General features: G+C 43.1%; 60 protein-coding genes (1 of these 60 running past the window's edge). 27 read left to right on the forward strand and 33 right to left on the reverse strand.

Annotated features, from left to right (window positions below):
* Window positions 1–130 precede the first annotated feature (130 nt).
* On the forward strand, window positions 131–820 hold the full coding sequence (locus tag F6K46_RS10615) for an adenylate/guanylate cyclase domain-containing protein (RefSeq protein ID WP_293055922.1): 690 nt from the start codon (window positions 131–133) through the stop codon (window positions 818–820).
* Window positions 821–1139: 319 nt separating this feature from the next.
* Complete coding sequence (locus F6K46_RS10620; RefSeq protein ID WP_293055925.1) at window positions 1140–2018, forward strand: DUF928 domain-containing protein; 879 nt, start codon at window positions 1140–1142, stop codon at window positions 2016–2018.
* Between the two features lie 191 nt (window positions 2019–2209).
* On the opposite strand, the gene F6K46_RS10625 is transcribed toward F6K46_RS10620, so the two are convergent.
* The 5 genes from F6K46_RS10625 to F6K46_RS10645 form a co-directional block, all read right to left on the reverse strand.
* Window positions 2210–3559, reverse strand: coding sequence for a serine/threonine-protein kinase (locus F6K46_RS10625; protein WP_293055928.1), 1350 nt, complete (start codon window positions 3557–3559; stop codon window positions 2210–2212).
* 262 nt (window positions 3560–3821) lie between these two features.
* A complete protein-coding gene (locus F6K46_RS10630; RefSeq protein WP_293055930.1) occupies window positions 3822–4037 on the reverse strand; it encodes a hypothetical protein in 216 nt (71 codons plus the stop codon).
* A gap of 342 nt (window positions 4038–4379) precedes the next feature.
* Entirely contained in the window at window positions 4380–4571 is a 192-nt protein-coding gene (locus F6K46_RS10635; RefSeq protein ID WP_293055933.1) for a hypothetical protein, read from the reverse strand.
* Between the two features lie 9 nt (window positions 4572–4580).
* Window positions 4581–5189: a hypothetical protein gene (locus F6K46_RS10640; RefSeq protein ID WP_293055936.1), complete on the reverse strand. Its 609-nt coding sequence runs from the start codon at window positions 5187–5189 to the stop codon at window positions 4581–4583.
* Between the two features lie 260 nt (window positions 5190–5449).
* On the reverse strand, window positions 5450–6958 hold the full coding sequence (locus F6K46_RS10645; RefSeq protein WP_293055939.1) for a peptidoglycan-binding protein: 1509 nt from the start codon (window positions 6956–6958) through the stop codon (window positions 5450–5452).
* Window positions 6959–7442: 484 nt separating this feature from the next.
* Between F6K46_RS10645 and F6K46_RS10650 the strand changes: the two genes are divergently transcribed.
* From F6K46_RS10650 to F6K46_RS10665, 4 genes are all read left to right on the forward strand, one after another.
* Entirely contained in the window at window positions 7443–7580 is a 138-nt protein-coding gene (locus F6K46_RS10650; RefSeq protein ID WP_293055942.1) for a hypothetical protein, read from the forward strand.
* An 80-nt stretch (window positions 7581–7660) separates the two neighbouring features.
* Entirely contained in the window at window positions 7661–8536 is an 876-nt protein-coding gene (locus tag F6K46_RS10655) for an ABC transporter ATP-binding protein (RefSeq protein ID WP_293055945.1), read from the forward strand.
* 15 nt (window positions 8537–8551) lie between these two features.
* Window positions 8552–9025, forward strand: a complete 474-nt coding sequence (scpB, locus tag F6K46_RS10660; RefSeq protein WP_293055948.1) for an SMC-Scp complex subunit ScpB — start codon at window positions 8552–8554, stop codon at window positions 9023–9025.
* 170 nt (window positions 9026–9195) lie between these two features.
* Complete coding sequence (locus F6K46_RS10665; RefSeq protein WP_070392853.1) at window positions 9196–9576, forward strand: DUF760 domain-containing protein; 381 nt, start codon at window positions 9196–9198, stop codon at window positions 9574–9576.
* Between the two features lie 529 nt (window positions 9577–10105).
* Here the strand turns inward: F6K46_RS10665 and F6K46_RS10670 are convergent.
* From F6K46_RS10670 to ahcY, 3 genes are all read right to left on the reverse strand, one after another.
* Window positions 10106–10729 (reverse strand): exopolysaccharide biosynthesis protein, encoded by a 624-nt coding sequence (locus F6K46_RS10670; RefSeq protein WP_293055952.1) that lies wholly within the window; start codon window positions 10727–10729, stop codon window positions 10106–10108.
* Window positions 10730–10809: 80 nt separating this feature from the next.
* Entirely contained in the window at window positions 10810–11613 is an 804-nt protein-coding gene (locus tag F6K46_RS10675) for a DUF928 domain-containing protein (protein ID WP_070392851.1), read from the reverse strand.
* Between the two features lie 376 nt (window positions 11614–11989).
* Window positions 11990–13267 carry an adenosylhomocysteinase gene (gene ahcY, locus F6K46_RS10680; RefSeq protein WP_070392848.1) on the reverse strand — a complete coding sequence of 426 codons (1278 nt, stop codon included), beginning with the start codon at window positions 13265–13267 and terminating at the stop codon, window positions 11990–11992.
* A gap of 322 nt (window positions 13268–13589) precedes the next feature.
* Here ahcY and F6K46_RS10685 point away from each other — a divergent pair, with 322 nt between their 5' ends.
* Entirely contained in the window at window positions 13590–13856 is a 267-nt protein-coding gene (locus tag F6K46_RS10685) for a hypothetical protein (RefSeq protein ID WP_293055957.1), read from the forward strand.
* A gap of 114 nt (window positions 13857–13970) precedes the next feature.
* On the opposite strand, the gene F6K46_RS10690 is transcribed toward F6K46_RS10685, so the two are convergent.
* The 4 genes from F6K46_RS10690 to F6K46_RS10705 form a co-directional block, all read right to left on the reverse strand.
* Window positions 13971–14327, reverse strand: a complete 357-nt coding sequence (locus F6K46_RS10690) for a carbon dioxide-concentrating mechanism protein CcmK (RefSeq protein WP_293055960.1) — start codon at window positions 14325–14327, stop codon at window positions 13971–13973.
* A 106-nt stretch (window positions 14328–14433) separates the two neighbouring features.
* Window positions 14434–14745, reverse strand: a complete 312-nt coding sequence (locus F6K46_RS10695) for a carbon dioxide-concentrating mechanism protein CcmK (protein ID WP_070392846.1) — start codon at window positions 14743–14745, stop codon at window positions 14434–14436.
* A gap of 145 nt (window positions 14746–14890) precedes the next feature.
* Window positions 14891–15916: a GAF domain-containing protein gene (locus F6K46_RS10700; RefSeq protein WP_293055964.1), complete on the reverse strand. Its 1026-nt coding sequence runs from the start codon at window positions 15914–15916 to the stop codon at window positions 14891–14893.
* A gap of 1060 nt (window positions 15917–16976) precedes the next feature.
* Entirely contained in the window at window positions 16977–17603 is a 627-nt protein-coding gene (locus tag F6K46_RS10705; RefSeq protein WP_293055967.1) for a type I restriction endonuclease, read from the reverse strand.
* Between the two features lie 707 nt (window positions 17604–18310).
* Between F6K46_RS10705 and F6K46_RS10710 the strand changes: the two genes are divergently transcribed.
* Window positions 18311–18733, forward strand: coding sequence for a helix-turn-helix domain-containing protein (locus tag F6K46_RS10710; protein ID WP_293055970.1), 423 nt, complete (start codon window positions 18311–18313; stop codon window positions 18731–18733).
* Window positions 18734–18907: 174 nt separating this feature from the next.
* Here the strand turns inward: F6K46_RS10710 and F6K46_RS10715 are convergent, their stop codons facing one another.
* Window positions 18908–19090, reverse strand: coding sequence for a hypothetical protein (locus F6K46_RS10715; RefSeq protein ID WP_293055973.1), 183 nt, complete (start codon window positions 19088–19090; stop codon window positions 18908–18910).
* Between the two features lie 246 nt (window positions 19091–19336).
* On the opposite strand from F6K46_RS10715, the gene F6K46_RS10720 reads away from it, so the two are divergent.
* The 4 genes from F6K46_RS10720 to F6K46_RS10735 all read left to right on the forward strand — a co-directional run bounded on the left by F6K46_RS10720 (window position 19337) and on the right by F6K46_RS10735 (window position 21037).
* Window positions 19337–19588 (forward strand): hypothetical protein, encoded by a 252-nt coding sequence (locus tag F6K46_RS10720; RefSeq protein ID WP_293117002.1) that lies wholly within the window; start codon window positions 19337–19339, stop codon window positions 19586–19588.
* Window positions 19589–20053: 465 nt separating this feature from the next.
* Window positions 20054–20257 carry a hypothetical protein gene (locus tag F6K46_RS10725; protein ID WP_293055979.1) on the forward strand — a complete coding sequence of 68 codons (204 nt, stop codon included), beginning with the start codon at window positions 20054–20056 and terminating at the stop codon, window positions 20255–20257.
* 107 nt (window positions 20258–20364) lie between these two features.
* Entirely contained in the window at window positions 20365–20487 is a 123-nt protein-coding gene (locus tag F6K46_RS10730) for a hypothetical protein (protein WP_293055982.1), read from the forward strand.
* Window positions 20488–20641: 154 nt separating this feature from the next.
* Window positions 20642–21037 (forward strand): hypothetical protein, encoded by a 396-nt coding sequence (locus F6K46_RS10735; RefSeq protein ID WP_293055985.1) that lies wholly within the window; start codon window positions 20642–20644, stop codon window positions 21035–21037.
* 5 nt (window positions 21038–21042) lie between these two features.
* On the opposite strand, the gene F6K46_RS10740 is transcribed toward F6K46_RS10735, so the two are convergent.
* From F6K46_RS10740 to F6K46_RS10755, 4 genes are all read right to left on the reverse strand, one after another.
* Window positions 21043–23280 (reverse strand): CHAT domain-containing protein, encoded by a 2238-nt coding sequence (locus F6K46_RS10740; protein ID WP_293055988.1) that lies wholly within the window; start codon window positions 23278–23280, stop codon window positions 21043–21045.
* 274 nt (window positions 23281–23554) lie between these two features.
* Entirely contained in the window at window positions 23555–24487 is a 933-nt protein-coding gene (locus F6K46_RS10745) for a hypothetical protein (protein ID WP_293055991.1), read from the reverse strand.
* Window positions 24488–25132: 645 nt separating this feature from the next.
* On the reverse strand, window positions 25133–25294 hold the full coding sequence (locus tag F6K46_RS10750) for a hypothetical protein (RefSeq protein WP_158517197.1): 162 nt from the start codon (window positions 25292–25294) through the stop codon (window positions 25133–25135).
* Between the two features lie 2 nt (window positions 25295–25296).
* Window positions 25297–25542: a hypothetical protein gene (locus F6K46_RS10755; protein WP_293055996.1), complete on the reverse strand. Its 246-nt coding sequence runs from the start codon at window positions 25540–25542 to the stop codon at window positions 25297–25299.
* Between the two features lie 396 nt (window positions 25543–25938).
* Here F6K46_RS10755 and F6K46_RS10760 point away from each other — a divergent pair, with 396 nt between their 5' ends.
* Window positions 25939–26361 carry a helix-turn-helix domain-containing protein gene (locus F6K46_RS10760; protein ID WP_075900812.1) on the forward strand — a complete coding sequence of 141 codons (423 nt, stop codon included), beginning with the start codon at window positions 25939–25941 and terminating at the stop codon, window positions 26359–26361.
* 510 nt (window positions 26362–26871) lie between these two features.
* On the opposite strand, the gene ftsY is transcribed toward F6K46_RS10760, so the two are convergent.
* From ftsY to F6K46_RS10775, 3 genes are all read right to left on the reverse strand, one after another.
* Window positions 26872–28731, reverse strand: coding sequence for a signal recognition particle-docking protein FtsY (gene ftsY / locus F6K46_RS10765; protein ID WP_293056001.1), 1860 nt, complete (start codon window positions 28729–28731; stop codon window positions 26872–26874).
* A 989-nt stretch (window positions 28732–29720) separates the two neighbouring features.
* Window positions 29721–30350 (reverse strand): transcription antitermination factor NusB, encoded by a 630-nt coding sequence (nusB, locus tag F6K46_RS10770; RefSeq protein WP_293056004.1) that lies wholly within the window; start codon window positions 30348–30350, stop codon window positions 29721–29723.
* 40 nt (window positions 30351–30390) lie between these two features.
* Window positions 30391–31119, reverse strand: a complete 729-nt coding sequence (locus F6K46_RS10775; RefSeq protein WP_070392836.1) for a DUF502 domain-containing protein — start codon at window positions 31117–31119, stop codon at window positions 30391–30393.
* Window positions 31120–32417: 1298 nt separating this feature from the next.
* Between F6K46_RS10775 and F6K46_RS10780 the strand changes: the two genes are divergently transcribed.
* Window positions 32418–32606: a hypothetical protein gene (locus F6K46_RS10780; protein WP_293056009.1), complete on the forward strand. Its 189-nt coding sequence runs from the start codon at window positions 32418–32420 to the stop codon at window positions 32604–32606.
* A gap of 1005 nt (window positions 32607–33611) precedes the next feature.
* On the opposite strand, the gene F6K46_RS10785 is transcribed toward F6K46_RS10780, so the two are convergent.
* Both F6K46_RS10785 and F6K46_RS10790 read right to left on the reverse strand, forming a co-directional pair.
* Window positions 33612–34511 carry a glycosyltransferase family 2 protein gene (locus F6K46_RS10785; protein ID WP_075906056.1) on the reverse strand — a complete coding sequence of 300 codons (900 nt, stop codon included), beginning with the start codon at window positions 34509–34511 and terminating at the stop codon, window positions 33612–33614.
* Between the two features lie 52 nt (window positions 34512–34563).
* Window positions 34564–35382 (reverse strand): HpsJ family protein, encoded by an 819-nt coding sequence (locus tag F6K46_RS10790; RefSeq protein WP_293056014.1) that lies wholly within the window; start codon window positions 35380–35382, stop codon window positions 34564–34566.
* A 459-nt stretch (window positions 35383–35841) separates the two neighbouring features.
* Here F6K46_RS10790 and pgl point away from each other — a divergent pair, with 459 nt between their 5' ends.
* The 9 genes from pgl (at window position 35842) to F6K46_RS10835 (ending at window position 44476) form a co-directional block, all read left to right on the forward strand.
* Window positions 35842–36564, forward strand: coding sequence for a 6-phosphogluconolactonase (pgl, locus tag F6K46_RS10795; RefSeq protein ID WP_293056017.1), 723 nt, complete (start codon window positions 35842–35844; stop codon window positions 36562–36564).
* Window positions 36565–37155: 591 nt separating this feature from the next.
* Entirely contained in the window at window positions 37156–38043 is an 888-nt protein-coding gene (locus tag F6K46_RS10800) for an FHA domain-containing protein (RefSeq protein ID WP_075899401.1), read from the forward strand.
* Between the two features lie 405 nt (window positions 38044–38448).
* Complete coding sequence (locus F6K46_RS10805; RefSeq protein ID WP_229415294.1) at window positions 38449–38925, forward strand: FHA domain-containing protein; 477 nt, start codon at window positions 38449–38451, stop codon at window positions 38923–38925.
* Between the two features lie 288 nt (window positions 38926–39213).
* On the forward strand, window positions 39214–39516 hold the full coding sequence (locus F6K46_RS10810; RefSeq protein WP_293056023.1) for a hypothetical protein: 303 nt from the start codon (window positions 39214–39216) through the stop codon (window positions 39514–39516).
* 841 nt (window positions 39517–40357) lie between these two features.
* Window positions 40358–40909, forward strand: a complete 552-nt coding sequence (locus tag F6K46_RS10815; RefSeq protein WP_081431477.1) for a sterol desaturase family protein — start codon at window positions 40358–40360, stop codon at window positions 40907–40909.
* 142 nt (window positions 40910–41051) lie between these two features.
* Window positions 41052–41675 (forward strand): Crp/Fnr family transcriptional regulator, encoded by a 624-nt coding sequence (locus F6K46_RS10820; RefSeq protein ID WP_075899395.1) that lies wholly within the window; start codon window positions 41052–41054, stop codon window positions 41673–41675.
* Between the two features lie 152 nt (window positions 41676–41827).
* On the forward strand, window positions 41828–41956 hold the full coding sequence (locus tag F6K46_RS10825; RefSeq protein ID WP_293056030.1) for a hypothetical protein: 129 nt from the start codon (window positions 41828–41830) through the stop codon (window positions 41954–41956).
* Between the two features lie 118 nt (window positions 41957–42074).
* Window positions 42075–43775, forward strand: coding sequence for a cyclic nucleotide-binding domain-containing protein (locus tag F6K46_RS10830; protein WP_081431168.1), 1701 nt, complete (start codon window positions 42075–42077; stop codon window positions 43773–43775).
* 365 nt (window positions 43776–44140) lie between these two features.
* Window positions 44141–44476 carry a hypothetical protein gene (locus F6K46_RS10835; protein WP_070392829.1) on the forward strand — a complete coding sequence of 112 codons (336 nt, stop codon included), beginning with the start codon at window positions 44141–44143 and terminating at the stop codon, window positions 44474–44476.
* Window positions 44477–44717: 241 nt separating this feature from the next.
* Here the strand turns inward: F6K46_RS10835 and rpsN are convergent, their stop codons facing one another.
* From rpsN to serS, 5 genes are all read right to left on the reverse strand, one after another.
* The gene (gene rpsN, locus F6K46_RS10840) at window positions 44718–45020 is read right to left on the reverse strand and encodes a 30S ribosomal protein S14 (RefSeq protein WP_070392828.1); all 303 of its coding nucleotides are present in this window, start codon (window positions 45018–45020) and stop codon (window positions 44718–44720) included.
* A 95-nt stretch (window positions 45021–45115) separates the two neighbouring features.
* On the reverse strand, window positions 45116–45859 hold the full coding sequence (nth, locus tag F6K46_RS10845) for an endonuclease III (RefSeq protein ID WP_293056368.1): 744 nt from the start codon (window positions 45857–45859) through the stop codon (window positions 45116–45118).
* The gene (locus tag F6K46_RS40100) at window positions 45843–45932 is read right to left on the reverse strand and encodes a PT domain-containing protein (RefSeq protein ID WP_364416060.1); all 90 of its coding nucleotides are present in this window, start codon (window positions 45930–45932) and stop codon (window positions 45843–45845) included. The genes nth and F6K46_RS40100 overlap by 17 nt, the downstream gene beginning before the upstream one ends.
* Before the next feature lie 255 nt (window positions 45933–46187).
* On the reverse strand, window positions 46188–47279 hold the full coding sequence (gene rseP / locus F6K46_RS10850; RefSeq protein ID WP_293056038.1) for an RIP metalloprotease RseP: 1092 nt from the start codon (window positions 47277–47279) through the stop codon (window positions 46188–46190).
* Between the two features lie 305 nt (window positions 47280–47584).
* Window positions 47585–48868: a serine--tRNA ligase gene (gene serS, locus F6K46_RS10855; protein ID WP_293056041.1), complete on the reverse strand. Its 1284-nt coding sequence runs from the start codon at window positions 48866–48868 to the stop codon at window positions 47585–47587.
* A gap of 17 nt (window positions 48869–48885) precedes the next feature.
* Between serS and F6K46_RS10860 the strand changes: the two genes are divergently transcribed.
* Window positions 48886–49017 carry a hypothetical protein gene (locus F6K46_RS10860; RefSeq protein WP_269086998.1) on the forward strand — a complete coding sequence of 44 codons (132 nt, stop codon included), beginning with the start codon at window positions 48886–48888 and terminating at the stop codon, window positions 49015–49017.
* A 96-nt stretch (window positions 49018–49113) separates the two neighbouring features.
* On the opposite strand, the gene F6K46_RS10865 is transcribed toward F6K46_RS10860, so the two are convergent.
* A complete protein-coding gene (locus tag F6K46_RS10865) occupies window positions 49114–49683 on the reverse strand; it encodes a DUF3611 family protein (RefSeq protein WP_075899387.1) in 570 nt (189 codons plus the stop codon).
* An 882-nt stretch (window positions 49684–50565) separates the two neighbouring features.
* On the opposite strand from F6K46_RS10865, the gene F6K46_RS10870 reads away from it, so the two are divergent.
* Window positions 50566–50967 carry a PadR family transcriptional regulator gene (locus tag F6K46_RS10870; protein ID WP_070396653.1) on the forward strand — a complete coding sequence of 134 codons (402 nt, stop codon included), beginning with the start codon at window positions 50566–50568 and terminating at the stop codon, window positions 50965–50967.
* Between the two features lie 250 nt (window positions 50968–51217).
* A complete protein-coding gene (locus F6K46_RS10875) occupies window positions 51218–51766 on the forward strand; it encodes a cofactor assembly of complex C subunit B (RefSeq protein WP_075899385.1) in 549 nt (182 codons plus the stop codon).
* A gap of 134 nt (window positions 51767–51900) precedes the next feature.
* Here the strand turns inward: F6K46_RS10875 and F6K46_RS10880 are convergent, their stop codons facing one another.
* The 3 genes from F6K46_RS10880 to F6K46_RS10890 all read right to left on the reverse strand — a co-directional run bounded on the left by F6K46_RS10880 (window position 51901) and on the right by F6K46_RS10890 (window position 53936).
* On the reverse strand, window positions 51901–52218 hold the full coding sequence (locus F6K46_RS10880) for a DUF3155 domain-containing protein (protein ID WP_070392821.1): 318 nt from the start codon (window positions 52216–52218) through the stop codon (window positions 51901–51903).
* 444 nt (window positions 52219–52662) lie between these two features.
* Window positions 52663–53478, reverse strand: coding sequence for a transposase (locus F6K46_RS10885; protein ID WP_366510698.1), 816 nt, complete (start codon window positions 53476–53478; stop codon window positions 52663–52665).
* Window positions 53445–53936 (reverse strand): transposase, encoded by a 492-nt coding sequence (locus tag F6K46_RS10890; protein ID WP_293022156.1) that lies wholly within the window; start codon window positions 53934–53936, stop codon window positions 53445–53447. The genes F6K46_RS10885 and F6K46_RS10890 overlap by 34 nt, the downstream gene beginning before the upstream one ends.
* 200 nt (window positions 53937–54136) lie before the next feature.
* On the opposite strand from F6K46_RS10890, the gene F6K46_RS10895 reads away from it, so the two are divergent.
* Entirely contained in the window at window positions 54137–55555 is a 1419-nt protein-coding gene (locus F6K46_RS10895) for an ATP-binding protein (protein WP_070392820.1), read from the forward strand.
* Between the two features lie 107 nt (window positions 55556–55662).
* Here the strand turns inward: F6K46_RS10895 and F6K46_RS10900 are convergent, their stop codons facing one another.
* Together F6K46_RS10900 and F6K46_RS10905 are read right to left on the reverse strand one after the other, a co-directional pair.
* Entirely contained in the window at window positions 55663–56913 is a 1251-nt protein-coding gene (locus tag F6K46_RS10900) for an S-layer homology domain-containing protein (RefSeq protein WP_293056055.1), read from the reverse strand.
* A gap of 395 nt (window positions 56914–57308) precedes the next feature.
* Window positions 57309–57671, reverse strand: partial view of a TerB family tellurite resistance protein gene (locus F6K46_RS10905; RefSeq protein WP_075906050.1) — the 3' portion only. Its footprint extends 66 nt past the window's final position; 363 of the gene's 429 nt are visible here — the last part of the coding sequence; its start codon lies off the right edge, out of view; it ends in the stop codon at window positions 57309–57311.

Here is a 57671-nt window from a genome sequence, read left to right on the forward strand (position 1 = left end):
GCCTTCCCGTAGCGTGAGCAAAGGTCAATCGCTCTTTTCTACCAGTTGTCTCGAACCGTCCGCTCAAAACCTGCATCCCATCACCCAGGCATAATCAGGCTTTGAGGCACTTGTGTCCGGCAGTCAGGCCATGACTAGTGTCAATGAAGAAATCGAGCAGTTGGGCTATCCAAAACTGGAAATGGGCATCGGTATCAATACCGGTGTGGTTGTGGTTGGGAATATTGGTTCCGAAAAACGCACCAAATATAGTGTGATTGGCAGCGCCGTTAACCTGGCTTACCGAATCGAATCTTATACAACTGGTGGTCAAGTTATGATTTCTCCTTCCACTTTGGAAGAAACTGGCGAATTCTTAAGAATTGACGGTCAAAAACAGGTAAAACCCAAGGGAATTAAGCAGCCAATTACTATCTATGAAGTGGGTGGAATTGGGCATAATTATAACCTATTTTTACCCAAACAGCAAGAAACGTTTTTCGAAGTTAACCAAAAAACTAAGCTACAATTTAATTATGCTTTTCTAGATGGAAAGCATATCAGTAATTCGGTCTACACTGGGCGTTTAGTAGAGATTTCAAGTAAGGGAGCTAAGCTTAGTGCTAACAGCAGCAACAGCTCTGCTATCCCTGAGCCACTGAGTAATATTAAGCTCAACTTACTCGATCCAGATAATGTGAACCAACCCAGTGAGGACATCTACGCCAAGGTTTTAGAAAAAACAGCAGAACCGGGAAGTTTTTACATCCGGTTAACTGCTGTCCCTCCGGAGATATCAGCAAAACTAGAATCTCTCTACGAGTCAGTAATAAGGAACTGATCCTAAGTTCTCTGAAGTCTAATTTAGCCACCCTTGAGTTGGGTCAAGGGTTACGGGTATAAAAAATTACCTGGTTCCAGGCAATTTGGTCTAATTTCAAGTCTGGTTAATCGCTGCTAGAAAAACCCTGTGTTGGTTGCGGGATAATCCTTTGATCGTTTCCCTGCCACAGGAAAACGAGTCAGCGGGATTTGACATTAGAAATCCATGGCACCAAAAAATTAGCTCTCTGAAACAATTAAGCTTAAACTCAGGCTTTACTAAGGGTTAATGCTAATTCTTGTAATTGTCTATTATAGTTTAATAATTTAATCAACTTATGAAAACTACCGCTAACTTTATTAATTTATTGGCACGTACAACATGGGCACGTACAACATCAATCCTGATTGTACTGCTGTTTTGGGCACTCACCCCTCAACCAAGCTATTCTCAAGGGTTGGAATCTGTCAACGGTCAGGTTGCCGATTCTAATCATAACTCATCTGAAACCCAAAATAGTTCCCAAAATAATTCCCAAAATAGTTCAGCCAAAGGCTCACGCTTACGATTTATTCCACCAACCGATAGCGCTCCTCAAAAAAGTAATGGGTCTGGTTCACGAGGCGGATGTGAGCAGTTACCCCGTGAATTGGTGACGCTGTTAATTCCCTCAACGGAAGTAGTTGCACAGACTATATCTGGTCATCCTAGATTTTTCTGGTATTTCTCCGAACCTGTAGACGTACCAATAGTATTTATCTTGGTGGACACAGTAGAAAAGGAGATAATATTTGAGACCAGGATTGACTCAGGTCAGGTAGGGATTATTTCAGTAGAAGTTCCGGAAAACAGTCCAGAACTGATCGCAAACCCACCAGGACTGGAGGAAAAAGACAGGAAGATATACAACTGGTCTGTTACCCTAGAATGCGATCGCAAAAACCAATCTAGGACTTTCTATCATACGAGCTCGATTGAGCGGGTATCAAAATCCCCAGAATTAGAGCAAAAGCTAGCAGCTGTTGCTGCAAATACCAACAGCTCCACCTCTGAGTTACTGCATCAACAAGCAATCATCTATGCCGAAGCAGGGGCTTGGTTTGATGCCCTTGATGCCATTTACGAGGCTCAAGCTGCTAATCCCAATGACTCCTTGATTCGAGCAGATTTTATCGCTTTGCTGGAACAAGTGGGATTAGGGGGCGTGGCAAAGTAGTGGGTCATACCAAGTTGTATTCAAAGATAGTAGATTGGTTGGATAGGGAGATGGGGAGATAGGGAGATGGGGAGATAGGGAGATGGGGAAATTGGGGGAAGAGAAAGTTGTATGTTTGACCGCAACTTGGTATCAGTGTTTACTTCTGACTTCTGACTTGTGACTTCTGACTTCTGACGCTAAGCGTAGCGCTATATCACTCCGAGGAAGTCGCGCAATTCCTCAAGCAACCATATTTTCTCAACTTTGCTAAGTTTTGAACCAAATTTGTGTTGTTGGACTCCTTCCCAAATAGCACAGGTAATAGTTTTTTGACCTAGGAAATTAACACTACTATCCAGTTGAACAAATTTAAGATCTACTGTACGTCCTGTAATCTGTCGCCAGCTTAAACCAAATAAATGCCATTCTATCTTGAAGGTATATCGGTTAATTTCCAAATATATCTCACCCGCCATATCAAATAATAGTACCAATAAAAGTAGCAAAATAATCCAGAAATTAAGTAAAAATACAGTCGAAAAAACAGTTACCATTGTCCCCAGTATCCAGGAATTTATAACTTTAAGTACATAGAATATCAAGACAGCCCATAGCAAGTTATCATCCTTTAATCCACAGGGGGGAATTTTTGCTATCAAACGTTGGTGATTTTTTATCAAAATGATGCGACTACCAGCAGGTTGTTGCCGCTGTGGTATTATAGAACCGGAAAAAGAACTGGAAATTGACTGTTTTCGCCGTAAGGCATCTATCGCTTCCTCCACAGACTGGAATCGATCTTCTACAGCTGGTTCTAGTATCTTCTCTAACCAGTTAGCAAAATGCTGTGATATCTGTACTGAACCACGAAAATCAATCTTGAGTCGCTTCTGAGGTAGATCGGCAGGAGAGCGATGGGTTAACAAAAACAATAGTGTTGCCCCTAGACTATATAAATCAGAAGCACAAAATGCTTGTCCTTGAAACTGTTCTGGTGGCATATAGCCAAAAGTGCCAACAAATGTTTCCCCGTAGCTTAACGTATTACGATAGACATCTTTGACAGCACCGAAATCCACCAAAAACACGTTACCTTTGGAAGTTATAATCAGGTTTTGTGGTTTAATATCTCGGTGAATCACAGCTGGATTCAGTTGATGCAGGTACTGAAGAATGTCCAAAATCTGGAAAGCAATTTCCTTGATTTCCCCCTGACTAGGGTACCAACCCTTTTTCACTAATTCACTGAACGACTGACCCCCAACCAACTCTTGAATTAAGTAAAAACGGCGGTCATCAGCAGTGTCGATGTAAAAGTAGTCTAAGTATTTGGGGATAGCATGATAGTTGAGCTTGGCAAGGATTTTAGCTTCTCTTTCAAAAAGTTCTAACCCTTTCCAGTTTTCTAGACCGCGCAGGGAAATGGCTTTAAGGGCTACTCGCTTGTAGTTAGTTAAATCTTCAGCTTCGTAGGTTGTTCCAAAGCCACCCTGACCTAAGGGTGCAACAATGCGATAGCGGTCACCAATAATTGTGCTTGGCTGATGTAGTAATATCATTGGCTGTCTCCTAAAAATGTGATTTGTGTCAGGATTCAGCTATCAGCAGTCAGCTTTCAGCTCTAGTTTTTGGGAGCTTGTTATAGAAATTATCTATCCCATAAGGTACAAAGTGATCCCCCTAAATCCCCCTTATCAAGGGGGACTTTGAGGTTGAGAAGCGTACCTCATAAATGCTATAAACGCTATAAATTTGCAGCTTGTTAAATAAAGAGATTAATACCAATTTAATAATTTTGGATCAGCTCTGTTGCTCTCATTATTAATAGCGGTTTGGGCAGCTTTTGAAGTAGCGTGTTAGCTGATAGCTGTTCGCGCAGCGTGCGCGTAGCGCATAGGCTGATCGCTGATTACTGTAGTGAGAATTTCGGCGTTGCTGATTGGAATAAGTTCCTAAGCCTAAGCAATCATTGCTAACAATTGGCGTAGCCATGGCACCGCCTTTATCCAAACAATGTGGATGTGACGCAATTGCCATTCATCCGTAGAAGTAACGAATGTTTACTACTAGGAAATAATTAGCGATCGCGTAGCGTGGCCGTAGGCCAATCGCATAAGCGCCAAAGGCGATTGCTAATATAAGGCTTAAGACCAGATCAGGACTTACCTATTTACTTATTATTTTGAGGATCATTACTTTGGCTCCAAGGTAAAAGTGGCATCAGAAAACTCCAATCAATCACCTTTGCGCCTTTGCTAAACCTAAAAACACTCTTTTACGTGGATAGAAGTGTTTTTCCTTAGCCTGCCCAGCTTGGAGATATCAATAGTTTTACTATAGCGACAGCTTTTTAATTTGTCAACCGTACTATTCCAGATATCAGCTTAAAATCCATTCATCTATATATAGCTTAGCGTGCTGAGTATGGGATGTTGTTGGTTTTTTTGTTTTGCGTCCGCTATATATAGCAAAAGGAACAGGGAACAGCGGATCTGGAAACTTCACCTTGAAAGCCCCATCTCCCCATCTCCCCATCTCCCCATCTCCCCACACTTCCCACACTTCCCACACTCCCCCCTCTTAATTGTCTCCCCCTACTGGATTCTTATCAATCGACCGTTTCTGATTATATTCCTCAATCAATTCAGAAAGATTAGTATTTTTTTCCTTCAGAAGCTGCAGGTAATCTTCTTCCATAGCATTAGTAAGTTCAAGATTTCTCATATCTATGGCTAAATTAATCTTAAACTCAGAAAATTTGTTATGAAACGCTGCTGCATTATCATAGCTTTCCGAAGGGTTAGTTGTGGCACTTATGGTGCCGAATAATGTCCCTAATAGACTAATACAAAATATAAAAAATTTGACGATGTTTTCGGCTTGTTCATCAGAAACAAATTCTTGAATAAACGAGACCAATAAGTCATTGCCTGCCGTAATCCCTCCGATAGCTGCTAAAAAAATAGGGATAGTATATTGCAGAACAAAGAAAAGGGACAAAAGAAACTTTGAAAAAGAAATTTGAAAGTCACATCGTCTTTGGATATCCAAGAAAATCTTGTAGTAGTTAGACGAGAATATATACTTTTTTTCTTTAGGTTTTTGTACCCACACGGCTTTAAATTTTTGTCTCAACCCGACCCTAAAAAACCCAAGCATAAAACGTTTCTGGCCACGATCTAATATCAAGTCCGGTTGACTAATGATGATATCCCTTCTGGCGTACAATCCAGAGACTACTTGGGAGATAATTAACCGAACTTGATATAACTACTTACATTTACTTGGACTTTAGACAGTAACCGGACACTTACCGTGAAAATTGATCAAACTGGCTATAGCAATTCTGATCACAAGTGAGGTACACAGGATTTTTTCCTGCTCCCTGCTCCCTGCTCCCTACTCCCTAAAATCCAGGACGAAAGTACTTCACCCAATTGACACTAGATTCAAACCAATTCACCCATCACCGCTCTGCGCAAAATCTCTGTGACTTCTGTTGCTATTCTGGCATCAAGTTCCACCGCTTCACGATTGCAATCTCTTGGCTCAAGCACTTTTGCTCCCCGTAGCGCCATACTGAAGGTAATCAATTTAGCTGGCTTGAGGGAATCGTCAAGACTAGGCTTAACTAATTTAACTAGGGCGACATAAACTGCTTCGGTTCTGTTCCTAATACTGGTAACTCCGTTGCCGAGTTTTGAGATAATCACGGTTGAGTCAATCATATTCAACAAACCCAACTCTTTAATAGCTAAATCAACTAACCGAGCTGGATCGTTCCCCATTGCTCTGATGATACTTTCGAGACTATCCCACTTAACTCCTGGTAGCTGGCATGGTTCCGGTATGTAATTATGCCAACCTACCATTGAGATCATCCGATTTAAATCATAAGCCGATATAGTATTACTTTCCCATTGAGGGGGTTCAGGGTCAGCAGTTAGAATTATGCTTTTGGTTGTGCTACCAAACAACTGGGGGTACTCGATAAAGGGTTTTTCCCCATATCGGCCACGGAAAATCAGGCTATCATTGCCTGTAATCTGCTTAAGCCAATTTTCCAAGTCCATTTGAGGAGCAAAGCGCTTTAACATTGCCCCTAAGCAATTAGAACTTGCTGTATTGTAGTCATAACTGATCACATCTGTGATTAAATCACAAACGGGAATATCTCGTTGATTTCCAGCTTGGTCTGTGCCTCGAATTGTACACTTATCAAGATCGTCATTAGGAGATTTGCTATTAAGGCGAGACACGAGATTAATAATGGGTATAATCTTAGTACCACTCCAGAATTCGTCATTACTTAGGGCATTTCGTCCCAACCATTTTACCTTAAACTCTTGGTCTTCAAAACTACCAACACAGACACATGCTTCTTTGATGTCTTGATGGAGAAACTCTAACCCTTGCTGATCAATCTCTGGAAGTTGCCCCAGAATTGGATAAGGACTGAAAGTCTGATCCGCTTTAATTCCAGACACTAGATGTTTACCATCGGGTTTCTGAGTCAGGCGGGAAGGATAATCTTTAATTTGCTGTTTGTATGATGAATTAGCAATACCGAGATATAATAGTTTGGGATTATCTTCAACACCTTGATCAGCAGCTTTTAGGGATTTTTTGTAAACGTTATCTTTGCTATAATTATCCAAAGTTATCAAGACTTGAGTATCCCCAATGTCCAAATTCCACAGCACTGAATTATCGGTGCTTTTGACCAGTTGCTGATCACAAAATACTTTGAAAAAAATGTCTGGTCTTTGGTCAGCAAACAGCTCTTGAAAATAGGATTCATCGAATTCCATCCCAAAGCTGCCATGGTGATCAGTGATGGCGCTACCTACCAAGTTGTTGACAATAAGCTCTTTATCCCATGCTTCAATCCTTAGTCCTGAAACGACGCCACTGGTGTTTGAATCGATTACCCGACCTGAAATCCGAAATATTGCCATAGTAAATTCTAAGATTAAATTCAATAACTGTAGCTGATAGCTGATGGAGTAACCAAAGGAACAGCCCCTATTTGTTTTAACCTAAAGATTGATTATTTGTCTATATATAATCAGCTGTTAACCATTTAGATTGGGATACCTAAATTGCTCAAAGGGAACAGCGGATCTGGGAACAGCGGATCTGGGAATAGGCAATAGGCAATAGGCAATAGGCAATAGGCAATAGATAATAATATCATAAGTAATAAGGCCAAAAAATAGCTATGAGCTATTAAGTATTTTATATATAAAAAAACAATTAATTTAACTTAAGCAAGTTTAAGGATTTAAGATAAAATAGTAAAATGAATAATATGTTCATGACCTGATAGTTAATATCGATAACTACAACTGTAGCAGTGGTATTTGTGGGTAAAATTGCGATTACTGCTCTTTTTATTCACGGAATAATAGCGTTGATCGCAGTTATGAGGTACAGTATTCTTTGACTTTGATTCCCTGTGAGGTGCGCTTTCCTATTTCCTCTTATCTGTTCCCTGTTCCCAGATCCGCTGTTCCCTGTTCCCTAAAATCCCGAAATTCTGTACGTCATAGCTATGAGAATTGCTATATATCGACATGATATAATTTCCTTCTAACCTGTGGTGTAGAAGCAGGTTAGCTCAAGCCTATTGACTCAATATCATAAATACTAAGGAATCTATGCCCCCAGCTGTTTCCCTCCAGAACATCTACAAAATCTACGATAAAGTCCCTGTAGTCAATGACCTCTCCTTTACCATTGAATCAGGAGAGATATTTGGTTTGCTTGGTCCGAATGGTGCTGGTAAATCCACGACAATTCGGATGCTAACTACGTTAACTGAACCGACCAAGGGTCAAATTAAGGTAGCGGGTTACGACGTTGTGGAAGAAAAAGATCAGGTCAAGGAAAATATTGGTGTGGTCTTGCAGCAAACTAGCGTGGATATTGACCTGACTGTCTGGGAAAACATGGAACTCCACGCACGGCTGCATCACATTGCCAATCCTGGGCGTAAGCGGCTGATTAATCAGTGGTTAGAGTATGTAGAGCTAATAGACCGACGGGATAGTTTAGTGAAAACTCTGTCTGGGGGAATGAAGCGTCGGTTGCAAATTGCTAGAGCGCTGTTACATCAACCGAAGATTCTATTTTTGGATGAGCCTACAGTAGGATTAGACCCCCAAACCCGCCGTCGCCTGTGGGAAATTATTCGGGATTTGAATCGCCAAGGTATGACGATATTGCTAACTACCCACTATATGGAAGAAGTGGAGTTTTTGTGCGATCGCTATGGCGCTGGCAAGCCAGGACGGATCGGTATCATGGATTCTGGTAAACTAATCGAATTAGGTACATTTGAACAGTTGCGCCACCAACATGGGGAAGGATTACTGATCAAACAACTCAATGAACGCTTTGAATACAAATTTTTTCCGACTCTGGAACAAGCGAGTGGCTATCTCGAAAGTTTACCCGATAAAACTGGTGTGATGGTTCGTCCCTCCAACCTGGAAGATATCTTTGTTGAATTGACAGGACGCCAATTGGATTAGAAGCGAATTAAAACAATGCCTCGTCTAGCTACCCAAATTGAAGCGATTCTATACTTGAAGGGACAGCCGGTCTCTATAGAGGAAATCTCAGAGTATGCCCAATGCGATCGCGAAAAAGTTGCGGATGGCTTGATTGAACTGATGGCAGACTATGCCCACCGGGACAGTGCTTTAGAAGTTGTGGAAACCCCTGCTGGGTATAGCTTACAGTTACGAGCCACGTTTAGTGAATTACTGCACAACTTAATTCCCGCTGAATTGGGCACAGGTGCTTTGAGGACTTTAGCTGCGATCGCTCTTAAAGGTCCGATTACTCAAGCTGACCTAGTCAACCTTCGCGGCAGTGGAGCGTATCAACATATCCAGGAACTGGTCGAACTCGATTTTGTCCAGAAACGTAGACAAACTGAGGGGCGTTCCTACTGGTTACAAGTTACCGAAAAATTTCATCAACACTTTGAAGTTGAGCAGCTATTGCCACCCCAATAGAAGCTATGCTAAGGGTTACAAAAACTTCAAGATTCCTTTAAGTAAGCTTTTTTACTCAGAATTTCTACCGAAAAAAGTTAGATTTATCCCCGAAAGCTGATTCAGCTTATCTCACAATCGTTTAGAGTATAGAAAAGTCGAGATGAAGCAGGTCAAACCTAAAATTCCTAATGGTATTCAACCCCGATTTTCTAAGTTCCCCAGGAGCAGAGCCTCAAGCGAACCAACTGCTGCAATACCTCCAGAATCAACCTTCTGATGTTTTAGCAAGGATTGCGAAGTCTGCTAGCCCTGAAATCCAACAAATCATCTCTCAGAACGTTCAGGGGCTAGTAGGGATGCTGCCATCAGAAAACTTTAATGTTCAAATCACCACTGATCGGGAAAATTTAGCTGGATTGCTGGCGTCAGCCATGATGACTGGTTATTTTCTCCGTCAGATGGAACAGCGTATGGTTCTTGAAGACAACTTAACCAACTCCACTCCCTTACGTCCTCAGAAGCGGCCCAGTGAAAAGCGTAGCGATTCCCCAAAGCCAACTGAGTCATAATAGATGTCCTCTGGTTTAATACCTACGCTCGTTAGGTACACACCAGTGAATGGCACTATGTTCAGAATGATTAACTTGGGAAAAAGACTAAACGGAATAGGTTAAAGGGATGATACTATCACAATCTATTGTCCCTTTTTCCTTTTTAGACCCAGGTCGAGATGGATCCCAGGGGAGGATTAGCCTATAGAGGAGGATAACCGTGCATGGTAAAATTTAACTATTTCAGATAGTATCATCTCCGGTAGCATCAATAGTTTCAGATATTGTAAATCTTGGAGTAATAGGTAATGAGTAAATGGTAATTGTGATTAGCCATTACCGATTACTTATTACCGATGACTTGTTACCGATTATCGATTAGACCTAGCAACCTTAGTAGTTTTATTATACTGTTTGCGTCAATTATTCTGGCCTGATCCAAAGTTCCCTTGTCCAACGTTACCGACAACTGCGGCGAAGTTTGTTACCCATTATCCATTACCCTAACCCAAACAAAACCTTCGACGCGGAGTGGATGCACAGAACTTCAACGACCCAGCCAAATCTTAATCTGGTCAACTAGACTTGTGCCACCAAACCATAGAGCAAACAGAATTGAGATGGAGAGGCTTGCTCCGATCAGGCACACCACTAAACCGGCTAGGCTAATTGCGCCATCATCTTCAGTTAAGCCAAAACCAGTGATAAAAATTCCCATAGCTGGAACGGTATTTGTCCCTGGAATCGGAATCATCATCGAAATTGACATTAATGCGATCGCACTCCCCATAAATATCCGACCAGGCAAACTGGTACAAATATAGGTTAGGCGAGGACGGGTAACTGCCTCAATCCGCCGCAACCAAGGGAGTCCTATTTTCAGAAAACCCTGCACGGTTTCCAATTTCATTTTCCCATTCATGATCTTCTTTGGTAGCCAGGGGCGTTTGGCACCAACGATGAGCTGAATAGCCAACAATAAGATCACAATTCCAAAGGGAATCGAATAACCCGGTGCTGGAACTGGCAAAGCTGAAGGTAGAGATAGGATAACGAATATAAACCCAAAGATACGTTCCCCCGCTAGGGTCAAAATATCTGCCAGCCTTACCTGAGGCTCTTGCTCTTCCTCAAAAAAATAGCGCTGTAGTTCTACAGAGAGTTTAGCCATTTAGTAGTGATTAGTTATAAAAGTTAATATACTAATCTATACTAATCTTTCTAGCACTTACCCTGACATTACTGATAAGATTAATTGCTAGCTGTACAGCAATTCAGAAACGGTTTGTTAGCGATCGCTTCTAAGCCCACTGATTTGATCAGATCTACCCATGCTTGGGGCTGGGAATCCCGTAACTGGGCGATAGTAGTCAGAGTTTCTTGCCAAATCAGAGCATCAGCATATAGTTTGGCTTGTTCTAAGGTATTTTGCTCCTGCTCTAGATTAAGCGCTAATTCTGGACTAAGTTCAGTACGCTCTAGAATTCCTTGAACCCAATGATCTCGGCTACGCTCTTGAGGATCGCAAACGAGTACGAAAAACCACTTGTATTTCTTACCCATGGTCAGAGGTACGGTTGTCGGTACGCTCAGTTGCACAATACCGTTCGTGTTATCCAGGCTCACGCTGGTCAGGTAAACCTCTTGATTCTGGTCATCAATTAACACAAATTCTGCTTCGGAGGCTGTAGTTTTGGGAACATACCAGAACAGTGTCGGATTAGCCGCCACGGTTGTGACCAGATTATTGGCAGGCACGATAGCAGTCAAAGGGATGTCATCGCTGTCAGTACAGGAATAGCTACGAGACCCTCCTCCTGCTGTTCTTCTAGGTTCTCCTCGTTCTGGTACTGGTGGAAATTTAATCATATGTGTCCCAGCCCCAAGGGTTCTAGACGGTGATCCTCGCTCTGGTGGTGGTGGGAAGTATGCACCCACTTCATGGTGTGGGTATGACTGTGCCAGTAACTGGGGTGCGGTGAAGTCAGTTACCAGTGCAGCCGAGAGCATTGTAGTCAGCACTGCCAGATAGGTTGGAGATTGTTGCCAGATCATAATCAATAACCCTACTCATTAATAGACCTCTTGCAAAAGTCAATTTTTGCCATGTGGCTATAGTATTTATCACCCTCTTTTTAGAGATTTATGCAAGAGTCAATATAAGTTTGTTATTTTATTCTAGCTAAGTGGTTGATCTTAACTTGCCGTTCCAAACCTTTTCTATACTATATCTTATTCCTTGTCAAGGATACAAAAGTTTTTAGAGGTGCCATTTTAAATCGTTTAGGCCGGTCAGGGCAATCGATAGTCGGTCATTGTCAACTACCAATTACCCATGACCCATTACCCATTACCTAATTACCCATAACCGATTACCCAAAAAGAGATATCAGGATTATTGAACCAGTATCGTAAAGGGATTACCCTAGTTTTAGGTACCAGAAGTCCAAGAGTTGATGTACTCGATTTGGTCTGGGGTGAGGCTATCAATGTTAATGCCCATTGCTTGTAACTTCAACCGCGCAATGTCCTTATCCACTGCTTCAGGGATGGAGTGTAAACCTGGTTCAATGGATCCTTTGTTCTTGACTAGGTATTCACAGGCCAAAGCTTGGTTAGCAAAGCTCATGTCCATCACCGCACTGGGATGACCTTCAGCTGCTGCCAGGTTAATCAGGCGTCCTTCACCCAGTACCACAACGGATTTACCATTTTTCAAACAGTACTCTTGGGTAAAGTTCCGTACTTCTTTGACTTCCGTTGCCATTTCCCCTAAGGACTTGAGGTCAATTTCAATATCGAAGTGACCAGAGTTGCACACCATTGCGCCATCTTTCATGACCTCGAAATGCTCAGGGCGAATCACGTGCTTGTTTCCAGTAACTGTGACAAACAAGTCACCTAAGGGAGCAGCTTCTTCCATCGGCATTACCCGGAAGCCATCCATTACAGCTTCAATGGCTTTAGTGGGGTCAATTTCAGTAACAATGACATTAGCTCCCAGTCCCCGAGCTCGAAGTGCTGTGCCTTTGCCACACCAGCCATAACCGGCCACAACCACGTTTTTACCAGCTAACAACACGTTGGTGGCGCGGATAATACCATCAAGGGTAGATTGACCAGTACCGTAGCGATTGTCAAAGAAGTGTTTGGTGTCAGCATCATTAACATTCATTGCCGGGAATGTCAACACCCCGTCATTGAACATAGCCCGCAGACGGACAATGCCAGTGGTGGTTTCTTCGGTGGTACCAATGATATCACCGAGCTGGTGTTGGCGCTCTTTTACCAGAGTGGCGGTAACATCGCTACCATCATCGATTATGATGTTTGGTTTGTGATCCAGGGCAATTTCAACGTGGCGGTGATAGGTTTCGTTATCTTCCCCTTTGATGGCAAATACAGGAATCTCATGATCAACCACTAAGCTAGCAGCTACATCATCTTGGGTTGACAGAGGGTTGCTGGCAATCAGCAGAGCATCAGCACCAGCAGCCTTGAGTGCGATCGCTAAATGGGCAGTTTCGGTGGTTACGTGACAGCAAGCAACTAAACGAATTCCTTCTAAAGGCTTTTCTTGGGCAAAGCGGTCTCGGATTTGCTTGAGCACTGGCATCTCCCGTCCAGCCCATTCAATCCGCTGTTTTCCTTTTGGTGCCAGAGATAGGTCTTTAACTTCGTGTTTAATCCGATTAGCAGTTGCAATCATCAGGTTTTGTGTTTTAGTTAACGTTTTTTAGTTTAGCTTTGATTAGTTTAACGTGTTCTAAGAAAGTGCCACCAGATGAGGAAGCTTTATCAAAATTCTGATTCAACCCGCTGTTATTTAAGATAGTTTACATATTTCTACCATCAACGGGTGATAAACAACTCATTTCGATGTAGGAAATTCGCTATTTTTTGTCAATACCAGCAAACCATCATAGGAGTAACTACTGACCAGTAATAAAATAGTATATTTGTACTATACTAAAGATAGCGAGTTGACCGTCAGCTGATCTGATGTAAACCCCTAATCAAGGTTTTTCCCAATGAAGAAGCACTATATCCTGAGCATCAATCCCAATGCCGACTACCAATGGGAGCAGTGTACGTTAAGAGATCCCATTACGGCAGAACGACCAGACTTTGCTGGTTTGATTGCCCAAGCTGTGGCAGATCAAACTGGTTCTTATTTAGTGGCAGTTAATATTGAGGTAGAAGTATTAGAGCAAGCAGCACAGCCCCAAGCAATGAAAGTGCGGGTTGATTTGCCAGTGCTTCCTGTGGAAGCGGAACCATCAGGATTAGTAGCATGATTATACCGGATCCGATCCTGACAGAAATGTAGCTTCAACCCGCATTCAATAACCGCTCTGCTATCGGGTCGGACATGGGCTTGGTGCGGGCTTAGCTAAAACCAACCAAAAAGCTTAACGAGGCAAACCGTTCCCCGGCCCAATGATGGGATTTTCCACGGCTTCTCGGTACTGTTCAACGGCTTCAGTATAGGCAATGGGCAGAACACACTCGACGTTTTCATGGGGACGAGGAATGATCACCCAGGATTCCAGGGTAGCGCCATGGGCTTTTTCGACGGCTGCAATCCCGGCATCCATAGCTGTTTTTACTTCGGAAACATCCCCGCGAATATTGATATTGAAGCGGGCGCTACCAACTCTGATGTAGCCTACTAAGGTAACCCTACCGGCTTTAACCATAGCATCTGCTGCTGCGAGTATACCAGGAAAGCCTTTGGTTTCTAGGGATCCAACCGCCACTGTGGACATAGCCAAACTCCTTACTTTGTTGAATTTGTTGAATTATTTGGAACTCAGGAACTATTGTACGAATCTTCGCTACCGATTCTGAAAAATACTGATTAAGCGTATTAGTTTAAAATGTTCGGAACTCTTCGACTTTGCTGGTGTAGTGGATGGGCAGCACTGTGTCCACATTTTCATTAGGGTTAGGAATGATATAGTAAGCTGTAACCTCTGCACCATAGGTTTTCTCTACGGCTTCCAGACCAGCTGCTACCGCGACGTTTACCTCTGAAATTTTACCACGGACGCTAACCATAAACCGACCTTTCTCAGATTTATCATAGGATACCAGTGTGACTGCCCCTGCTTTGACCATGGCATCTGCTGCGGCTAGTACCCCTGGGAAACCTAGGGTCTCAATAGTTCCAACTGCTGCTGGCATTGTGTTCTACTCCGGTCAACACGAAAATTGGGTTAAATCTGATTGTACTGGAGTTATTAGGGAAAATATATCCTGGCTTGCCTAAAATGTTAACATTTAAAATTTAAACTATAAAATATTGAAATTTAACAATAAAATTTAACAATTAATAGAAGTTGAGTTTGGTTAGTTTTTTTAGGCTTTTGCGCACCTGTTTTTCTTTCTCCTGGAGTTCAGTAATCAGTTTTTGATTATAGGGTTCGATAATCCCTGATTCAGTTTCTGAATTTTTCCAAAGTTTACGGGCTAGTTGGAAACATAACTGACATCGTTCTAAATTTCTCAAAATTGAAGGAGTAAATTGAGCCAACAGTTCTTCATCTTTTTTGGTAAACCCCTTTAGATCGATTCTTTCATACAAGTCATCGTTTGGATGACTATTGGGTTTTAATTTATTAATTAATTGTACCACAGCAATTAAATTTTTTTGCTGATTCAACACGGGCCAAGCTAGCATAGTATAGGTTCGGTAACCGGTAATTTTGTCGATTCTTTTCGCTTCTTCAGAACGTGGGTCGTCATAGACATCAAAGGGAACATTAATAATACTTAAGGAGGTAACAGCTGCACCAGCAATTCCTTTATTTGCTGGAATATCAATGACTAGGGAGCCACCTTGACCATCATCAGCGTCAATGGAACCGAGTATATTACTGTGCTGATCCAGTAAAAAAATACTGGTACGGTCTGCTTTTAGTATGTTTCCCGCTTTTCGCGTCAGGCGAGTTAACATTTCTTTGAGGGTGTCCACTAACTCCTCTAAAGCGTCATCAACGGTGTTCACCTCTTCGATAAGTTTTGGTTTTGCGTTCCCGTAGCGTGGCCGTAGACCAATTGCATCACTGGTATCTACGGTATCTACTTCACTGGTATCTACTTGAATCTCTGAGGATTTCACCGGAGTTTCCAGTAACTCTAAACCAGCAATTTCTCGCCAGTTTAAGTGCAATGCTTGACAAATTTCTACAAAGAAAAGACCTTTAATAGGCTTCCCGATCAGAAAAAGATTAACAATGGGCAAGTCTAAATCTAATTCATTAGCTAGGTCTATATCTCTTCCCCGACGCTTACGCTTCCAAACTAATTTGACTGTTTCGAGGTGCTTAGGGTGTACATTATACAATTTTTCCATTCTTTTGTGATTTGGGGAAAGCTGCTTCTCTCAACTCCAACTGATTAGGGAGTAGCTAAAAAATAAAATACCTGGTTTTAGCTTGTGGGATAGGCCAAAAAAGTTAGTTTATTTTCATTTTTATAGATTAAATTAGGTTGCCCACCCTACTTTAATTGGTATTTTTTTTACCCAAGTCCCGGCTGTCAATCTATTGGTTTTTATCGATATTCCGGATACTTCATGTCACTGCTCTTAGTCTCTAATAGGTTGATCCCATCAGTTAACTAGACTCCCTAGGTAGTTTTACCAAACTAGTTGCTGCTTTCACTAGTGGATTCCGTTAGATGTTGCTAGGCAATTAACCGTGCTTTCTAATAAGCTATAAGTTATTGATAACAGTCACAGTATCAGTTACATAGCGTCAGTTACCCTTACTTAAATTACCACTATGGTGAAGATACCATAGTTTGTCTGCAATTGTCACACCTGATCAATAATTTGATCAATAAACAGATAATCGGTTCTTTTGTTTGGCTATCACCTGCTGCTTCCAGTAAGCTCTGGGCAGCAGTATCAGTATAATAGTGCTTTTTGTGAAAAAGGTAAAGTCCTTTTCAGGAAGTATAAGCAGTCAGCTAATACGCTACGCCGATGCTACATCAACTGCTTCTGAGCAGTAAGCTAAATCATCCAGGAAAACTTAGACATTTAGCTGAGTGGCGTTAGTAGATCAGTTATCCTGGACAAACCCCTTAAGATGTTGATAGCTATCAGCTAATGCGCTACAGATGGTGCTACTTGAGGTGCTATCAGTTATCAGCTTAAGCGCTACGCGCACGCTACTTGAGGTGCTATCAGCTAATTCCCAAGCTACTTGAGGTGCTTTTGAATAAGCGATGCAGCGCCGACCTGCGGGGGTTTACCCCACTCGCGCTTTGCATCAATAAAAGAGGTAAGCTTTGGCCTTTGACGACGCTACTTAAGGTGCGAACAGCTTTTGAATAAAATAAGCTGTTCGCGCAGCGTGAGCGAACAGCTGACGGCTGACAGCTGACGGCTGACAGCTGACGGAAGCTGACTAGGGAGTTTGGATGGTTTGGTTAATACGTTTTAAGATTCTCAGCACAGTGTAAAGGTCATCTTTGTTCTCAAGAGCAAATGTATAGGATTGAGCATATTTAGGTGGCTTGGTGGTTGTCATCTTTAGGAATTTAAACTCATTCCCATTGGTGATAAATCCCAGGATAGGTTGCTCTGGATTAGGATTAGCTAACATATAGGCTAAGACTTGGGGAATTCCCGCTGCTAAGGCGTATTTTGTACCTTTTGCTTCAATAACAGTAACCCAGAATTCTGGTTTAAAAATCAGAATATCAATACGTCCAGTAACAATTATACCCTCATCCTCTGAGGTAATTTTAACCTCTTTTTCTGCTGTGATTTCAAAGGGATGACGATAAAATCCCGCTAGTCTGAGTAATGGCGATATTATCACCATTTTCAAGATAACTTCCAATAACGGAGACTCAGATAAGTACAGATACTCTTCTTTAACTTGCCCTAGCAATTGCTTCTCAAAATTTGTCAGTTCCGGTAACTCGTCTTGCCATTCTCGAAAAAACTGTTCATCATCGGTTCGTTCTAGATTAAATCTGTGTATTAATTGACGTAATGTAATCTCTTTTGCAGGAATTGTTTGAACCATAGGGAGTTTAGAGTTTAGAGTTTAGAGTTGAAGTAATCAGATATCATTATGAATTATTTATAGCAATTTTGATAAGTATTCAGCTATCAGCTAATGCGCTACGCGCACGCTACTTGAGGTGCTATCAGTTATCAGCTAAAGGCCAACGGCTGACCGCTGACCGCTGACCGCTGAATACTTACGTTGGGATGTTATTGATTAGGAGAATGTGATCACTAACTTGATAACAATTTAATGATTCTGATCCACTTATGGGTGGATAGTGCAGCTAGGCTGTACTCGTGGAAAAGTACAATTAATGATTCGGTCAAGTTTTGCTTAACTACAATACTTGACCGAATTTTTTTTATCAGAGGGAACAGGGAACAGGGAATAGGGAACAGGGAACAGAAGGACTTTACTACTATCACTAATCTCGCTAGTCCCAGTTGCGCCCACTAGTTGAGATTGCGAGAATACAATAGTTTTCTGAAAACCCTTTTATCCTACTAATCCTATTACTCTCACTAATCCCAATTAACCCACTAGTTAAGTTGTGATAATGCAATAGTTTTTATCACCTTTTTATAGTTTTTAACTTACTGCACCCAATACACCCATAGCTTCTGGCTGTAAATTGCGACAGTGCAATAGTTTTACTATACCCTGGCATTTTCAGAACAAGTGTGTTAAAGTAAGGATATCGTAAAAGCAATGGTTTACTCCCCATGATGATTTCCACCGCACAAGCCGCTGAATTACTTGGTGTTTCTGCCACTCGCGTCCGTTACCTTCTGGGTAAGGGCAGAGTTAAAGGCGCTTATAAGGTGGGTAGAACTTGGGTGATTCCGTTGTTTGATGGTATGCCAGTGGTCACTCCTGGCACTCGCGGACCAAAACGGAACTGGTCAAAGCGCACAAATTATACTAAGGCTGTGATTCACGTTAATCAGAGGGTGATTCGCAACAATCTCAAGACCGGAGAGCGTAATCCTGTAATTACGGTGAAGCGAGGCTCTAAAAATGTTTACGGTCATACGGTGGAGGTGAATGGCCCGTGTCGGGTGATGTATCGTCCAGATGATCCCCTCAAGTGTGGAGCACGGGTCTGGATTGAGACGATTTCTGATTTTGAAGTAATATCGGCTTGATGGGATGGGATGTGAATGCGATCGCACAAGCGCGGAAGCTTCGCTTCATCGGGTAGCGTGGCCTATGGCTAATCGCATTCACATCGATCAATCACAAGGTGTCTTTTTGCGTTCGCGTAGCGTGGCCTAAGGCTAATCACATAGCGTGACCTACGGTCAATCCCATCAAATCAGTCAATGTTTTGCGATCGCATAGCGTGACCTATGGCCAATCCCGTAGCCGTAACCTACGGTCAATCCCATCAAACCAGTCAATGTAGCGTAAGTCCCTATTGCCCTGGTTGACTGACAAAAGTTCACATAGCGCGATCGGTGCAGGAATCGGTGTAGCAGCGCGCTACCCAACGGAAGACTCATTCTTTCCCAGTGATGGAAGGTGTTACCTTCTCAAATTGGCTACAAATGCCATATTCTGACTGGGTGACTAAACTCAGACAGGATGACAAGCGAAAACACCTCCCGTCTCTATAATGCCCTTGTTACGTTATTGGGTCAATCCAAACAATGGGCTGATATCAGACATCTACATACAAAGCGTCTGGATGGTAGTTGGACTAATCCACTCAGGTAGCGTAAATCTGACAAAATGGACTATGTACATCCTTGCGCGTGCTGTGTTTGCGACAGTCACGCAACGTCGATTCAGTCGATGGTTGCTTGGGTCCCCGGATTAATCCACAACGGTTATATAGCCCACTGATTCAGGAAGCCTTGAATAGATGGGAAAATGAACTATTGTATCTAAGCTTGGATACTTCCATGCTGTGGAATCAATATTGTCTGATTAGGGTAGCTGTGGTATACCGAGGAAGAGCAGTGCCAGTGGCGCAAGCGAGTACTGGAGCATTCTTCTAGCAGCGTCAAGATAGGCAGCTATAATGACAAAGCTCTTGGCAGTGTCGCGATTAATGCCAGATAGAGTTAAAGTTGTACTGCTAGCAGACAGAGGATTCATCAATACTCAGGTGAATGTTGTATGTCTTGGCTGAACTGGGGAACGCATTATCGCATCCGCATTGCTCTGTGATTTCTGGCTCTGGCGACATGGGTTAGGTTGGTCTCAAGTACGAGATTTTCATTATTAACGGGGTGAAGCTCTTTTACTCCAAAATGTCTGGATTCACAAAACCGAATATGCATGGTGCAGTTAATCTGGGTCTGGCAAGTGATAGAATTAGCGGGGAACTTTGGTACATCGTAAGCGACGAACCGACCACCCTTGCTGACATTTCGGGAATATGGCTTACGCTTTGATATTGAAGAGAGCTTTCAAGGGTGACAAGTCCAATGGTTTTGAGTTGGAAAGCTGCGAGAAAAGCAATGCAAAGCGCCTTATCGCGATTGTGTTTCGTCTTGGGGATCGCTACTCTTTATCTCACTGCCCAAGGAACTAAGGTCGTAGCCCGAGGATTACGCCGTTTTGTAGACCCTCACAGGAATCGCTGTAACAGTTATCTCATGCATTGGTTGGGCATGGGTATTAACTGCACGCTACTCTTGGTTGGGAGTTGTTTGAAACCCTAATTTTAAGTGGGAAACCCGACCCATCACCAGCGATGGCTTCCCGAAAACAGGACGAGCAGAAGAGGTATCGGCGCTTAGTTTACAGTAAGGTCTTTTGACTATGCTTGTTGAGTTTTGTCAGTCAACCAGCCCTATTGCCTATTGCCTATTGCCTATTGCCTATTGCCTATTGCCTATTGCCTATTGCCTATTGCCTATTGCGTTTTTCTTCAACCAAAGAATTAACTTAGCATAAAAATTGAGTAGTGTAAAACACTGTTTTGTGCGAGTTTACCGCCATTTCATGAATTTTTGGAGATATTTATTGCTTTCTTAGTCAAATATCCTGATTTAATTTAGACCTAGCGAAGAGTATAGTAGTCAACCATTACTCTTCTCTTTGTCATGAAAGGAAAACTTAATTACCTTGTTATTGTTGGAGTAAGCATTATTCTCCTGCTCGGTATAGTTACAACAGCTGTTGCTCAGGATAATTCAAAATTTTATGATACTACTATCAACTTTGATGATGGTTGTGAAAAATACGATGTACCCATATATTACAGAAACTCAAATCATAAAAAACCGCCACGAAAAATAGGATGTATTAAACTAGACACGTCTGTTAAAATTATAGAAGATGATAGTAAAAGTACCCATCTATCTTCTATAAAAATTAAAGGCAATTATGAGAATCATAAATTCTTGATTTTCAATTCTAATTTAGGAAATTGTTCAAAGGGATTTCCAGAAAAGATTTGTAAAACTATTCCACAACAATTACAATCATCTCAAAATTAACGTTATTATGGACCAAACTCAATTGGACCAAACTCAATCCCTAATGCCTTACATCGCCTATGAAACGAAGGTTTCTTTAGCTGCTCAAAAACCCAATCTTGAGCTTCATCATTCCACTTTATTTTTGTATACCAACACTGCAGGGGTACTGCCGCAACTAACATGGTCAAGACCGAAGCCAAAACAGCAATAACTAGAACACGCTTTGATAGCATTTTCTTAGGTATGGTAAGTATTAAAAAATTATCTGCTTTTGAACTTGTATTTATCCCCTCTGGGGTAACTAAAGGCGTATCTAAAACAGGGCGATCATCCCTTGGTGCTCTAGCAATGTGGATTTTAGACCCTTCCTGATCAGTATAGATTTTAGGCTTCATATCAGGAAGGGTTTCTCGAATCCTCTTTTCGATGTACTTATGTAACTCATCCAGAGAAATCACCCTATCCCCATTCAAATCAGCATCTCCCGTTTCAATACCCTCTACTAAATACTGAGTGTAAATTGAGAGCTGTTCGTCCAATTGACTAAAGGAATAGTCAGTTGAAGAAGCGAGAATAGCACGCCCTTCTCCACCTAATTGATTTTGAAGATCGACAGAGCGATCATCTTTAACCAGTAGGCCCTTACGAAAGGCTGCACTAAAGCAACAGTCTAGGATAACCACTTGTCGCTTGGAGCGGCTACCATTCATAATGTTATGGATAGCCCTAGCAGAAACGGCTGTTGTCTTAACTAGTTCTCTCTGTGAATTCTTACGAGTAATACGAGTTGTTAAATACAGTTGATTGCTGCTATCTTTGACACCGTGACCTGAAAAGAACAGTAACACCAAATCATCTTTTGTAGAACTAGCGAATAACTCTTCAATAGCCTCCTCCATTTCCTGTCGATCAGGATTACTCAGAGCTTTGACATCAACAAAATTTCCCAGTTGTGGGGAATCCAGTATTCGTTTGATTTCCTCTAAATCTTTGGTTGCGCCAGGTAGTGGCTTTAACCCCTCTCCATATTCACTGACTCCAATCAACAGTGCTCGTTTGACTCCTTGTGATTGGCGAGCATCCTTTACATGGAGCTGCTTAGGGCTTGGCTTGTCTGGCACAACTGACGGATTTAGAGGTTGAAATGACTCAATTGGAGGTTGAACGAATTGAGCATCTTGCACTTGCATGAAAATCACAGGTGTGGCAAAATCCCGTTTCCAATACCCTGTTGATTCATGGAGACTAATTTCTCGTCGTCCTTCCTGTACTGCTATATCCGCTGACTTACCTTGAGCTAATTGTTTATAAAAGTGGCAGGCAAATCGGCTAGCTGTGCTGTTAGACACTGGATACTGCATGGCCACGACTACAGGAATAAGTTGCTGCACAACCTTGGAAGCTAGCCCTACAGATGGTTTCGATGTAGACTCCATTGCTCCCTGACATGCCTGCAACACAATAATTCCAGGTCGATGGCGATTGAATAGATCACTAAAGTAATTGGCGGTAATCCACCGTGCCTGATCAAATTCATCCACCAAGGCAATTTCACCATTTTCATTCTCGAAACGACCATGACCGATGAAATGGAAAATATGAGGCTTTTTCCTAAGAACTTTATCAATAGCACTGCGGCTAGCTGGATTCACTACTGGTAACAATTCCACCTGCTCTGGTTGTTCCTGGGCTAGTGTCTCTATCGCCGCCTGCACTTTCTCGTAGGCAACTGGATTTAAATCTGTCGGTGCAGAGACAACTAAGGCAATCCGCATTTTTTCATTTGCGCCTAACTGAATCGGTGGTGCTGAAATCGGGTGTGAGGGCAGGCGCGAGAAGACCAAGCCAGGTGCAGTAGCCAACCAAATTGTTCCTGAGTTAGTCCTCTGAGGCAAACACATAAATTCCCACGGAAACGCTGCCACTTCAGGGATATTTTGCTCGTCTATATCTAGTTCTACCCGTAGCAGTTGCTGTTTAGTGCGAACAACTTCGTTATAAAATCCAATAAAATCATGGCAAAGTCGATCATCAAACAAGGTATCAAACAATGCTTCTCCGAGTAACCTCGACTTGTTAGCATCTTTGAGTCCATTTTTACGAACCTCCTCGATCAACTCCTTGACTTCTGGGGTGATCTTATCCTGATACCGAAATGGTCCAGAGATTCGATTATCGAGCTTTCCAGGTTCTTTCTTTTCAACCCCCACGGTATAATAATTTATCAGGTAGATGCGATAGGTGTAGTAGGCTCTAGTCATAGCTGTCTGATCAGATAAAGCTGATAATTGGTAAGCAATCAGCGGTCAGCGGTCAGCGGTCAGCGGTCAGTGGTCAGCTTAAAATAAACCTGATTTGGGATAATTTAATAGTTAGAGATGTTATAGAATTAGAAGTCTGGGAAAAAGCCCAATATAAGCATTCAGCTTTTGACTAAAATCAGCTAACCGCTGATAGCTGATAACTGATAGCTGATAACTGACCGCTGATAACTGAATGCTTACCATAGATTTACAATAAAAAGATGCACCCGATTTAAGTCGCTAAATCCTGTGTAAGATTAGCTTTCGGTAGCTTCAATATCCATTCCTTGACATCACTACGACTAAATTTAATCGCCGCCTTATTCTTATTTCGTATTAAAGTTTGTAATCTATCTGCCAGATCACTGAAAACATCACGGATATCAGCAGTTAACCAGTTCATATCCGGCTCACCCCAGGCGATACCGCGCAAATTAATAGACTTTATTTCCTTGGGCACTTTAAAAACAATAGCAAATTGGACTGTCGGTATGTTTTGGATTTCGGGCTCTTCAATGCGCCAGTAACACTTCGAGTTACCTTCACCTTGGGAAATTATTTCAAAGTGACCAGCTTCGTAAGCATACTCAGGAATGACAATGAATGCTTTGAGTTCGTTCTTATTTCCTACATTAGCTTTGAGCTCCGCAGGAATAGTGGTAAATTCGGCTAGTTCAGTGCTATCAATCCCGATACTCCAATCAAGATTGCTATTGATAGCTAAATTCATGCCCACCCCGAAGTTCATCACAGGTCGCCATTGGCTTTTGGGGAAAATAGCCTGAACGATGGGCTCTTTTTCTCCTTTGGGACTGAAGTCAAGCTCACAGCACAATCGCCAAAATCTAACCCCTGGTTTGGGACGTAAATCGACAGTCACAGTCATGTAATAGAAATCAAATGCATCACGCATTTGCTGTCGATAAATGTTGCTCAATCCCTCTTCAGTTTCTTCAAATAGGTCTTCGGTAAGCAATATCAACTTATCCCTGGGATTGCCAAAGCTAACTTTACTTTCCAGCAAGCTTTTAACGGCGGTTGCACCTACACCAAGCTTTGTACTTTCATCCAGGCAACTTTCCCATTTTTTTACTTGCTCAAATAGGTCAGCCAAGAAAGTCTCAGCTTCTTGGGGATTGGGTAGCGGAATGTTTTCATCGGTCATTGACTTCAGCTCTATTTAGATTGACAAAGTTACTACACTTGGCAGCGAGGTATAGCACAAGCCACAATCACATAATTATTGATTAAGTTACTGGCAAGCTGCATCTACAGCTTCCATGGATAAGGGGGAAGTTAGAGAAGTTTACAACCCGCCTTTTCAATTAAATCCGTAATTTTACTAGACTTATTAATTATAAAAATTAGTATTATCTTATTATCTAGTCTTATGAGCTATGAAAGTTGTAATTGGCGTCACAAAAAATTGTCTAGCGAAGCCATAACAACTAGCTATATTTTTATGATTGATTATTTACTTTGAGTATAGTTTGTTTGATAGTAGTATATCACAATCTTCAACAAGAGGAACAAAATAGAGACAATTTTAGTCTAATCTTTTATTCTTTCATCAGAGAAAATAACCCTTTTCCAAATAGGTCATGAACACTAAGGCTGATTTCTGATCACATCAAAAAATATCGGAGCTCTTTCCTACTCTTCTCTTTTAGCTGTTTATTGTTTCCGGTTAGAGCCATCCTCTGTTTACATCTCATTTAAAAACTCTAATTTCCCCGAAACAATCGATCAATTTTAAGACTTATGAATTGACAAAAAAGCAAAAGTGTGCATAAAGCGGTTTTCTATTCGGTTAGGTACAAAGTCCTAGGAGGGAGTAGGGAGCAGTGAAGGGGCAAGAGGCAAGAGGCAAGAGGCAAGAGGCAAGAGGCAAGAGGGAAAACAATCCTGTGTACCTGATAGTTATGCAAACCGCCGTAAGGGAGAATAATATCAAGTCTGGTTGAATACCCATAATTAAGGAGAGGGTGGGGAGTGTGGGAAGTGTGGGGAGGGTGGGGAGATGGGGAGATAGGGAGATGGGGAGATGGGGAAGATTTTTATTAAGCGATGCAGCGCGGTCTTGGGGGTTTCCCCCATGAGCGACTGCATCAAGACAGGGTAATTATCCTGACTTGATATAAGACAAGCGATCGCATTCCCTATGGTCGAGTAACAAAGGGTTTCAGGAATGCGATCGCGCCCCGCGTGACCTACGGTCAATCGCTTTTCCATAAGAAAGGCAACAGGGAACAGCCAAGAGTTAGTATTTCGACAATGCAATAGTTTGTGATAACCCTCTTAACTTAAAAGTCCCACAAAACCTATAAACTCTATACATCCCACCAGATCAGAAATTGCGACAATGCAATAGTTTTTACCACCTTTTTATAGTATTAATATTATTTACCCTATAAACTCCATACATCCCATCGGATTAGAAATTGCGATAATGCAATAGTTTTTTTATAGCACCCTTTTATAATTTTTAACTTACTACACCCACTACTCCCATTTTTTCTTTTTAATTACGCTAATGCAATAGTTTTGCCATGCCCTTGCCTTTTCAGAACAAGTGTGTTAAAGTAAGGATATCGTAAAAGCAATGGTTTACTCCCCATGATGATTTCCACTGCACAAGCCGCTGAATTACTAGGTGTTTCTGCCACTCGCGTTCGTTACCTTCTGGGTAAGGGCAGAGTTAAAGGGGCTTATAAGGTGGGTAGAACTTGGGTGATTCCGTTGTTTGATGGTATGCCGGTGGTCACTCCTGGCACTCGCGGACCAAAACGGAACTGGTCAAAGCGTACAAATTACACTAAGGCTGTGATCCACGTTAATCAGAAAGTTATTCGCCAAAATCTCAAGACCGGGGAGCGTAATCCTGTGATTACGGTGAAGCGAGGCTCTAAAAATGTTTACGGTCATACGGTAGAGGTCAATGGCCCTTGTCGGGTGATGTATCGTCCAGATGATCCCCTCAAGTGTGGAGCACGGGTCTGGATTGAGACGATTTCTGATTTTGAAGTAATATCGGCTTGATGGATAAGCTGTTCAGTATTTAGATTGGGATACCTAAATTGTTCAAAGGGAACAGGGAACAGGGAATAACCAATTTAAATGCACACCAGCTTACTAAATTTGCGTTTGCCTAGGGTGACCTACCACCAATCCCATTAAAATCGAATAACTACAAGCTGTCTTATCCTTGATGATTGACCATAGGTCACGCTACGCGAACGAGACTTTAGCGATCGCGTTTTTTAGATGATTGACCATAGGTCACGCTACGCGAACGAGAGTTTAGCGATCGCGTTTTTTAGATGACCGAGATTTTAGCGATCGCGTTTTTTAGCAATTGTATTTTTTTGGTTCCACAAGAAGTATGGACAACTTAGTCATTACATTACTAAACTGTTGTCCATTTATATTGGATATTATTCAGTGAGAAGCAAAACGAAGCAAAACCGTCAAACCCTATCCCTCTGCTCCCTGTTCCCTATTCCCTACTCCCTACTCCCTACTCCCTACTCCCTTGCTGTCATAACCAGCTTAGCCACTTAGCAAAGCTTCCACAAACTCATAACTAGAGAAAGGCCGCAAATCTTCAATCCCTTCCCCTGCACCAATAAACCGAATCGGTAAGCCCAGTTCCCGCACCACTGCTAAAGCGACACCACCTTTGGCGCTTCCATCTAATTTTGTCAATACCACTCCACTCAGTTTTGCTGCTTCTGAGAATACTTGTGCTTGACGTAAACCATTTTGACCTAAGGTAGCATCCAGCACTAGCAACGATTCAACTTTGGCATCTGGGGCTTTTTTAGCGACAATTCGCCGAATTTTCGCTAATTCCTCCATTAGATTTTTCTTATTTTGCAATCGTCCTGCTGTATCAACCAACAGTAATTCGGTATTTCTAGATTGGGCAGCACTAATGCCATCAAACACAACAGCAGCTGGATCAGTATTCTTACCAGGATTAGCAATCACTTCAGTACCACTGCGCTCTCCCCAAACCTTAACTTGTTCCACTGCCGCAGCTCGAAAGGTATCTGCTGCTGCAATTAAACAACGGTAGCCTGACTTCTGACCTAAGTTAGCCAGTTTACCAATAGTAGTAGTTTTGCCAGCACCATTGACTCCAGTCATCAGCCAGATATTCAAGGTATCGTTTTCTGGAGCAAAGATCCGGCTGTAATTGTTACTGTAAGGTTGCTCTAGCAAATCCCTGATGATTTGTTTGAGATATGCGATCGCTTTTTCTGCTGGTAGAGACTCCTCCCGCAACCTAGCTTGTAGAGTCTCAATAATATAGTCAGTGGCCTCAACTCCTACATCTGCCTGTAACAGCAGTGCCTCAATCTCCATTACCGCGTCTTGATTCAACGGGCCTTGACCCACAATCGCCTTTAGTTGGTTAATCAAGCCACGACGAGTTTTGCCCAATCCCTGACGCAGTTGCTTGAGCCAGCTAATTTCCTCGATCGAGATATCCTCAGGACTTCTTCCTTGAGATGCCAACACTTCTGCTGACCACAAGAATCCATCATCAAAGGCCAGACCAAGCACATTTTGTTCTATCTCTGCTTCCCCTTCATCCTCGATCACAGTTGCCACTTCGGGTTCCGGTTCAGGGGTTTCAATGGCTGTTTCCTTAAGACGTTCCAGTCGTGCTAGTCGGTTAGTGCTTGCTCGACGCGCCCAACTTGGGCCAGAAGCGGGGGTTTCTTCCTCTGTTGTCTCAGTTGATGGAGCTATATCACTTGTCAAGCTATCTGACTCAGGGATTGGTTTATTCTCAACCGAGGTCATGGCTATAGATGAGTCATGATTAGAGCTTACTGAATCCGATGGTGTTGATACTACCTCTTCTACCATCTGATCAGAGGATTGCTCGGTTACTGGTTCCACCGTTTCAGCAGTATCTACCGAAGCTTCACTAACCGTAGACTCTTCTAATTCCGATTCTGCTTGTGATTCTGATTGTGATTCTGCTTCAGCAGTTATCTGAGCTATCTCAGCTGCAACTGTCGTGTCAGTTTCCTCAGACCCTTCCGATGTTTCAGCCGCTGGAGATTCAGTCTCTTGTGATTCTTGAGGTTTTGCTGCCGTAGCCGTTGCTGCTGGCTGAGCCGTTGAATCATCTACTGGCTTACTGTCAGTAGTGTCTATCTCTGGAGATTGATCTACTTGTTGCTTTTGAACATTTTTGTAGGCAGCTTTTGCCCAACTCAGGTAATCCTCAGCTGCTGCTGAGGATGGCTCTTCGACGGACTTAGAATCAGCTTGGTCTATTGGTTGTTGTTGTGTTGCCTTTTGTTCCGATTCTACTTGGGATGTATCAGAGTCCTTTTTGTCAGCAGACCCTGCGCTAGCATCAGACTTTCGGTGGAACCAATTAAAGACCATTACCCTTACTTGACTATGGCGTCAATTAACGTCAAGTGAAGTACCCCAACCTGCTTCGCTGAGGTTGGGGCTTCCAATTCTCAGGTCAACTCAGGGACGGTTTTATTCGTCTTTTGGGCTTCCCGCTTCATCCGCCGACGCCTCAACCAGCGAACTGGAATTGGTCTTACTCAGCGTCCACAGGCAGACATCCGCCTTCCGCAGACGTATAATTTTTACGACAGACTCACCTTGGAATTACAGCACTATGACCAACCAGCCGGGGCTTGTCTCTTCCCTGATCTCTGCTAGTACTTTTACACCTTTAAGGTAGCCTTTTAGTCAGTCAGGCGGGTCATCGACCAACTTTATTCTAACACGATTCGCAACAAGTCCTCGTCTCGCTATCCATCCCGGAGACGAAACCGATAGATAGGGTCGCCTTTATGGTTGTCAGCCTATGCACAAAAAGGTTAAAACTTATTGATTAAGGCTCCACTATCCTTACGGTAACTTCAAACCCACCGTGAAAGACGGTGGGGAATTCCGCGAGTTTTGTTAACTATTAGATTTAGGTTTTGAGTGCTTAGCCTAGGCTAATGCCTAACCGTTTCTCCTAATTTTATCGATATTTGAGTTAATATTACTAATTTTCTAATGTAGTCTTGCCTATTAGCCTAATTTTAGGCTATTCCCGATACTCCTCCTCTCTACTCTCTACTCCCTACTCCCTACTCCCTACCTTACAAGGGTAGGTTTTTTACAAAGGGGCGAGTAGGTACTTTGATTGTCTTGATGCAGTCGCTCATGGGGGTTTCCCCCAAGACCGCGCTGCATCGCTACGTATAAATTACTATAAATATGTATCAAAATACACACTAGTTTCCGGGATAATTCTCCCCATTTCCCGCTTTTCCCGATTCCCGATTCCCGATTCCCGATTCCCGATTCCCGACTCCCGACCCAAATGTAAAAAACCTACCCCTGTGAGCTACTCCCTACTCCCTCCGCTATTGTGGTAGAGCTTGAGTTTTAATTAACTCATTGGCACGACGCAAGACACCATTAATAAAACGGTGTCCCTCTTCATCACTGTAGCGTTTAGCCAGTTCCACTGCTTCATTAATTGCGACTCGGTCTGGGATACCTAAAAACGAAATTTCCGCCACAGCCATGCGCAGAATATCCCGGTCAATACGAGGTAAGCGCTTCAGTTGCCAATCTTTAAGGGCTTGGTTCAACATCTGATCAATCTCAAGTTGTCTACGACTGACAGCTTTGAGAATTTCTAGGGTATAGCTACGGACTTCAACCGTATTAGACAACTGGACAATTTCGGGAATCTCTACCGCGCTTCCCAAGTGATTGATCGCTTTTTCAGTTAACTCAATTGCATCTTTTACCATTGCTCTAGCACTACGTACATCAGTAGCACGAGTTTCACTGTCGAGAATGCGATCGCTACCCCGTTTCAGTTCAGCCGCCGCCGTTTCTAAAGCCTCTTGAATTTCTCCAGTCAGGGTACGAACAGCCGCCAGCACCAGATTATTCAGTTGTTGTGTATCCAACCGCTCTGGTGAGTTGGGCATCTGAGAGATGCTCAAAAGAGCCAGTTCACGGGCAATTCTGCGAGGTTGCATTGTTTGTCCTTAGTTAATTTTGTCCTTTTACCCAAAACGATTAAGCGTCTTCTGTTGGCAAAACCTGCTGTATCATCTCAGGCAATGGTTCTTCCAATGGTTGCTTTTCAGGAGGCTGCTGTAGGTTAATTGGGATTCCCGGGTTATCTGGGCTAACAATTCCACCTGAGAGCAATACTTTAAAGGCATCTTCGATGGACATCGAAAGATTAATCACGTCCTGTTCAGGAACCATAGCATACCAGCCACTGGTGGGATTAGGAGTAGTAGGTATAAAAACGCTCAACATCGGGTGATTCATGTGGGATTGGAGTTGTGTACTGACAACACCGGTTACGAATGCGATCGCCCAGACTCCTTGGCGAGGATACTCTACCAAAATCACCCGACTAAACTTAGTTTTAGAATCCTGAAAAAGGGTTTCCAAAATCTGTTTAAGGGTTTTGTATACTGAGCCAGCTAAGGGAATCGCCTGCAATAGTTTCTCACCCAAATCGAGCAACCACCGTCCAACAATGTTGCGTGCCATTAAGCCAATCAGCATAATAAATAGTAGTGGGACTGTCAGTCCCACTGCTAAATTTATCAGATTTACTAAGATGGGGTGGAGATTATCAAAAGGGTTAATTTGTTTGGGAATTCTAGTTAAAAAATTTATCACCCAGTTAGCGATTGTAATCGTCAACCAGATTGTGGTAGCCAGGGGAATTACCACTAGAATTCCTGCAATTAGGTCATTTTTTAGATCCTGCTTCAAGCCCTCGAACACAGAGCACAGATTCTCCTTTTAATAACTGAATAAAATTTTTTTTTACTAGCCACTTCAATTCCCTACTACTCTCCCAACTTTTTATGTAAGCATTCAGCTGTCAGCCGTGAGCTAAAAGCTCACGCTGGGCGAACAGCCGTCAGCTTATTTTATTGATCAGCCGTCAGCTTATTTTATTCAAAAGCTGTTCGGTGTAGAGTGCGCTATGGGCATAAACTGTTCCGGTAGCTTTGCTACAGGCCTTTTGGCTGATAGCACCTCAAGTAGCATCTCAAGTAGCGCATTAGCTTATAGCTGATAGCTGACCTTGTTATAGCCACTTTTTTTTCGAGTGGTTGAAAAAATGCCAAGGTGGATATAGCCGTTATAGACTAGTATACCTCAGTTCGTTCTAATCAATTTACTCGCCTATGAAAAGGAGACAGGATACAGAATTCAGTTGTGATCATAATAATTCAGCTATGTTAGTGGGACTAGACAGAACGATTGTTGGTTTTGAACGAGGATTTCAAGGTAAAAATCCCTTGACAATCAATTAGTCTGACTCGAAGCTCCTGACTTTATACTGCTCAATCGAAGAAGCATAGTTGGTTATGTCGAACTCAGCTATTCTACGCCAATAGACACTAATTTTAAAGGAGGTGGAGTGGTAGGAAAGTGTGGTTGCTTTACCCCATGGGAAGCTATATCATAGGAATAACCTACGCTGCACCCATTAACTGATACCAATAGTCAACCTTGGGAATTGCGACCCATGGCTAACATTCTCCTTGTAAAGGGAAGTTTTAACAGTGGAATTACACCTGTTTTCCCTTTTCATTCTATAGTTGGGAGCTGGATTTAGATACTCCAAATCTAGTTTCTAGATACTGCCACAAAACGGTAGCCCGTTTGCCTCAATCTAAAAGACCACTTCCTAAGTCTAGCGCTAGTTAATGCTGGACAAGATGATGGCCTTTGGCGCGTTATACCCATGACTATATTTTATCGAGCACTAGCTATAGAGTTATTACTGGCATGAACTAAGATCAGACCAGCTTTTTCCCTTTGACCAGATCAATTGGTATTATTCTTTACATATTACCAGATATTACATATTACCAGAGATAGATTAACAAAGATAGAGAATCGTAATTGACACTCTGCGGTGATTAGACGCGGGGATTGCTTAGAGGACATACTGATGGATAGTATTACTCGTGGGCAACTACCAATTTCTCGGTAGTCCTCAAGGTAGTCATCAAGGCGGTGCTAATTGCCTCTACCATGTCCGGCAAAATGCCATTGAGTAGAATTTTGTGTTTGGTAGCGTCGGCTTCCCCGAAGTTCTTGATTCCCTCACAACAACGGCTTTTGCTTGTAGAGGCACCGATTGGATTGACACTCCCCGTCCTGTTCGCGTAGCCTCTGGCACTGCCAGTAAGGAGCGGGGAGTCTTGGCTCTACGACTCGTCGTGGCTCTTTCAAACCGGAGTCAGAAAAAGTAGAGGACAAATCTCCCCAAGCGTGATTGATCATAGATCTAGGTTTCGGTGTGCCGGAAACGCGCGCCTTATCAGAGCGATGCAGCGCGGTCTTGGGAAGGCAGCGCCGCCAAAGGGGGTTCCCCCCACTCGCGCTTTGCCGTGGTTTCCCCCACTCGCGCTTTGCATGAAGACAGGGTCGCCTTAATCAAAAGCGATGCAGTCGGCCAAAGGGGGTTTCCCCCATGAGCGACTGCATCAAGAAAGGTTAAAACTTTTTACACAAGCGCCGACTAACTATAAAGGCGACCCTCTTGTTACGGTAACTTCTAACCCCACCGTACCTTTTTTATATGAATAGACAGAGGTGCGACCCGTGGCGAATTTAATTCTTAATAGGTCAAGCGCACCTTTATACTTTTTTATCTAAGTTTTTCATAGACGTTGTAGTCGTCAGACCAAATTACGCAATACGTATCTCATACATATTTTTTACGTTGTCTACTTATGATTAGATAGTACCTATCTGACATGCTTGTTTATTGCTTATGCTTTTATTCTATCACATCCGACGGAAAAGCCGTCGTTCGCGTAGCGTGGCCAAAGGCCAACGAAGGATTTAAAGTTACCGTAAGAGAGGGTCGCCTTAATTATCAAGTTTTAACCTTTTTGCGCGAGACCGACCCACCTTAAAGGCTCCACTCTCTAAGGCGCGCGTCTCTAGGGGCGCGATTACCCAAATCTTTTGGTAAGAAATTCTGGTAGCTACCTTTTGACCAAAACTTCCCTCTACTAGGAGTTTCACCTTTCCTTTAATGGTTGTTGCGTCTTCTGTATTTTAACCTAGATTCGCGCCAAAAGCTGGTTATTGCTGCTAGGTCGAAGTCCTCCCTGGTCATTAGATGCGGGGTTTCCTGCTACCCAGTTTTACTATGAAATGTTTGATTTATCGGTTAGTTAGCCACTTCAGTTAGTTAGCCAATGGTATAGTAATCTATTTGATTCTACCGTAATCTGACCGAAATACTACTAGGATGATGATGAAGTGACCTGGGTAGCATCAGAGTCTTTTGAGACTGGGGAAGTTGAGGGCATGACATGGCTACTCGGAGGCGGAATGGGATGCTTAAGTTCCCAAACTTTGAGCAATATCAGATACTCATAAAATGCTTGTAAGGTACACCAGGTAAACCCGGCTTGACCATCCAAGAAGCCTCCGAGTAGGAAGTACATGTATAGAAAACGCAATACAGGTCGCCAGGGCAAGCGTAAGGACAAATTTTTCAGGGCACGGCGTCTTTCTACTTCCGAACGCCCAAAAAATAGGTCTCGCCACTCAACAGTTCCTTGCTCCAACTGGCGCAAAGTTTCGAGGGCTTCGTCGGTAGAGTAGCGATTGTGTTTATCAATCCAGCGGGTAAATCCCTTACTGTTGGTGTAGTGAGGATATGTTTCTTTTATGAAACCAGTCGGTCCATCACATACTTCCCGTTCCGTATGACCATAATCATCAAACCAAACCTTTTCCTTACGAAACAGCCGTAGTTGGTAACGGGGATACTGAGTAGAGTAGCGAATCCAGCGATTCATGAACATGACCCGCTCTGCAACGTAATAAGCCACATGCTCCTGTCGTTGTATTGCTCCCTGGCATTCGGAAAATAACTCAGGGGTCATGCGTTCATCAGCTTCAAGGATATAGACCCATTCGTACTTGGTGGGCACTTCCTTTAGCATCCAGGTGCGCTGGCGTCCGTGACTTTCAAAGGCGTGCTGCACAACTCGCACCGGATACTGATTAGCAATTTCTACAGTGCGATCGCTACTGATTGAATCTACGATAATCACATCGTCTGAGAGTAGGGCTGACTCGATACAAGCAGCAATATCTAGGTCTTCGTTGTAGGTCAGGATATAGATAGAGAACATGTCAAGCGGATCATTATCAAAAATCTGGTCAGGGTTAAAAGTCTCGACCCTACTAAGCTTGCCCACGACGGGTTACTGGTGTACTTCCCAACCCTCGCAATCCTGTCCAGCCAATGGCAATATAGCCAATTGCTAGGAGTAAGCTACTCAAACCCGTTTTAATGCCCAGTTTGAAAGCTTCTGTGGTGGCTCGTTTCTCTAGTTGAAGTTTCTGACTACGGATTTGGTTAATATTCTGCTCTACTTCTTGATTGAGGACATCAGGGTTTTCCTTAATTGCCTGCAATTGTTGTCTAACTCTGTTAGCCTGAGCTTTGGCTTGCTCAAGCTGCTGTGCTGGAATCCTACCACTTTTAATGGCTGCGTCTAAATCGGCGAGTCTCTTTTCTACCTGGGCTATACCTTGAGGACTTTTGAGAAGTTCAGTGACTTGCTGAGTGCGGTTTTCCAGTTGAACTTCGGCGCTCTTAGCTCTTTGGTTAATTTGTTCTAGAGCCTGGGAACTTTGCAAACGAAGGTTATTGAGATGCAGGGGTACCATTAGCAGAAAGACCAACCCTAGAAAACTAGACAGACACAGCACCCAAAATCGGAGATCTTGAACCGAAGATTTTGGCTCTGTAGTAGCGGTAGCAGCACTTTGAGCAATCCAATATCCAGCAAATAAAAACCCAATGCCGACCATAGGGATAATACCTCGGTCAACAACTTGGGTAGCAAAGTTCAACTGCCACTCTGGCTTTAACAGGCTAGCTCCCTGTGTGGGAATTGCCAAAATGATGTAATCCAAAAGGGAGGAAACGATCATTATCAGCCCGACAACTTTAAGAGTCAGAGCAGTAAACGACGAATAAACAGAATTAGTATTCATGGGCTATGAAGCGCGATTATTAGATTAACTTAATCATCGACTTGGGGAATTTACTGAGTAATCCTTCCTAAACTTACTGGCTTACTAGTTTTTGGGGTACTCAGTAAAGTTGAAAAATAGAAGAGCACGAGAGCCAACCATGGCGCTTTGCCCATATTAACCTATGGCAATCGAGAATCCTAACTCCAACATCCGTTGCTGGTGTTACGTTCTAGATGGGAAGTCCTGCGCTCTACCTTTTAGGTGAGCGTTACGAGCCGCAGGCCATTAACCATTAACCATTAACCATTAACCATTAACCATTAACCATTAACCATTAACCATTAACCATTAACCATTAACCATTAATCAAGGTGTTAGGATAATTTCTGGTATTCTGCCTTAATCAGGTAAAGCGTACGCACAATCGCTGATTAACGGTAGTCTTGTGGATGTAGTGTTCCTCGGCAGAAAGGTTTTATGAACAAAGTGGTTGAAGTTGTACCGGATAAAGAAGCTTTGATTAGGCGAGCTGTTGATGTTGTCCTCAGTAAAATCGAAGGAGCAATCGAGGCTAACGGTCGCTGTACCATTGCCCTTGCTGGCGGTAGCACCCCAGCGCCTTTATACGAAGCGATCGCTACCTTTGACCTTGCCTGGAATAACATTCATGTGTTTTGGGGTGATGAACGCTATGTAAGTCCCGACCACCCGGATAGTAATCAAAGGATGGCTCGTCTGGCCTGGTTAGACAAAGTCGATATACCAGAGGCTAACATTCACCCGATGCCCACCGACGGCTCTAGCCCCGCTGCTGATGCGGATAAACATCAAGCTCAACTGTATGAGTTTTTTGGCATACCAGTAGGAGAGTTTCCTGGCTTTGATGTAATTTTGTTAGGCATTGGTGATGATGGCCATACTGCCTCCCTATTCCCCCATACAGAGGCTCTGCAAGTAAAAGACCGACTGGTTACAGTTGGCAACAAAGATGGCCAACCACGAATCACCTTTACGTCGAGCTTGATTAACCATGCCAACTGCGTTATGTTTCTGGTTGCTGGTGCTGGAAAAAGAGCAGCCTTAGCTCAAATATTTGCCCCCGAAGCTGATCCACAAACTTATCCAGCTCGGTTGATCCAGCCCCAAGGAGAACTTTGGTGGCTTCTAGATGAATCAGCAGGTCAAGATTTGAAACATTGACAAGGGCGGAAGTGTCAAGTGTGAACGATGAAGTGCGAAACAATTGTATCCGGTTACTGAGAAACTATTCTAGTTTTAGGGGATATATGTTATATTTTTATGGATTTTGATAATTCATTAGGGTGACTTGCCTGGTAGCCTTTTGCTTGGTAGCCTTTTGCCTTCGATGCTCCCACTCTAGCTAAAACCCGCACCAATCCCAGGTCTCCTCAGATAGGGGAGCGGTGGTTGGATGCGGGACAGGAATTAATTCCAATTTTAACCGAAAATAGCCCAAGTCTACTGTAGTCTAATCAGCGAGAAGGTTGCTGGATTAGATAGCAGCAAAAATAACCAAACAGTAACTTCAATCAAGTCTATTAAAAGTGGGGCAGTACGTTTTCCTGGCAAGAAAACGCGCCATGAGGAAATCCAGTTATTGATAGTTCTATAACTAATAGTACCTCGTTCGCGCAGCGTCTCCAAAGGCTAAAGAAGTTCTGGTAGCCTTAAGAGGTGCATTAAGCCTACACTTGCCCGATCGGGAAGTGTATGATCGTCACATTATCTGAAACTAGATAATAGCTGTTAAAAATAATAAATTAAAGTTCTATGATTGTTTGCCCTAACTGCAATCACCAAAATCCGGAAGGGGCTACCCAATGTGAAGCCTGCTACACTCCCTTACCTTCCACTACCAGCTGTCCTAACTGTGGTGCAACAGTTCAGACTGACGCAAGCTTCTGTGGTCAGTGTGGATTTCACTTGAATGTGGGTGCCAATATGGAAAAAGGGGAGAAATCAGGGTCAAACTCTACCCCAGAGATACCCGACTTGGTATCCCCAGAACCACTTGTTGAACCTATACCGATGGCTATGAATACTCAAGTCCCCGATCCAGCATCCAATCCTATCAGTTCTGATGATGCTGAATCTACCACCGCTATGCCAGCTACGGTCGTTAATCCAGCCCTCAACTCAGAAGCATTTCAACCGCAGAATCTTGACTTAGAAACCCTGCCATTGCCGCTGCCTACTGTTGGGAATTTAGGGGTTTCTCAAGAAGAATCTAGCCAAAACGTAACCTCACCGTCAATACCAGAAGCTGACTTAGAGAACCCGTCACCCCCCTCTGTACCGGATAGAGGTAGTGCCCAAACTCAGTTGCAGGTAATCTCAGCTCAACTGTTGCATATGCAAACCAATACAACAATTGAGTTACCGCAGCATATATCAGTGATTCATATGGGTAAGCCCAATGATAAAATTCCCCCGGATATTGATGTCTCTGGTTTTCCTGACTCAGACATTGTCTCTCGCATTCACGCCGATATCAGAGTTGAGGGGGATACCTACTATATTGAAGATGTAGGCAGCTCCAATGGCACTTATGTCAACCACACGTCTCTAGCACCAGGCAATCGGCATCGACTAAGAACAGGCGATCGCATTAGCTTGGGGAAAGGTGATAAAGTGACATTTTTGTTCCAAAGTTCTTGAGTTTCCGGTGCTAGGTAGGTGTGACAGCTGGTTGTGCAAAATTGATCTCGGACAAAGCCCTGACCTAAAGAGCTAGCTAGGTCAGGGCAGTTTACTATCGGGGCGGTTTACTAAAGGATGTTTCAAGAGAGGGCTTATAGTCAATTGCAGACCTTCCTTTTAAGTGATAGCCTTAGATTAACAATTCACCATGGTGGCACTCTCCTAGATTGCCCCTTCTACTAAGGTCGTCTATAGTCATAGTGTTTACATTAAATTCTATATTAATATAGGTGTGCCTTAATTGGGGTGCATGTCAGTCCTTGTAAATCTAAGCAGATATGACTAACTCTGGCAGCCGTTTTGGCTGTATAAGCAAGGAAATCCCACGTCGTGTCGGTGGGGGATAGTTAACAGTATCAGGCCGTGAGGACAAAATCCTTGAAAGATGTGACACCGGCGATTACCCTAACCCTACTGCATCCTCTCCAGTCTGTGCCTGTTCAAAGTTGGCCCTTTGAAACAGAATCAGTGATTCGGATTGGCCGGTCAACCGATAATAATGTTATTCTCTATAGCGCTGTAGTTTCCCGTCACCATGTAGAACTACGGCGAAATCCTAATGGTTGGGAAATTATCAGTTTAGGTGCCAATGGCACCTACATGGATGGCAAGCGGATTACCCAAATGCCGGTTATCGATGGGATGATTATTCGTCTAGCTAGTTCGGGTCCGAAAATTCAGATTCATGTTAATGGAGAAATGCCTTCAGCAAGGCTGAAGACAATTTTGGATAAGCGTACCTCTGAACGAAAGCGGAACATCAATTCATTCAATAATACGTTGATAAATGCCGAAAGCACCCAATCCGATCAAACTGAGTCAACTGAAATGGAAGATTGAACTTTTATGGTAATTGATGCTAATTACTAATTGGTAAGTTGACTAAGATCAGCGCATACGAAGAAGAGTTAGATGTGTTCATCATTAAGATATTATTAGTTGGTTTACTGCAGCTACTACTGTGGGATTTCCTGTCTACTTTTGTTTACCATGTCCCTGAGCACGTTTTTGGCAAATTCCATGCCATAGTACACCATAGTAAAAATCGTAGCTTCATTCACTATGCTTTATTAACTAAGAACCCCCTGGTAATGCTTGATCGCGCACGCAGGTACCTTTCCTTATTTGATGTTTGTGCCTTGGTTCTGGCAGATTTCTCCTCTAGGAACTATCTTGGGATTAGTCTTGGGTGAGCTTCATCTTATTTGGAGGCATGTTTTTGTGATGGATTGGAAAACTCCCCATATCCTAGAGCGCCTTTGCAACTTATTGTGCATTACTACTCCAGAAAAGCATTGGCTTCATCATCAGGATGCAACAATTGCTTATGGGGAGATCTTCACATTTTACGACCAACCAGCACAAGCCTGGTATAGGTTTTTGATGTCAGTTAAGAAGAAATATAAGCTAAGTAGGGAGAAATTAACTTAGGATTCTGGCTATGGAAGATTGAACTTTTATGGTAATTGATAATTGGTAATTCGTCATTAAAATAGAACTTACCCAAAACTAGGCTCTAAACGCGCTTATTTAGTAGGAACCCACGGCGTCGCTTCCTACTGGCTTAGCCAGCTTAATTTGATGCATTATTATTATCCTCTTCTTAGCATTTAACCTTTTTCCTATTACTCTCTATTAGACCATTTTAAGCTGGCCACGGGACTAAAAGTAACGTTACTGCGTCAGTGGCCTACGGCCAAGCCGACGCTGCTTAACGCGCTCCAATTCAAAATTATAAATTAAAAATTAAAAAATACCCCACGAATAAATTCGGGGGCTTGAAACTTTGATGCAACGCCAATAGTCTTTTTCCATAAATGAATTCAGGGGCTTGTATCCGGTGTCAACAATTCAAAATTAGAAGGCTATACCTGTTTGAATTTTGCATTTTGCCTTATGCATTTTGACTTCAAAAATGGTCAATTATAGCTCATATATAGACAGATTTATATCCGGTTGGTTTGATTAATGATAATTGAAGTTCGTTAATTGTGAAGGTAAAATTTACAATTAATGATTAACCGGAAAAGGAGATCAATTAATTCAGCAATTCAAATTATATAGCGTAGCGCGTCGTTCAGTAGTTGTACAACTTAGATGAAGTTTAAAAACTAGAAGTCATAAGTCATAAGTTGAAAACATTGGCTTAATTGAAACTATTAGATAAGATAACGATTCTTGTACAAGAATGATTTAGAAATGCTAGAGTAGCATACCTTCAATAAATAATAAATTTAAGTTTAACCTCTTCTTTGACAAACCTTAACGTTTGTTGACTAAGATTAGCGCATACGAAGAGGAGTTAGATGTGTTCATCATTAAGATATTATTGGTTGCTTTAGTGCAGCTACTACTTGGGGATTTTCTGTCTACTTTTGTGTACCATGTCCCTGAGCACATTTTTGGTAAATTCCATGCCATAGTACACCATAGTAATAATCGTAGCTTTATTCACTATGCTGTATTAACTAAGAACCCCCTGGTAATCCTTGATGGTTTCGCAGGTGCCTTTCCTTACTTGATGTTTGTGCCTTGGTTCTGGCAAATTTCTCCTCTAGGAACTATCTTGGGACTGGTGTTGGGTGAGTTTCATGTGATCTGGAGGCATGTTTCTGTGATGGAGTGGAAAACTCCCCAGACCCTAGAGCGCCTTTGCAACTTCTTGTGCATTACTACTCCAGAAAAGCATTGGCTTCACCATCAGGATGCCACAGTTGCTTATGGGGATATCTTCACATTTTACGACCAACCAGCACAAGCCTGGTATAGGTTTTTGATGTCAGTTAAGAAGAAATATAAGCTAAGTAGGCAGAAATCAAGTTAGGATGCTGGCTGTTGACTGTTTACTAAGTAAATGTTAAAGTCAACCCTGGACGGTAAACAGTCAACGGTAAACCAAAACTATTTTGCCTACCCATTATCAAGAGCGTTTAATAGAGCTTTAGAAGCTACAGAACTTATAAACAATGCCTCTAACCCAAAAGGCCTTTCACGGAATATCCCAAGACGGACAAAAACAGCGACAGCGGCTGCGTTGGTATTCAAAGGGGGAAATCATTCCTTTGGTTGCACCTGGGATCTGGCAAGTCTGTCAAGGTATTGTTCAACTGAGTAAAATTAACCTTGATGGAGAGGAAGTGCTACTAGGTTGGGCATTGCCGGATACCTCTTTCCGGATTGGGTTGGCTGCTCTAGACACCTATCAGGCTCAAGCTTTATCCGAAGTGCATCTTCAATGGTTTTCGATGATTGAATTGGAAGCGTCCCCTCATCTATCTCACACCCTATTCAATCAACTAGGTCACAGGATACAACAGACAGAAGCACTTTTAGCGATCGCTGGACTGCGCCGAGTTGAAGACCGCTTGCAGCAGTTATTATTCTTGTTGAAACAGGAAATGGGGGAGCCAGTTGCTGAGGGAACTCGCTTGAGTGTGCGCATGACCCATCAGAATTTAGCCAATGCCATCGGCACCTCTCGGGTCACAGTGACTAAAACTCTAGGAGAACTCCATAACCGTGGTATGATTACATTTGACAGAGACCGTCACATCATTGTCAAACATGGTATAGTATGTAATAATCTCTGAAGCTAACTTGAAGCTATTACTGAGTACTGATTTGCTTACTGATTAGTGGTTGCGTAAGTGTGGCAAGGGCTTTTTAGGCTTTGTTGTCAGGTTTGTTGTCAGGTTTGTTACTTGTGCCTGACTAAAAAAAAAGCGATGCAGAGGTGCGACCCGTGGCGAATTTAATTCGCCAACGGAAAGCGCACCTAAGCGGTCTTGGGGGTTTCCCCCATGAGCGACTGCATCAAGACAATAGTTGTGTTGCTCAAAGCGCTTCATCCTTGGTCTTGCAAGGAATTTAACTGGTCTAGGAGTTGCCAGATGGAAAAGTGGTAAATAGCAACTCTGAGATCTGAATCCTAAAATAATACTAAGATTAAGTGGTATAAATATAGATTCATAGCTGAAAAGCAGTTATTTATGCCTCTTGATCAATTAGTTCCAAAATTCTTAAAAGAACCCCTCTTCAAACTGGGAGAGATGCCTGTCTCTCTTCTCACTATACTTCAATTAATCTTTTTATTTCTAATTACTAAATTTATAATTCAAGATTTCAAAAAAATCCTGAATTATAAACTCCTTAATAAGCTAGTTAATGATCCAAATAAAAGAGAGTTTATTTCTAAGTTAATTAGTTATATAACTTTCCTTGTACTGGTATATATTATCTATTATATAGATATAGGTGGTTTAAACCTAATTAATTTAACCATTTTTAAAGTAGGTAGTACTGAAGTATCTATTAAATCTCTAATAAAACTAGTACTATCTTTAATGATAGTAATTTTTCTGGCTAGTACCCTAAAAAACTTTCTCAAACAACAGCTACTTCCCCAAATGGGGATTGATGAAGCTAATCAAGCAGTCATCGCTACAATCATAAGTTACGCATTTGGGATATTAGGCATTGTAATTGTTCTGAATAATAACTTTGAATTGGGGTCATTAGCGGTCATTGCTGGTGGCTTAGGGGTTGGAATTGGTTTTGGACTACAGGATATAACTAAAAACTTTATCAGTGGTGTGACATTACTATTAGAACGAACAATACGAGTTGGTGATTTTATTGAATTTGATGGGTTATCCGGATATGTTAAAGAAGTCTCGATGCGGTCTACAATCATCCGCACAAGGGAGGGGGGAGATGTAGTAGTTCCTAACTCTCATTTGGTAGAAAAACGAATGCTTAACTGGACTTTTGACAGCTATAAAGCCCGTATACACATACCTGTAGGAGTCGCTTACGATAGTGATCCAGTATTAGTGACAGAAGTCCTGTTAAAATCTGCTTATTTAGAACCATCTGTCTTATCTGATCCGACACCAAGAGTTCTTTTTAAAGGGTTTGGTGATAGTGCTTTAAACTTTGAACTTCGGGTATGGGTCAATCGAATTGATCAAGAACCTTTGATAAGAAGTTCTTTGAATTTTATTATTGAATATAATTTACGTCAGCAGGGAATCTCAATTCCTTTCCCTCAAAGGGATTTTTGGCTGCGCAACCCTGAAGCCCTGATGGGGAGAGAGATTAACCGCCAAAATCTTGAAACTATTGAAGAAACTATTGAACAATCAACTCAGCAGTCCTTCAAAGTTAAAACACCTAGACCTTTAGCTTTACGTGACTTACTGCGGCAGGTCGATTATTTTAAAAATTTTACTGAATTAGAACTAAGGCAATTAATTGAAATTGGATACCGAAAGCGCTTACGTCCCTCAGAGATGTTATTTCATGAAGGCGACCCTGGAGATGCTTTTTATATTATCCTAGCTGGTTCTGTCGAAGTCTTTGTAGAGAGGATTAACAAAACTCTCAATAATCTTCAGGCAGGTCAATTTTTTGGCGAACTTTCGTTAATGTTAGGCGTACCAAGAACAGCATCAGTTAGAGCATTAGAAGAGTCACTATTATTTGTAATTAACAATAAAGGTTTTAAACAACTATTGCAGGAGTATCCAGATCTATCTGAGATCATTGTCCAGGAATTAGGCAAGCATCAGGAAGAATTAGCTGAGCGACAAAAACAGATGCGGAAAATGGGGTTGTTGGATGCAGCAGAAGATGACAGAAATCTTCTAGTTTGGGTTCGCAAGCGAGTCAAGAGGCTATTTGCTCTTTAATAGCAAGTAGCAGGATCAGTTTGTTGAGTGTTAAGTGTTGAGTGTAGAGTATTGACCCCTAGTGGTAATTCAAAATTCAAAATTCAAACTTCAAAATAAAGAAAAGAATAAATTTTGAATTAATTAATTCTGGGTACAAGCCCCCACTGAATTTTATTCTGGGCTTATTCAATCAGTGGCGGGTACAAGCCCCCACTGATTGTCATTTTGAATTAATAATTTTTAATTTTGAATTGGAGCGCGTTAAGCAGCGTCGGCTTGGCCGTAGGCCACGCCAAAGGCGAACGCCGATAGCGACTTGACAGTATCATGGAATGAAATGTCAACAGAAAACTATTTAGCTTAGCCGTCACCAAACCTTATTTATGGCTAAACCGAAACCAATTCCAGCTATTACTCTGCCACCGGCTGCAAATCCTCAGCAGGAAGGTGAATGGTTACGAGAAACTCTTGCGCAATGGCTAGATCAAGAGTTTCTCCCAGAAGCAATTAATCAAACGATTGCACAACGCGCCGCCCAGATTTTCGTCCGTCAACGGATGGAAGGAGAAAATGATTTGGGTTCACTTGTGATTGCTATTGTTACAGAAATGCAGTCGTTTGACTTTCGAGAAAGTTTTTACGGGGAATTTGCGATCGCTAACGCTGTCAGTGACCTACTCTTACAAAGTCTTGGCATTGACCGCTGTTGTGGGCAGTAAAGGTTTCAGGTTGAACGCGCACGCGTGGCCTATTGGCCAAGGTTTTAAGGTTGAAAGTTCCCAGAGCGTCATGCAAGAGCCCGTTGAAGCTCAAGGCAGAGTGGCTATGCTCCTCTTAAGTAGGAAAACCCTAAGGGTAGACTCGGGTATGTCAGACAACCTAAAACCTTCAACCAGTTAACCTGCAACCAGTTAACCTGCAACCTGTAACCTGCAACCAGTTAACCTGCAACCAGTTAACCTACCAGCTTGATTTAACCACACCTGGCAATAGACCTTGGTGTGCCCATTCCCGCAAGACATGGCGAGATAGTCCAAAGTCTCGGTAGTAACCTCGAGGACGCCCTGTAACCCAACAACGGTTCCGCACACGGCAGGGGGCGCTGTTGCGGGGGAGCTGTTGTATTTTCCGGTGAATCTCTAACTTTTCTCGTTGAGTCGCAGCATTTTGAAACTCTTCCTTGAGCGCCTCCCGCTTAGCTGCGTACTTTTCTACCATTTTTTTGCGCTTTTTTTCGCGCTCAATCATTGATTTTTTAGCCATTAATTCTTGAAATTCTATCTAAAAACAAGACACTGTCTTTTTATCTTATCCGATGAACTTAATCAGAGGCTGGTACAGTAGCGTTAGTTTTCCAGCTATCTGTTGTAGTAGTCGTTTGTAGTAGTCGTTGCCTCAGCCAGATCGGCACTGGTACATAAGTCCGCCAAAACACAAGCATCACAATCAGGTTTTCGGGCTTTACAAATTGCCCTACCATGATAAATCAGCCGAATCGACCAGTTTTCCCAATCCTCTTGGGGCAAAAGCCCCATTAAATCTCGCTCAATCCTGATGGGATCGGTGTGTTCTGTCAATCCTAGACGCTGACTCAGGCGCTTGACGTGAGTGTCTACAGTTACTCCCTGGTTAATACCATAGGCATGGGCAAGTACTACATTGGCGGTTTTACGAGCCACTCCAGGCAACTTGAGGAGTTTGTCCATTTGTTTCGGTACCTGACCACCGTATTCCTTAACAATCATGCGGCAGGCACCTTGAATATTTTTCGCCTTATTACGATAAAAGCCAGTAGAGCGCACTAAAATTTCCAAGACTTCTATATCAGCACTAGCGATCGCAACAGCATCAGGAAACTGGCCAAACAACCCTGGTGTGACCTGATTCACACGTTCATCGGTGCATTGAGCTGAAAGAATGGTTGCCACCAGTAACTGTACTGGCGTTTCGTAATTCAGTGTACAGGTGGCGTCCGGATAGAGTTGCTTCAGGCGAATTAGAATTTCTAGGGATCGTTTCTTGATGCAATAGCGAGTGGGGGAAACCCCCAAGACCGCGCTGCATCGCTGCTGCTTGGCAGACGATTTACGGGTAATACTCATGGGTTGGAAGGTTGGAAGGTTGGAAGGTTGGAAGGTTGGAAGGTTGGAAGGTTGGAAGGTTGGAAGGTTCAATGTTGAGAAGATCTCGGGTAAATCTCTTCTAAAGCTATACCAGTAAAACCCACAGGATAAACCTTCCCTAGGTCAAGAAATCTTTGAACCTATAACCTGGAACCTATAACCTACAACCTGTAACCTGGAACCTATAACCTGCAACCTATAACCTGGAACCTATAACCTGTAACCTATAACCTGGAACCTATAACCTGGAACCTATAACCTGGAACCTATAACCTGTAACCTGTAATCTCTAACAACCAAACACGGGTTACTGGAATAAGTTTTGTACCCAACCCAGGTTAGCTGTATCCCGAATAATCAAGAAGACACCTAAACCCAGAAGCAGCACTAGCCCAGTTTGCATAATATTCTGCTGTACTTCCATGGGCAAGGGCTTACCTCGAAGTCCTTCAATCAGTAAGAAAGCCAGCTGACCACCATCAAGGGCTGGTAGGGGCAAGATATTAATAATCGCTAGATTGATACTAATCAGAGCTGCAAACTGTAAAAGATTGACAGCGTTGGAACGAGCAATATCGGCTCCAATCGCCACAATTGCCACTGGACCAGACACTTGTTCCGCCGTTTCGCCAAAATTACTCAGTAGCTGACCAAAGCCTTCCAGGGTTAAGACTGTAATGCGTTGATATTCTTCGGCACCACGACTGAATACCTCCAGCAAACTACCAGCACGTTGACGCACTTCTTCTCCATTGGGAGAGAGTTGTACACCAATTTTTCCTTTCCCATCTATCCCTGGTTCCGGAATCACCTTTAACAGTAGCGTTTGTTTTTGACGCTGAATCCGCATTTCCAGGGGCTGGTTGGGATGATTTTGAATCGCTTTCATCAGGAAAGTAATCCCTTCCCGGTTTGCTTCCAACTCCTGACCATCTACGGCGAGAATTATGTCTCTTGGTTTGATACCTGCTTCTGTAGCCACTAAACTGCTTTCTGGGGCAAGTTTAGGCACTACCACACCCGGTTGGTAGTTGAATTGGGAGATGCCAACCATTCCTACCTGAGCCACAAGCAGGAAGTAAGCAAAGACTAAGTTAGCAATGACACCAGCACTGATCACAATTGCCCGGTCTAGAATCGGTCGGTTGCGGAGCAAATTGGGGTCATTGGGGGGAATATCGCTATCGGGGTCATCATCAGGAAAACCCACAAACCCCCCTAAGGGAATCGCTCGCACTGCATACTCAGTTTCTGGACCCTGATATTTCCATAGAATTGGACCAAAGCCAAGAGAAAAGCGATTGGCATAGATTCCTTGCAGACGAGCTGCCATAAAATGACCAAGCTCGTGAACAAGAATCAAGACTGCCAAAACTGCAATCGCCGCCAAAATTGACATATAAGTGAAGAATTTATTTAATGTAATGTTAACTTCATTTTTCTATTGTATAGGCATTGCAATTAGGTTCTAGGCTAATGGTTCTAGGCTAATGGTTCTAGGATCTAGGATCTAGGCTAAGCAGGTTCTGGCAAGGGTATGAAGCGCCCCAAGTCAAGCACAGAGACTGTCAACTGTGCCTTTTATACCTAACAGTCAACTGTGCCTTTTATACCTAACACCTAATATCTCACAGCTAATATCTCACAGCTAATATCTCACAGCTAATATCTCACAGCTAATACCTAGAATTTAAGCTAATGGTATTACAACAGATCTCGCCCCATATAAGGCTGTAGAGCCTCTGGTATCTTAACCGTTCCATCGGGTTGCTGATAATTTTCCAGAATGGCTGACATAGTACGCCCCACTGCCAATCCTGAGCCATTGAGAGTATGAACAAAGTTAGTGCCTTTTTTCCCGGACTCTTTGAAACGAATCCTACCCCGCCGTGCCTGGAAATCAAAGCAATTAGAGCAACTGGAAATTTCCCGATATGTCCTTTGCGAAGGCAGCCAAACTTCTAGGTCATAGGTTGTAGCGGCTGAGAAACCTATATCCCCTGTACAAAGTTCTACAGTCCGGTAGGGTAATTTCAAGGTTTCCAAGATCGCCTCAGCATTCTTAAGCAGCTTCTGATGCTCTTCGGAGGAGGTACTAGGCTCAACAATTTTCACTAGTTCAACTTTATTAAACTGGTGTAGTCGAATTAGACCCCGGGTATCTCGTCCATAGCTACCCGCTTCCCGGCGAAAGCAGGGGGTGAAGGCACAGAGATTAATGGGAAGTTGGGATGCTTCGAGGATTTCGTCTCGGTAGAGATTGACTAATGGGACTTCTGCTGTGGGTGCTAACCACAAATCATCATCAGAGCACTTGAAGCTGTCCTCGGCAAACTTGGGCAACTGACCGGTAGCGGTTAGGGATTCACTGTTGATCAGTACCGGTGGCATCACTTCGGTATAGCCAGCAGCAATTTGCTGGTCAAGCATTAAGTTAATCAGTGCTCGTTCCAAAGCAGCACCAGCCCCGATCAATGTCACAAATCGACTCTGAGCGATTTTCACCCCTCGCTCAAAGTTAAGAATGCCGAGTTTTTCGCCAATTTCCCAATGGGGGAGAATCTGGAAATCCTTGGGAATGTACTCATCACCCCAGCGATGGACTTCCACATTTTCGGCTTCACTTTTGCCAATCGGTGTGGATTCCCAGGGCAAGTTGGGCAGGGATAGCAAGAGGGTGTTCAGCTGGTCTTTTAGGTCTTTTTCTTCGGGTTCCAGTTCGCTCAACTTAGTTTTGATTTGGTTACCCTCTTCCTTGAGCGACTGAATTTCTGGGCTTTGTGGAGGACTACCCGATTTGATTTTTTGACCAATCAGCTTACCAATTTCATTACTACGAGCCTGCAACTGGGTGCGGGATGTTTCTAGCTCCCGCTGACGCTGATTCAGTTCCAGAATAGGTTGTAGGTCATATTGATTGACACTACGTCGGTCGAGTAGTTCTTGAACCTTTTGTGGATTTTCCCGAATTTGCTTTAGGTCAAGCACAGATTTTCTCTTCTAAAATGGCGCGATCGCATGATCAGTACTCATCTGAGCAACATGGATCTAACTTCACCAATGTGCCACAGTTTTCTTGCCAACGGCAATTAACTTCTCCTGGGAGTCGGGAGTCGGGAGTCGGGAGTCGGGAGTAGGGGAGTAGGGAGTAGGGAGTAGGGAGTAGGGAGTCGGCTGGTGAGCTGGTGAGCTGGTGAGCTGGTGAGCTGGTGAGCTGGTGTGAGGTATGTTGGCTAGCGACTGACTCGATTAAATAGCCACAGGGAAATGGCTATGCCAACAAAATTAGCAAAAATAGTGTTGATGTTTGCCTGCACAACAAACAGGTCTATCGGTGGAACATCATTACAAGCCAACCCAACTGGATTTTGTTGCTCAGCTAGAGCTAGGGCTACAAGGCTGCCTATGACTGCAAATGAGCCAATGATGGTCAATAACATTCCTACTAAACTCACAATCAAGCCCAGCCTAATCGTTTGAAGGGTTTGAGCTTTGCTTGGTATGTCTGACCCATTGGCAGCTAGCAGCCGACTAGCGATTCCAGTGTAACGGTAGGCAAAATAAATGCCTATACCTAAAGCCACTAGTCCACAAACTACGAAAAAAAGACCGAAGCCGATTCCTTGACCCCCTGGATTGTCAGGTTGAGGGCTGGCAAGGGTAAAGCCTGCAAACACTAAAATCAGCGTAGAAATCACCCCTAAGATTAACTGAGTCCAGAAGGAAATCCAACCGAATCTGCGCAGCGTTAGGGCAATTTTTTGACGAGCTGGTGGGATGGAAGTGTCAGATATTTCTCGCATGGGGGCTGTGTCCCTTGAGTAATCACTTTTGAACCGCCTACCACGCGCTCCGCAACGCGAAAAGACGTAGGGCTAATCTTGGGCTGGAAGCTAAACACCCTTGTCGTCGGTCGGGGGGGGTCAGCAACCAACTTTATTGTGACAAGGATTGATCACACTCGCAATTCATCCCTAGCTAAATCGCAGATAAATGGCTGAGAGACTTCTTGCGGGAACCGTTAATTTTCTACAAAACCTGCCTGAATGGGTTGTATGTGAGATGATCGACATTAATAGTTCACTTTTGTGTTACACTAACCCCCACTTATACCAATCCCCACTTACACCAACCCCCACAAAAATTATTAAGCTTTAACGGATTTAAATTGTGAATGGCGGTTTATCGGGGGATGGGTAGATTGGGGATGGGTAGATGGTAGACTCGCTTTTGCACAAGTGGCAAGATCTGAAATTGAAATGGATATTAGCTTAGATATTAATCCCTCCATCCTCCCATCCTTCCATCCGAGATCATCCTCTCTAGCTCGCATCAATGAAATTGGTGTTACTGGTCTCCGTTGTCTTCTTTCCCGATGTTCCCCTTGATAGTCGGAAGTTTAGGATCAGGGTTTCGAGCAATTATTAAAGTTGATCTTTACGTTTTAGGTGTGTTAAGTCGAAAATTCATTAAACTTTCATCAAATTAGGGAGGTATTTAAACCCTACGCCAGAGATTTTTAAGTTATAAAGTGTGATAGCGATGTACCTACCCAGGTTAATCGTTTAAATAAAACTCACTGCAAAACGCGCGTGAATTTCCCAGGGTGCCTCCAACCATCAGTATTTGCCAGAAAACCCTCTAATCCCATCTAGAAGAACTGGGAATTCCAACTACATATGCAGATGAAATTCGAAGATATCTATAGCTTTTTCCAAGATCCTCCACCCAACTATCTCAATAAAGAATTAGCCGTATGCTATGTTCTATCGGTGTTGTTGCAAGGAGAATCTTATGGAACACAACTGATCCAACAACTAGAACAAGAATACCCCACCTATCGACTTTCAGATACTGTCCTCTACAGTGCACTGAAGTTTCTTGAAGAAAAACAGGCAATTTCAGCCTACTGGCAAAAAGTAGAAGGAAGAGGACGCCCACGCAGGATGTATCAAATCTGCCCAGAGTGGCAGGAGAAAGCTATAGAACTTGCCAGTTTTTGGCATGACTATATGGCTGAGGAAACAGTGGGGAAAATTCAGTCAAGGACTCCCTGCCACCAGTCTGTTGTTGAGTCAGTTAGGTAGGGAAGTAGCAATTTTTTCCAGGGTGCTTTCCCGTGAAAACCCTGGTGGCATAACAGAAGTCAGGTGATGCATTGTCTTGCCCAGATCTGAATTCAGGTGAATTCAGGGCGTGCTAGCTGCTAGCCATCTACCCATACCAGTATCTTACAGCCTCTAGCTAGTGGGTACGGAGTAGCGTGACCTGACCAAAGCGTGTCTAATAACTTGTAAAGTAGTAGCAAAGGATGTGTATTTTTATAGTTAATATTCAGTGAATACCACTATTCTTGCTTCTACACTTTGGCTAACTCTTTTATTAGCAGTAGGTTTGTTTTTCTTTATTCGAGCCTCTGTGAAAGACCGAATACAACAAGTCAAGTTAGCTTCCCCAGAAACAGAAGAATCGCTTCTAAACCAGTTGAAGCAATATTTTTATCAAAGAGCCTACCAGGTGGTGGCGGTGGATGCTGCCACTAATCAAGTCACGTTCCAGGGGATAGTCCGACCGAGTTGGTTTATGGCTATCTTTTTAACCGTCCTAGCTGCCTGTGGTATACTCTGCTTATCCCTAGTGCTATCTATTTTGTTTCCGACTTTGACTAAGGTGTTTTTGGGGCTAGTGGCACTAGCTCCCGCTGCAGGGGTTTTTTATTGGAAAAAAGCTGAGCGACTCGAACAGGTATCTCTAAAATTAGAATCAGCGTCTACCCAAGCCCCTGGGGATCAAGCCGCTGCGGAGCAATGTTTGGTTATAGTCACTGGCCATCGCGATGAACTAATACAACTTCAACAGTCTGTCAAACTAAAACCCTTGTCGTAAGCAAGCAGGGTTTGACATCTTCCCACACTATAACCATAATAGGTAATTTTACCAAGATACTTAGCCCTCCTCAAGCCTTTGAGTTTGAGGAGGGCTAAGTAAAAGCACTTTCAATAAATATTACCAGTAAGGTTTCAGCGGCTACGAGCGACAACCCCTACCTTTTTTAAGGGAGAGTTGATTAATCGCAAACTGGGAAACAGAAAATGATTCTCTTCCACATATTGGGCACCGAAGAGCCCTTTTTCTGCCCAGAAATAACGGTCTGTGGTATGCTCGTTACGTTTGACCAGTAGTAGGGCAGGTGGAACTATCCCTTGTGACCGAATGTATGCGCGTGCTGCTGTAACCGGTTTATACTCGCCACTTTCTAGATTGTACTGAGGTACATGCTCAAGTATCTTGCGCCCTTCTTGGCGGCGGCGACTCTTACGCTTACGTCTTCTTGCCAACCTTTTTACCTCCTCTTTTTGCTGGCAATTGTAAAGATAGTTACAAAAGCCGTCGAAATTCTATCGACTCTTTCTAAAAAGATCAAGCTCTTGTCATAGAACTAAACAACCCGGCTGAAACCTTTGACAGCAATACGTTAGGGGATTTTCCGTTTCCTCATTACCTCCGGAAAATTAATACAAAAATTTAATAGTTTTAATAAAACTTAAATATAATTAGAAAAAATAGCCTTAAACTCATCCAACAATTACACTGATGGGGTGATGGGGTGATGGGGTGATCAGATGATCGGGCAATGGATGTAACGGATATTTGTAAGAGGTCTAATCACTAATGACTGATGACTAAGGCATAATAGTCAATTGTGTGACATCCTCCTACACTAACCTTCGGTATAGTGTAGGCTTCCCATCCTCACAAACGGGTATTCCTGCCCCAGATGATTAAACACCTTTGCGCCACTTATCTAGGATTTCTCCCCCGACAGATCGACTTGACAAGCGGTTTCCGTTCCCCGAATTGTCCACGGGTACTAATTCCAATCCTCGCCATCTAATCATCTGAGCGGCGGCATGATCTCTGTGAGTTGTGTAGCCGCATTCAGGACAAAAATGTTCTGAGACCCTCAAGTCTTTCTTGACCGTTGCCTGACACTCAGGGCAAGTCTGACTGGTTCCACGGGGGTCTACTCGTTTAAAGTAGCATCCCCGTTTCCAGGCTACCCACTTGAGAAGATCTAAGAATTGACCGAATGAAGCATCAATACAGTCAAACCTCAACATCCCTCGATTGAGTCCTACTGTGTTGAGGTCTTCTGCAAAGATTGTCTGAGCTTGGTCACAGAGTAAATGGGCTGTTTTCAGATGAAAGTCTTTGCGAGTATTCGCTATTTTTTGATGTAGTCTGGCCACCTTCAGTTGTGCCTTTTCCCAGTTATTAGAACGCTTTTGCTTTCTAGCTGCTCTGCGTTGCAGCAATTCCAGCTTGCCTTGCAGTGACTTGAAAAACTTAGGCCGTTCAACTGTGAAACCGTCTGAAGTTGTCAGGAATTTCTCTAACCCAAGGTCGATTCCGATTGCCCTGCCTACAGCAGGGTGATCAGGAATATCGACATCCAGTGCCATCGATATAACAACATACCATTGTGTCTGTCTAGCTTTAGCCAAGACTCTAACCTGTTTGACCTGGAATCCTTCGGGGATTTCCCGATGGAGCCGAATCGGAACTAAGCCAATCTTGAGGTGCGACCCGTGGCGAATTTAATTCGCCAACGGAAAGCGCACCTCGTTGGAAGTTTGATATGTGCATTACTGACTGGATTAGATTTGAATTGAGGAAACACAAATGATTTGTATTGCCCGCGTTTCTTGAATCTAGGAAACCCAAACCCTCTAGACTGCATTGCTTCCCATGAGTCATGTAACCGCCTAACGGTTGTTTGCAAAACTTGGGAATGCACCAAAGCTAGAAATGGGTTGGTTTTCTTGGCCTTGGGTAGATTGTTTTGTTGACGGTGATAACTAGGAAACGGTGTATCGGCAGGAATGATGTATTCCTTGTCAATGGAACACCTATCCACAGGACATTTACGACTAGCAATCCAGTCTTTCAACTCCCTCAATGAGTAGTTATAGACTCGTCTACAAGTCTCAAGCCAGTCTTTGAGGATCTGTTGTTGATCCTGACTGGGATAAATCCTGTATGTGTAGTTCATCATCAACATAGCCCCTATTCTACCACACTGAGGTGACAATGGTAAATGCTTATAGGGTGGGCATCGAACCCACCCGCTCAGCCTGGGGGAGTCCATGTATCCCCCAGACCCCCTCGCTAGTTAAGGGGTTCGACATTATAGAAGGAAAGCTGATAGTGGCTTAACTTCCAGTAGGATTAACCCAGATCACTCATCTATAGCTCATGTTCACTCGCGTCAGTTCAGAATTTGTCTCCCTGTGTCGAAACCAAGTGGCTTTATTAACCCAAGGACTGGGAGCAGCTAGTGGTGCTGTATATTTAACGGAAGAATTCGTTGAGGGCAATCAGGCAAAGCTAATTCCTGTGGTAGTTTATCCGGAAACAAGTACCGTGCGGGATATGAGTGATCCTGACTGGGTTTTGCCACAGAAAATAGGTGAGATTGATCAGATTCCTCGATTATCCAGCAGCTTACCTCGGCTACTCCCTCAGGGAAATAACCAAGAGCAAGATTTGGGTTCAACCTCTTTTGTAGGATCTGAAAATTCTCTGCAGCAGCAGCACCAAATCGTTTTACCTCTAATCCATGAAGGGATAGTGATGGGATTATTGGTGAGTGTTCGTGATGATAGACCTTGGAATCACACAGAACAGGCAAGTGTGGAACGCATTGCTAGAACCTTAGCGATCGCATATGTCATAGAACAGCGTCAAGGTTGGTTTGAGCAGCAGTTGACTCAGCAAAGACGTCTACAGGCCAAACAACGGGATATGCTTGATGATCTGCTGCATCAATTTCGTAATCCCCTGATGGCGTTACGAACCTTTGGTAAGCTACTGCTGAAGCGACTGGTACCAGGAGATAAAAACTATCCAGTGGCTTCGAGCATTATACGAGAAAGCGATCGCTTACAGGAGTTGCTGCAACAGTTTGATGCTTGCCTGGACATGAACCAAACCGATACAGCATCCCTCACGTTACCTGTAGCTACAGCTGAGGCTTCTTCATCCCCACAATCAGATGATATTGGGGAGATTTACCCAACTAGTCACTCCGAACCACACTCCACCCTAGGGGAATTTCCCCTACTCACGGACAAAACTGTTCCTTTGGAACTGTTTGCGGTCAAGGATGTCTTAGAACCCTTGCTTATATCTGCTGACGCTATTACTCAAGAGGCTAATTTGGAGTTGCATTGCTCTATTGCCCCTAACTTACCTTTGGTGAAAGGGAATCCTAAGGCTTTACGGGAAGTCTTGAGTAATTTGATTGACAATGCTTTGAAGTACACCCCAGCTGGGGGAAAAATTGATATCCAAGTTGGTGTTGGACAATGGCTTTCACATGGTGATGCCATAGCGATCGCAATTAGTGATACTGGTCCAGGTATTGCTCCAGAAGACTTAGACCATCTGTTTGAGCGGCATTATCGGGGAGTTCAAGCTAATGGTCCTATCCCTGGCACTGGTTTAGGATTAGCGATCGCAAAAGAACTGATGGCATACATGCAGGGTGATATTGAAGTCTTGAGTCCTGCCAAACTACTATCGACTGAGGAAAATGGGGAATTATCCATTAGTCATGGTCAAGATAACTCAAGGATTGGAACAACCTTTATCGTTTGGTTGACTTACGCTTAGTAGACCTTTAGTAATTGGTCAGTAGATAGTTGTTGTTGACCGTTGAGAGGTTGGCTGTGATTGGTTAATCTATTAACCTCTCAACAGTTAACTATCCACATCTCTAGTTACCGACTGCTAATTACCAAGTCAGAGTCGATGGTAAGCTGTAAGTCGGTTTCTGGTTCAACCACAAATAGGTCAACACTGCTGCTACCGAATAAACGTTTGCCGATATTTAAAGCGATGCCAGAACTAACTCCAATCAAGATTTCTTCTGTAGCGATCGCACGGTCACCGGTAACGGCAGAGATAGCAGCGGCAGCAGCGGTACCAACTGCTGCATCTTTTAGGATACTTCCTGGATTGCTACCCTTGCGAATGGTTTCAGTGGTGGTAATTTCCTCAGAGGTGGCATTAAAGGATAGGGTTTCACCATTGATCAACAGCCGCTGAGCTACAAACTGAGCTCCCTCTTTTGTCGCACGCAGTTCGCCAACCACTTCACTACCAGCAGGAATCAGCAACTTGCCCTCATCAGCAGTGGTAATGTTTAGATCCACTGTCAGGGTTAGGGGAATAGTTTCCTCTTGGGCGAGCAGAATTTTATCTTTTTTGTACTTAACCGGAATAGAAGTACCTGCAGGAATTGTGAAGGCTACAGGTGCTGGATTGGGATCGATAATGTATTGGGAGCTAATCACTGGGGCTTGTTCTGTTGCCACCAACGCTTGGTACATAAAAGCTGCAACTTCTGCACGAGTTGCATTCCGAGTCGGATTGAGAAAGGCGACGTTAGGATAATTAACCACCAAACTATTTTCTGTAGCAGCAGCGATGGGAGCACGGGCAAAGTTAGAAATTTGGCTGCCGTCCCGGTAGAAACTGATCAGCTCTGAGGTAGAACCGGTGGAAGAGAAATTCAGTCCATTAGAAAGGGCAACTAAAACTTGTTCACGGGGAATATTTTGTTCAGGTCTAAAGATATTACCAGGGTAACCACTTAGAAATCCGGTTTGGTAGGCTTCCTGAATGGCAGGATTTGCCCAGTAGTTGGAAGCAACATCCACGAAAGTGTTGCCACCGCGAATGGCGGGTTTATTGAAATCTTGATTTGCTTTACGCAGCATTGCCGCAAACTGAGCGCGGGTCACTGGTGCATTTGGTCTGAAGGAGCCATCCGGAAATCCGGCAATAATACCGCGCTGGGATAATTCCCCAATAAACTCACTTGCCCAGTAGTTGGATGAAACATCGATAAAGTTAGTGCTTTGGGCAAAGGAGGGAGCAGGTGCCACTAGGGGAGCCATGGTGGTGGCGGTGAGTCCAAGGGCTAAAACAGCAGCAGTTCCTGATTGAAAATGATTTAGGTTAAGCATGGAAGGCATTCTCTTAAATTAATGTGTTCTTAAGTAAATAGAACCAATCAGATGCTAGATGTTCCTAGGTTCAATAAAATTGTTTTTTTTGCTAAAAATAAGCATAAAAAACCAGATTATGCCTGTTTAATAGCAATCATTTCGGCACAATCTGAGTAATTTGACGCTAGTAACATTCCATGAGTTGCCAACCACTTGCCAGATCAAAAATTGTCACATTAGCCCAAGGGGGTGGGGTGACAGCTTAACCGCCTGTGGAGTTTAGTAGGAGAGTGCTCAGGGTGACCCTAAAGCTAGAATTGCTGGGTATAGCGCTACGGGCAAGTAAGAAGTCAGAAGTCAGAAGTCAGAAGTAAGCTATAACACAGTTACCCACTGACCTACTGAGGCAGTAATCAATCAGTAAACTGCTTATTAATCCAGCGGCGGTAAATTTTTTGAATTGCTTTGAGTACTTTTTGACTACTCGACTGCTGAGATGGACTGCTGGGGTCGAGTAACTGCAAGCGATTCAGAAGTTTGGCTTCTTCTGTGTCTACCAGCCCATCGCTATAAATTAAGGCACTGAGGGCTTCAACCAAGCGCTGATAGTCTTCTGGACTAGGGCGATCGCCTAAATACTCTTCCACCCAACTGTAGCATTCATCTGCTGACACAGCTTTGAGTTCATACAGTAACGGTTTAATCTCTGGGTCGTCAGCAACTCCATATTCCTTGGCGACTTTATACAGATATTCCCGTTCCTCTGCTTGAACTTT

Origin of the sequence: Moorena sp. SIO3E8, assembly GCF_010692445.1 — a bacterium.
GTDB lineage: Bacteria > Cyanobacteriota > Cyanobacteriia > Cyanobacteriales > Coleofasciculaceae > Moorena > Moorena bouillonii.

Excerpts from the sequence above, each read along its gene's own strand:
- F6K46_RS10615 (WP_293055922.1), top strand. The coding sequence starts at position 131 with ATGACTAGTGTCAATGAAGAAATCGAGCAGTTGGGCTATCCAAAACTG.
- F6K46_RS10620 (WP_293055925.1), top strand. The coding sequence starts at position 1,140 with ATGAAAACTACCGCTAACTTTATTAATTTATTGGCACGTACAACATGG.
- F6K46_RS10625 (WP_293055928.1), bottom strand. The coding sequence starts at position 3,559 with ATGATATTACTACATCAGCCAAGCACAATTATTGGTGACCGCTATCGC.
- F6K46_RS10630 (WP_293055930.1), bottom strand. The coding sequence starts at position 4,037 with ATGGCAATTGCGTCACATCCACATTGTTTGGATAAAGGCGGTGCCATG.
- F6K46_RS10645 (WP_293055939.1), bottom strand. The coding sequence starts at position 6,958 with ATGGCAATATTTCGGATTTCAGGTCGGGTAATCGATTCAAACACCAGT.
- F6K46_RS10655 (WP_293055945.1), top strand. The coding sequence starts at position 7,661 with ATGCCCCCAGCTGTTTCCCTCCAGAACATCTACAAAATCTACGATAAA.
- scpB (WP_293055948.1), top strand. The coding sequence starts at position 8,552 with ATGCCTCGTCTAGCTACCCAAATTGAAGCGATTCTATACTTGAAGGGA.
- F6K46_RS10665 (WP_070392853.1), top strand. The coding sequence starts at position 9,196 with ATGGTATTCAACCCCGATTTTCTAAGTTCCCCAGGAGCAGAGCCTCAA.
- F6K46_RS10670 (WP_293055952.1), bottom strand. The coding sequence starts at position 10,729 with ATGGCTAAACTCTCTGTAGAACTACAGCGCTATTTTTTTGAGGAAGAG.
- F6K46_RS10675 (WP_070392851.1), bottom strand. The coding sequence starts at position 11,613 with ATGATCTGGCAACAATCTCCAACCTATCTGGCAGTGCTGACTACAATG.
- ahcY (WP_070392848.1), bottom strand. The coding sequence starts at position 13,267 with ATGATTGCAACTGCTAATCGGATTAAACACGAAGTTAAAGACCTATCT.
- F6K46_RS10685 (WP_293055957.1), top strand. The coding sequence starts at position 13,590 with ATGAAGAAGCACTATATCCTGAGCATCAATCCCAATGCCGACTACCAA.
- F6K46_RS10690 (WP_293055960.1), bottom strand. The coding sequence starts at position 14,327 with ATGTCCACAGTGGCGGTTGGATCCCTAGAAACCAAAGGCTTTCCTGGT.
- F6K46_RS10695 (WP_070392846.1), bottom strand. The coding sequence starts at position 14,745 with ATGCCAGCAGCAGTTGGAACTATTGAGACCCTAGGTTTCCCAGGGGTA.
- F6K46_RS10700 (WP_293055964.1), bottom strand. The coding sequence starts at position 15,916 with ATGGAAAAATTGTATAATGTACACCCTAAGCACCTCGAAACAGTCAAA.
- F6K46_RS10705 (WP_293055967.1), bottom strand. The coding sequence starts at position 17,603 with ATGGTTCAAACAATTCCTGCAAAAGAGATTACATTACGTCAATTAATA.
- F6K46_RS10710 (WP_293055970.1), top strand. The coding sequence starts at position 18,311 with ATGATGATTTCCACCGCACAAGCCGCTGAATTACTTGGTGTTTCTGCC.
- F6K46_RS10715 (WP_293055973.1), bottom strand. The coding sequence starts at position 19,090 with ATGAGTCTTCCGTTGGGTAGCGCGCTGCTACACCGATTCCTGCACCGA.
- F6K46_RS10725 (WP_293055979.1), top strand. The coding sequence starts at position 20,054 with ATGCAAAGCGCCTTATCGCGATTGTGTTTCGTCTTGGGGATCGCTACT.
- F6K46_RS10735 (WP_293055985.1), top strand. The coding sequence starts at position 20,642 with ATGAAAGGAAAACTTAATTACCTTGTTATTGTTGGAGTAAGCATTATT.
- F6K46_RS10740 (WP_293055988.1), bottom strand. The coding sequence starts at position 23,280 with ATGACTAGAGCCTACTACACCTATCGCATCTACCTGATAAATTATTAT.
- F6K46_RS10745 (WP_293055991.1), bottom strand. The coding sequence starts at position 24,487 with ATGACCGATGAAAACATTCCGCTACCCAATCCCCAAGAAGCTGAGACT.
- F6K46_RS10750 (WP_158517197.1), bottom strand. The coding sequence starts at position 25,294 with ATGGGTATTCAACCAGACTTGATATTATTCTCCCTTACGGCGGTTTGC.
- F6K46_RS10760 (WP_075900812.1), top strand. The coding sequence starts at position 25,939 with ATGATGATTTCCACTGCACAAGCCGCTGAATTACTAGGTGTTTCTGCC.
- ftsY (WP_293056001.1), bottom strand. The coding sequence starts at position 28,731 with ATGGTCTTTAATTGGTTCCACCGAAAGTCTGATGCTAGCGCAGGGTCT.
- nusB (WP_293056004.1), bottom strand. The coding sequence starts at position 30,350 with ATGCAACCTCGCAGAATTGCCCGTGAACTGGCTCTTTTGAGCATCTCT.
- F6K46_RS10785 (WP_075906056.1), bottom strand. The coding sequence starts at position 34,511 with ATGTTCTCTATCTATATCCTGACCTACAACGAAGACCTAGATATTGCT.
- F6K46_RS10790 (WP_293056014.1), bottom strand. The coding sequence starts at position 35,382 with ATGAATACTAATTCTGTTTATTCGTCGTTTACTGCTCTGACTCTTAAA.
- pgl (WP_293056017.1), top strand. The coding sequence starts at position 35,842 with ATGAACAAAGTGGTTGAAGTTGTACCGGATAAAGAAGCTTTGATTAGG.
- F6K46_RS10800 (WP_075899401.1), top strand. The coding sequence starts at position 37,156 with ATGATTGTTTGCCCTAACTGCAATCACCAAAATCCGGAAGGGGCTACC.
- F6K46_RS10810 (WP_293056023.1), top strand. The coding sequence starts at position 39,214 with ATGTTTGTGCCTTGGTTCTGGCAGATTTCTCCTCTAGGAACTATCTTG.
- F6K46_RS10820 (WP_075899395.1), top strand. The coding sequence starts at position 41,052 with ATGCCTCTAACCCAAAAGGCCTTTCACGGAATATCCCAAGACGGACAA.
- F6K46_RS10830 (WP_081431168.1), top strand. The coding sequence starts at position 42,075 with ATGCCTCTTGATCAATTAGTTCCAAAATTCTTAAAAGAACCCCTCTTC.
- F6K46_RS10835 (WP_070392829.1), top strand. The coding sequence starts at position 44,141 with ATGGCTAAACCGAAACCAATTCCAGCTATTACTCTGCCACCGGCTGCA.
- rpsN (WP_070392828.1), bottom strand. The coding sequence starts at position 45,020 with ATGGCTAAAAAATCAATGATTGAGCGCGAAAAAAAGCGCAAAAAAATG.
- nth (WP_293056368.1), bottom strand. The coding sequence starts at position 45,859 with ATGAGTATTACCCGTAAATCGTCTGCCAAGCAGCAGCGATGCAGCGCG.
- rseP (WP_293056038.1), bottom strand. The coding sequence starts at position 47,279 with ATGTCAATTTTGGCGGCGATTGCAGTTTTGGCAGTCTTGATTCTTGTT.
- F6K46_RS10860 (WP_269086998.1), top strand. The coding sequence starts at position 48,886 with ATGGCGCGATCGCATGATCAGTACTCATCTGAGCAACATGGATCTAAC.
- F6K46_RS10865 (WP_075899387.1), bottom strand. The coding sequence starts at position 49,683 with ATGCGAGAAATATCTGACACTTCCATCCCACCAGCTCGTCAAAAAATT.
- F6K46_RS10870 (WP_070396653.1), top strand. The coding sequence starts at position 50,566 with ATGAAATTCGAAGATATCTATAGCTTTTTCCAAGATCCTCCACCCAAC.
- F6K46_RS10890 (WP_293022156.1), bottom strand. The coding sequence starts at position 53,936 with ATGATGAACTACACATACAGGATTTATCCCAGTCAGGATCAACAACAG.
- F6K46_RS10895 (WP_070392820.1), top strand. The coding sequence starts at position 54,137 with ATGTTCACTCGCGTCAGTTCAGAATTTGTCTCCCTGTGTCGAAACCAA.
- F6K46_RS10900 (WP_293056055.1), bottom strand. The coding sequence starts at position 56,913 with ATGCTTAACCTAAATCATTTTCAATCAGGAACTGCTGCTGTTTTAGCC.